A 55,934-nucleotide genomic window follows, 5' to 3' on the forward strand; every position below is an offset into this window, starting at 1 on the left:
GGCGATGACACCGGTGTAGCTGTCGAACATCTGCTCCTGGGTGGCGTCCCGCTTGTCCACCGCGCTCCGGTACCCGGGCAGTCGCTCCAGGCCTCGTTCCAACTGCTGGAAATTCCTGGTGAGACCGGACGGCACGGAGCCGGACAGCGCTTCGAGGCTTTGGACGGACCGGTCGGTGAGCGCACGCTGCTTCGCCAGACCCGACGGATCGGCGTCGGGGTCGGCGAGTGCCGCCGCGCTCAGCTGCCGTTCCGCCTGCAACTGGTAGAAGACGAGGGCGATCGGCTGCCCGAGCCGCTTGCCCGCGTTGTTGCGGTCGTTGATGCTCTTCCAGTTGCCGTAGAGCTGCGCCGAGTTCGTCGCCCACAGGGCGATCATGGCGATGGTGGGAACCAGGGCCAGGATGAGCAGAGTCGTACGCAGCGACAACCCGCGCTCCGAAACCGTCTCCTGGCCGCCTTGCCGCCGTTCCGCTTCTTGGCTTGTCTGCTGTTTTGCCGCTTGGGCGTGAAGTGCCACAGAAGTCCCCGGCGTGCTAGCGATGACGGACTGGTCCGAAATGGTGTCCGCGCCATGTCAGGGGAAGCCTACTCATCACACAATTGATCTCAATAGTTTGATCAATCAAATTAATACCGACGCTTCGGGTAACACTGCATGCATGTATCGGGACGGGAGGGCCCAAAGGGACACCCGGTCCTGGAGCATCTGCCTGCCGGAGAACCTGCTCCGGCAACTCCAGGCCGTTGGCCTGGAGTTGCCCTGTGGAGCATTCCGGGGGAACGACGTGCGGGCGGTTACCAGGAGAGGGCGTCCTGGGCGTTGGTCTGCCAGTAGGTGACGGTGGCGGCGCTGTTGAAGAAGACACCGCCGTTCGGCAGCTTCAGGGTCTTCTCCTTGTTGATCGCGTTGCCCTTCCGGTCGGCGAAGAACACGCCCAGGGTCTTCTCCTTGGCGCCGCCTTCGCCTTCGGGGGTGGACGTCGTGATGCCTGCGTACGCGGACTGGCCGTGCTCGAGCGTCACCACGGCCTGCGGCGTGGTCTCCTCGGCCCACGACAGGGGGGCCTGGGCGTCGGCGCCGGCCCTCAGGTAGGGGGCGATGTAGGCGTAGCAGGGCTTGGTACCGGTGTTGGTGGCCTTGAGCAGCAGGTGGTTGATCGGGCGGGACACCTCGGTGACGGTCAGTTTGGTGTTCGCCGTGGTGCAGGTGACGACCGCGGAGGCCTTCTTGGTGGCCGCGGAGGCGGTCTGCGCGGTGGCCTGGAAGCCGACGAGCGCGAGGGCGGCGGCGACGACCATGGAGGAGGCGGCCGCGCGGGAGGCGAAACGGGTGGCGATACGCATGAGGGGGCTGCTTTCTCTGAATATTCGGAAGGTGATCTTCCGGTTGTGGGCTGTGCGGGTCGGACCTGTCCTGCGTGTGCTGCGTGTGGTGTGCGTGGGCGCGCCGGAAGTGCGGGCCGTGAACGTGGGGTTGAGCGAGCACGATCGCCGTGTCCGGTGGGGCGCCGTGCTCGGATGACCCAAGCCTGTGCCATGCGGCGTTCCATCTGCCATTCCCTGCGGGAGTTTCGGGACGCTGGAATGATCGAACCAGCTCTGAACTGCGGAAACGCGACCTTCCTGGGATGCCGAACGGAACGCAGGAGGGTGCAGGCGCCCTGCCGGGACCGCCGGCTCCGGCACCGGCGGCGACACCGGCGAGGGAAATGAGCGGCTCCGTTTCCGGGGCGGCAGGCCCTACTCTGATCCCCGTGAGGCAGACAGGCGCTGGGAAGGACGTTCGGCGATGACGCCCCTGAGTACCGGGGACCCCGAGTCCATAGGCGGGTACACCCTTCTCGGCCGGCTCGGGACGGGCGGCATGGGAGTCGTCTATCTGGGAGTCTCCGCCTCGGGACGGCAGGTCGCGGTCAAGCTCGTGCACGGGCCGTACGCCCAGGAAGAGGAGTTCCGCACCCGCTTCCGGCAGGAGATCGCGGCGGCGCGCAGAGTGAGCGGCGCCTTCACCGCGCCCGTCCTGGACGCCGACCCGGACGCCGACCGGCCGTGGATGGCGACGCTCTACGTGCCGGGGCTCAACCTCGCCGAAGCCGTCGAGAGGGACGGCCCGTTGAGCCAGCGGGAACTGCGCGCGCTGGGGCTGGGGCTCACCGAGGCGCTGCGCGACATCCACCGGGCGGGCCTGGTGCACCGGGACCTCAAACCGCGCAACGTCCTGATGACCGACGACGGGCCGCGCGTCATCGACTTCGGCATATCGCGCGCGTCCGACAACCAGAACCTCACCACGACCGGGCGGATGATCGGCACTCCGCCCTTCATGTCGCCGGAGCAACTGGCCGCTCCCCGGGACGTCACCCCGGCCTCGGACGTGTTCTCGCTGGGGTCGCTGCTGGTGTTCGCGGCCGTCGGCACGGGACCGTTCGACGCCGACAGCCCGTACATAACGGGCTATCAGGTGGTCCACGGGACCCCGGACCTCGGTGGGGTGCCCGAAGCGCTCCTGGGCGTTGTCGAACGCTGCCTGGACAAGGACCCGTCCGCACGGCCGGACCTGACGGACATCCACCGCATGCTCCAGGCGGTGCCGGAGTCCGACGCCACCGGGTCTCCGAAGACCGGAGAGTCCGCGAAACCCCGGCGCCACTCCGTTTCCCGGAGCGCGGCCACCACCTCCGCGGGCGCCGCGACCGGCACGGACACCGGCACCGGCTCGGGCACGGGCTCCGGCACCGGCACCGGCAAGCGACGCCGGATCCGGATGCTGCTCACCGGCCTCGGCGCGGTGCTGGCCGTCACGGGGCTGTGTGTCGGGCTGGGCGTCTTCGCGTCCGATCCGGACGCCACCGCCAGCTCCTCCGATGCCACCGCCACGGCCACCGCCCGTGCCGCGTCACTGCCCGACGGCTGGCGGCCGTGGCGCACGGATGTGCGGTACGACGTGAAGGGCGTCCCGCTCGACTACAACAGCTCCGGATGCGTGGCGGAGGGAAGCGCCCTCTACTGCGGCGGTACGGGCGTCACGGTCGCCAGGGTCGACGCGGCCTCCGGCCGCACCCTGTGGCGGACCGGCACCCGCCCTCAGGGGGCGCAGCCGATCGGCGTGCGCGACGGGCTGGTCTATGCGTACGAGGATCCGGACGACACGACCAGGCGCGTGGTGGCCCTCGACGCCGCCACCGGGGACCGGCGATGGCAACGCGACATCAACAAGTCCGAGGCCGCGGTCCTGTACGACGGCGGGTTGCTGACCCTGTCGCCCGACTACGCGTCGTTCGTGGCCTACGGGTCCTCCGGCAAGGAACTGTGGCGGGCGCCCTCGCTGGACGAGTACTGCACTCCGTCGGTGCTGGGGGGCGTCCCCTACGCCCTGTGCTCGCAGGGCACCGAGCCCGGTCAGGCCCCGGTCGAGCTGATGAAGCTCGGACCCGGCAGCCTGACCGAGACCGCCGAACTGCCCAGGAAGGCGGAAGCGCTCGGCGCTGTCGGCGGGCAACCCCTGTTCCTCGCCCCGCAGACCGCGAAGGACGTGTACGAAGCCGGATACGAACGGCCGTACAACGCGCTGCTGCGGGTGGCCTCGGAAACCGGGCAGGTCAGACGGATACCGCTGGCTCGTCCGCTGACCGGCGCGGCCACCCTTGTGGACGGCGTCGTCTACTTCGTCCGGTCCGACGGATCGGTCACCGCGGTGTCGGCGGACAGCGGCAAGCAGCTCTGGCAGAAGGTGACGGACGTGGAGAGCCTGTCCGCGCCCGCGGTGTCGGCGACGTACAAGCGGGTCTATTTCTCCAACCGCTTCGGCCGTCTTCTGGCACTGGACAGCCGCACCGGAGCGGAGGTCTGGCGCACCTCCGCGCTGGCCGACCCCGGGGACAAAGCGCAGAGCTACCCGCCGCGCGTGCTGCTCGTCAAGGACGCGATCGTGGCGACGACCGGCGACACGGCCTTCTCCCGAAGCCCGGACGGGCCCAGCTGACGGGCCCAACCTGACGGGCCTACCCGAGGGAGCCCACCGACGGGCCGAGGCAGTGGCCGCGGACCCGCGGGTGTCCCACCGCGGCGGAGTGGTTTCGGGGCCCCAGTTGCGCAAGGGAAGCAGCGCGTCGCCTTCCGCGGCCATGCCCCCTGAGCCGTTCCAGCCGGCGTCTCGTGCGCCGGGCCCGCACGTCGAGGACCCCACCGACCTCCTCCGCGCCGCCTCCCTCGACAGTGAGCCGGAAGACGCGGCGGAGGGGCGGCCCCGGGATGGCCTTGCCCTTCGGGGGCACCCGGTAGGGCATGGCTACTGGATCGGCAACGGCGCGCGGACGCGGTCAGGTTCGACGTGCGGCGAACAGCAAGGCGATCGCGGTAGCGGCCCGGGCGGGCTTCGTCGCCCGCGGGGTCATCTACGCGCTGATCGGCGTTCTCTCCCTGCGGATCGCCTTCTCCGGCGGGGGCGAGCAGGCCGACCGGGGCGGTGCGGTCGCCGAGATCGCCCAGAAGCCCTTCGGCACCGTACTGCTGTGGCTGCTCGGAATCGCCCTGGCCGGGATGGCCCTGTGGCGGCTGTCCGAGGCCGCCTTCGGACAGGCGGGCCCCGACGGCGACAAGCCGGGCAAGAGGGCGATGGCCGCGGGCCGTTCCGTCTTCTACGGATTCGTCGCCTACTCCGTGCTCTCCTACGCGGCCGGGGACAAGAGCAGCGGCAGCGGCAGTTCCGACCAGAGCTCCCAGGACGTCACGGCGAAGGCGTTGGACTGGCCCGGCGGGCAGTGGATCGTCGGCGTCGCGGGTGCCGCGGTGACCGCTGCCGGCCTGTGGATCGCCGTCCGGGCCGTCATGCGCACGTTCGAGAAGCACCTCAGGATGCCGGAGACGTCACAGAAGACGCGTGAAGTCGTCGCCTTCTTCGGCGTGTTCGGCGGTACGGCCCGGGGCATCGTCTTCGCCACCGCAGGCTGCTTCGCCATCGCCGCGGCCGTCCAGCACGAGCCCGGCAAGGCCAAGGGCATGGACGACACCCTGCGTACGTTCGCCGACACCCCGGCGGGCCCCTGGCTGCTGGCACTGATAGCGGTCGGCCTCATGGCCTTCGGGGTCTTCTCCTGGGCCAACGCCCGCTGGCGCGCCGTCTGACAGGCGACAGGCGACAGGCGACGGGCCGGGGCGGGGCGGAAGGCACCACTCCCCGAGAACGGTTCCGGCGGCGGTGCGGGCGTCTCGGGCACCTTCACGTTCACGCCGAAGGTGCGGGGCGTCGTCAGCTACACGTACTCCTTCGACACGGAACCGGAGGTCACGGTCGCCGCGGGAGCCGACGGCACCGCGAGCATCGACTGGACCCCGGCCTCGGACGGCTCCTACGACCTCCAGGTCACTGCGACGACCGGCTCCGGCATCCAACTGACCACGTACGACTACTCCTTCACCGTGGACTGAATCCGCCCGTCGACCGCACGGCGGTCATGCCCGGAGTGAGACAGGGGGCAAGTCAAGTTCCCATTGTTCAGAGGCAGTTGGGCGCGCCCAAGCCTCGCGCCCGCTGTCGGATTTCCGTGCGTCCGTGCTGAGCGGCCGATATAAAGTCGGACGGCTGGGCGGGGGGCCCGGAGGAGGCTCCCGCCGTCTCGAACGAGTCAGAGGTGGGGATCGAGAGTGTTGTTCCGGAGGATACGCAGATGGGTCACGGTGGCCGTCGCGGCCGCCGCGCTCGGCATGGGGGGCGTGACAGCCGCGCACGCCGCGGGCCAGCCGGAGGTCACCTACGCGGGCAGCGTGGGGGACGACCTCGGGATCCTGCAGATCAGTGCCCGGTCAGGGGCCGACATCAAGACCATCACGGCACACCTGTTCTCGTACGCCTCGCAGACCGAGGTCGCCGAGATCGGGACCAAGGACTTCCGGCTCTTCTCCGGCACCCGTCAGGACGGCACCTGGCACACCAAGAAGCCGTTGGAGCTGACCCAGTTCGGCTCCTACCGCATCGACGTGGAGGTGACGGACGCCGACGGCGGCCACGTGCTGCGGCAGTCCGCGGGGGACTTCGCCTACTACGTCGTGGCGAAATTCGGCGCGCTCACCGTCGACCGCACCACCATCGACCGGGAACACCGTGACGTACAGGTCGAGGGGACCCTGTACGGGCGCTGGCCGACCCGTCAGGTGAAGCCCCTCGCAGGACGCCAGGTCGACATCGATGTCGACTACTGGACGCAGACCACGGTGACCACCGACGCCCGAGGGCACTTCACCGCCTCGGTGCGGCTCGACGCCGCCGCGCCCGTCCAGGCCGTGTTCCGCATGGACGGCGGCACACCGCCGGTGCTGTACGGGGAGTCCGAGCCGGTGCAGATCGGCGTCGACCAGATTCCCACCCGTTTCACGTCCACGGTGAGTGCGACCGACGTCGACTTCGGCCAGTCGGTCACGCTGAACGTCAAGGTCGAGCAGAAGACCGCGGACGGCTGGGTACCCCTGGGCGGGCGCTCCGGGGGCGTCCTGTTCGGCCCCGACGACGCGCAGACCGACCTCGTGGGCCGTTTCACCACCGCTGACGACGGCACCTTCACGATGGAGTACACGCCGTGGCAGGGCGGCTATTTCCAGCTCGCCCTGGACACCTCGGACGACCCGTTCCTCCAGGCCGGCACCGGTACGAGCGACGTCGTCCACGTGCACCGGGCGTCGAAGTTCACGGCCTTCACGGCCGCCCGCTCCGACACGGGGCAGGTCCACGCCGAGGGGCTCATCGACTTCCCCGACGGGTGGACGCCCGCCTGGATCTACGTCCACCTCCAGTACTCGCCCGACGGCGTGAACTGGTCGACGCTCACCACGGTCGAGGCCTCCTGGGGCGGCAACGGCAACGACTTCGCCGCGGACCTCGACCAGAACGATGCCGGCTACTACCGGGCCGTCTTCGACGCCAACGACAGCTTCCAGTCCGCCACCTCGCAGACGGTCTTCGTGCCGGCGTCCGCCTAGTGGGCCGGTCGTAGACGCGTACGTCTTCGACGGCGCCCGGAACCGGCCTGTGACGGGTGCGTTCCTGGGTGCCGTCGACAGAGGATCATCGGACGAATCTGGTGCGGCCTGCTGCGGGATGACATCGCCGCTTCGGGGAACCCGGCGTCTACCAGCAGGTTTCACGAAACGCCAGGAGGTACGGCCATGATCGCTGTCGGAATCATTCTGCTCGTCGTCGGGTTCGTCACGGGCATATCGATCCTGTGGACCCTCGGCCTCATTCTGGCCGTGGTCGGTGCCGCCTTCTGGATCCTGGGATCCATGGGGCACGCCGTGGCCGGCCGACGCCACTACTGGTGAGGTCTCCGGCACCGCCGCGCCCTCGCGTGTCAGGTGAGTCGTGTCAGGTGAGGATGGAGATGCCGTCCCCGACCAGTTTCAGCCCGAGGACGAAGAACAGGACCGCCATCACGGCGACATTGTGCTGAGCCGCCCAGTCCTTCCAGTTGCCGAGCGTGGTCTTGGCGCGCTCACCCCCGAGCAGGAAGACCGCCAGCGGGGCCAGCAGACCGAGGGTGGCGATCACGACGAAGATCGCCAGAGAGCCGATCTGCTGCCCCACCGGCAGGCCGGCCGACCCGATCGCCGCTCCCGCGGCGATGGTCAGCGGGGCGTTCTTGGCGTTGAGCGCCGCCAGGGCCAGTCCGAGTGCGAAGACCTTGACCGGCGTGAGGCCGTCGATCGCACTCATCCACTTCGGCAGCCGGGCCTCTGAGGGATCCCTCGGACGCCGGTGCCACTGCCGGGCGCCGAAGAGGACGAGGAACACGCCGAGGGCGAGTTTGAGGGCTCCCACCCAGGTGGCCGGGTGGTTGTGGCTGGAGGCGCCTGCCGGGGAGGCGATAGCCAGCATCACCGCGCCCAGTACCGCCAGTCCCAGGATCCAGCCGACGGTGAAGAGGACGCCGTTGAGACGTCCCCGAGGCGTGGCGAGGATGAGGATGACGGCGATGATGGGGAGCGGGCTGACCGCGACACCGGCCGCGAATCCCAGTACGTCACCGAGAACTGCGCCCATGGTTGCCTCCGCGTGGGGTCGGGTGGCGATCCGGCCGAGTAGGGCTTGGCGCGAGAGGGTGCCGGACCGCCTCGGCGGCGCGACGGGCCGCCGTGCGATCGGCTGCGCCACCGTCGTCGCGGCCGTGCGCTTCACGGCCGTGCGCTCCTTGGCCGTGCGCTTCACGGCCGTACGGAAGTGGCTGCCCGAGAAGGACGACGGTGTACGACGTACTCGGCACGTCCCACTGGTTCCATCTTCCTGCGCCCGGCCGGGTCTGTCCTCGGGAGCCTCTGGGAGCCGCTCGGGGCGGGAGGGGGTGGCCCAGGGTCCGGGCCGGGGTGCCGGGGCTTCCCCGGATGCGAGGCAGCGCGTCCGTGGTGAGGATTGAGGTGTGAGGGCGAAGGTGCCTCATGTCCGGGCGCTTGGTGACCCTCGCACCGACCGCGGCAGGAGACGTCACGATGACTGCGACGACAGGCGGAACCCAGTCGGCCCACCCCGAGCGCCCGGGGAGGTCGGACGGGGTCTGCAACGAGTTCACCGTCTTCACCGAGATCAAGCCGGGCCATGCGGATGAGCTGCGCAAGGATCTCGCCACGCTCGCCGACGCGGCGGACGACGAGAAGGTCCATGCGGCGGTGCGTCAGATCGGCACGCTGCACGACGCCCGGCACGTGATCTTCGACAACGACACCCGGTTCATGTTCGCCAGCGTCTTCGACGGTTCCTGGGACAACTACATCGACGACTTCGCCAAGACGGTGGTCGGGGACCGCTTCGACAAGGTCTTCTCGCACAGCGTTGGGTTCCCCGGCGTCACCGACCCAGGGGCGAAGGACTGGTTCGTCGCCCACCAGGAGCCCGCGGGGGTCTTCGTCAGCGCCTATCCCGACCTGACCGTTCAGCAGATCTACAAGGACCACCGCGTGGACGACGCGTTCCAGGAGGTGCTGGACACCCCCCAGTTCCGGGCGGCGCTGGAGAACCCGGCCAACGCGGAGTTGGTGTCCACGCCGGCCTTCCAGAAGCTGCTGGAAGAAGCCTCGGCCTAGAACCCGCCGTTGCGAGTCGGCCGTTGCGGGGCGGCTGTCCAGGCAGAGACCGATGCGGAGGCACAAGCGCCCATGAACACAGTGGACAGCGGCAGCGCGGCAGGCGTGCGCGTCGACATCGACGACGTCCAGAGCGGGGCCCTGCGGCCACGGCCCGTGCCCTACGAGGGGAGGTTCGTCTTCCTGCGCGTGGACGACCCCCGGGCCGGCCGCGCGCTGTTGCGCCGGCTGCTCCCGGTGACCTCGGGCGGCCTGCCGGACGCGGACCGGAGCCGGGACGCCTGGGTCGCCGTGGCGTTCACCTATCAGGGGCTGGCGGCCCTGGGGGTGCCCCAGGAGTCGCTGGACAGCTTCCCACGGGCGTTCCGCGAGGGCATGGCCGCGCGCGCGGAGCGGATCGGCGACGTCGGCGAGAGCGCCCCGGCCCACTGGGAGAAACCGTTCGGAACGGGCGACGTCCATATCGCGTTGAGCGCCCTCTCCTCCGACACGGCGCAGCTGGACCAGGAGCTGGAGCGGGCCCGTGCCGCCTACGAGGACACGCCCGGTGTGCACGTGATCTGGCAGCAGGAGGTCAAGCAACTCCCCACCGGGCGGACCACCTTCGGCTTCCGTGACGGCATCAGCCAGCCGAACATCGAGGGCGTCGGACTGCCCGGCTCCAACCCGCAGGAACCCCCCATCAAGGCCGGGGAGTTCATCCTCGGCTACCTCGACGAAACCGGTAATCCGGCGCCCATGCCCAGCCCCGACGTGCTGGGGCGCAACGGGACCTACGCGGCCGTCCGTAAGATCCACACCGACGTGGCGGCCTGGCGCCGCTACCTGCGTGCGAACAGCGCCGGTGCCGAGGAGGAGGCGTTGCTGGCGGCGAAGATGGTCGGGCGCTGGCCGAGCGGGGCGCCGCTGGCGCTGGCGCCGGAGCACGACGATCCGGAGCTGGCGGCCGATCCGCACCGCGTCAACGACTTCCTGTACCGGGAGAACGACGACCGGGGGTACCGGTGCCCGGCCGGTGCGCACGTCCGGCGCATCAACCCCCGCGACGCCACGATCATCGGCGACGCGCGGATGCACCGCCTCATCCGCCGCGGCACCACCTACGGCCCGCCGCTGCCGGAGGGCGTGCTGGAGGACGACGGCGCCGACCGGGGCCTGGTCGGGGTCTTCCTCGGGGCCCACCTGGAACGGCAGTTCGAGTTCATCAAGGCCGAGTGGGTCAACGACGGCAACTTCATCGGCTACCCCGGCGAGCAGGACCCGGTGGCCGGGCATCACGGCGGGACCGGCAGCGTCACCATCCCGGAGAAGCCGGTCCGGCGCCGCCTGCGGAACCTGCCCAGCTTCGTGGTCACCCGCGGCGGCGAGTACTGCTTCGTGCCGGGTCTGCGTGCCTTGCGCTGGCTGGCCGAACTGGAGGGCTGACGGCGGTTCCCACGCCCTGAGGTCCGATCACGCCGAGGTCCGAGGCCCGAGGTCCGAGGTCCGATCACGCTCGCCGAGGAGAGGCCGCAGTCATGGCAGCACAGTTCGTCCGCTACACGCCCGACGTCGAAGACGACGCCCCGGACTTCGACCGCGACGTGCAGACGGTGATCGAGAAGACCGAGGGCTACATCGCCGAGTCCGTCGAGGCCGGCGGCACCGGGCGGGCCCTTCGCGACGCCCACGCCAAGGGCTACGGGCTGGTCCGGGGGGAAGTGGAGATCCTGGACGGGCTGCCCCCGGAGTACGCCCAGGGCATCTACGCGACCCCGGGCACCCACGACGCGCTGATCCGCTTCTCCAACGGCTCGCCCCACGCCGGAGCCGACGCCCGGCTGGGCGCCGCCACCGGACTGGCGCTGAAGATGTTCGGCATCCCCGGCCCGACCCTGCTGGAGGACGAACCGGACTCGGGCACCTTCGACTACGCCAACATCAACGGACCGGTCTTCTTCTGCAACACGGTCGAGCACTACCTGTTCATCCAGGAACTGTTCCTGAACGCGCCGGCCTACTTCTCCCAGGGCCGTCCCGGCGCACATCGCTTCTACACCGATTTCGTGACCGGAAAGGGAACGCTGGACCGGGACGACTGGGCGTGGGACGAGTTCCTGGCCTTCCTGCGTCTGTCGAAGACCCCGCCGGCGAACCTGCTGCTGTCGAGCTACTGGACGATGGGCGCGGTCCGGCACGGGGACTACATCGCCAAGGTGCGCATCACCCCCGACCCGACGTCCGCCGCCGGAGTGGTCCGGCGCACCATCGACCCGGCCTCGGCGGCGGAGGTCTTCCGGCCGGCCCTGCAAGCAGAGTTGCAGGAGGGGCCCTACGTCTTCGACATCCAGGTCCAGCTCTGCACCGACCTGGAGCGCATGCCGGTGGAGGACACCACCGTGGAGTGGCCCGAGCAGCTCTCGCCGTCCTTCACCGTGGCGAAGCTGCGGCTGCCGCAGCAGGACATCTCCGGCCCGGAGAACCTGGAGAAGATGGACGCGCTGTCCTTCACGCCCTGGCGGGTCACCGCCGAGCACGCGCCCCTGGGCAACATCATGCGGGCCCGCAAGGAGGTCTACCGGCGATCCTCCATCCAGCGCCACCAGCTCAACCAGCAGCCCCGCACCGAGCCCCGGAGTGCCGACGACGTACTGGGCCGCACCGCATAAGCACCGGATCGGGACAAGCAGCGGATCGGGACGAGCACCGGATCGGGACGAGCACCGGATCGGGACAAGCACCGGAGCGAGCGGCCCACCCCCTGCGACGGGCACCCCGGCCGTGGGCAGATGATGGCCGGTATGCGCATCCGTATCGACGCCGTCGACCTGCCCGGCCGCACCCGTCCGGCCCCCGCCGGCGACGAAGGTCCCGCGTACGCCGGGATCCATGTCGCCGTGCAACGCCGTGACCGTCCGGGCGAGCTCCTCGGACCGCAGCCCGCCGACGCCGCGTCCGCGACGTGGACCCTGGAGTGCACCGCGACCGCCACACCCGACGGCATCGATGTGAGGGGCCCCTATGTGCAGGACCGCCTGGGCCGCCGGTTCGTCTACCTGTCCTGGTGCACGGTCGACGACTCGGGTGTCTTCACCATGTTCCGCCGCGCCAAGCTCATGCTCGACGCCGTCCCCGCCGACGTGCTTGCCGCCGCCGCGCAGCACGGCCTGCTGGTCGGCCGTCTCGGCCTGACCGACGCGGACGGCGGCCCCCTGTGCGCACGCGTCGAGCCCCCGCGCATCACCTGGACCGCCGGCGAAGGCCGATCGCCTCTCTGATCCGTCCTCAGCCCGGGGAGCCGTCACAGAGGTCGAGGATCTTGGTGAACGGTCTGCGGAGCAGCACGGCCACCGGGGCCGCGTCGTCCCTGGTGTACCGGGCCAGTGCGGCGCGGGCGGCGGCCGTGTCCTCGTGGGGGTCCCGCCCTTCGAGGAGGGCTTTCAGGGCGCGTCCGGTGGCCTCGGCGACCGGGAGAAGGGCTGTCCGGGCCCGGGAGAGAGCCGGAGTGGGTCCGTCGCGCGCGGTGAAGAAGTCGACCTCGGCGGCCAGGGCGAGGAGATGGGGCGCGGCCTGGGCGGCGCGGCCGATCCGGTCGCCCAGTTCGCCCACCTCGGTCCGGTACCGGCGGCGCAGCGGATTGAACCGCATGGCCTTTTCCGCTTCCCGGGCCTTCTCCCCGTAGCGGCGCAGCCGGTCCGCCGCCGCCTGCGTGTGCGTCCGGTTCGCGTACGCGGCGTCCGGTGAGCCGATCGCGCGGGTGCTGCGTACGAGGCCCGCCGTCAGGTCGTCCGCGTACTCCCGTGCCAGCGTCGCCGCCTCCCGGCGGGGGTTCCGCGGCCAGAGCAGCGGGCCGAGGACGGCGGTGACCGCGCCGCCCAGCGCGTTCTCCCATAACCGGGCGAAGCCGTACGACTCCGGTGTCGGGTTGGCGAAGACCAGCAGCGAGGTCACCGCGACCTGCACGTTCAGTGTCGTGCCGGAACTGATGACGGTCCCGCACAGCAGGGCCAGGCCCATCACGACGGCGAGGACGGCCGTGGTCGGCCGGAAGAAGTGGACCACGGTGACGCCCAGGGCCACTCCGGCCATCACGCCGAGGATCCTCAGCAGCAGTGCCGCGAGCGAGGAGGCGGAGTCACCGCGCAGGCACAGCAGCGGGACGATGGCGGCGAACACCGGCGGCTGATCGGCACCGGCCCACAGCGCGGCCTGCCAGCAGAGCACCGCGATCACCAGAATGCGGGCCGCCGTCGGCCCCTGCGCCCGGAGCCTGGAGCGCACCCGCGTCCACGGCGAAACGCCCGTCACCTGCCCACCATAGGCACACACCGGGGCCCGTCGCCCGCCGGTGCACGCCCCGTGAACGGGTGGTTCAGGCCGCTTCGCGCGCCGCCCGGGTGAGCTGGTCGACCTCCTCGGGGTCGAGGGTGAGCCGGGCGGCGCCGACGTTCTCGTCCAGGTGGGCCACACGGGAGGTGCCGGGGATCGGCAGCATGACCTCCGTGCGGGCCAGCAGCCACGCCAGCGCGACCTGACCGGGGGTGGCCTCGTGCCGCTTGGCGACCGTGTCGACGAGCCGGCCCGGCTCGACCAGCTCGCCCGCGGCGACGGGCGCCCACGGGATGAAGCCGATGCCCTCGCGCGTGCAGTGGTCGACCACGTCCTCGGACGTGGAGTCGGTGAGGTTGTAGCGGTTCTGCACGGTGACGATCTCCGCGATCCGCCGGCACTGCTCGATCTCGTCCACCGTGACCTCGGAGAGCCCGATCGCCGCGATCTTGCCCTCGTCCTGGAACTTCTTCAGCTCGCCGATCTGGTCCTCCAGCGGCACCTTCGCGTCGATGCGGTGGAGCTGGAACAGGTCGATACGGTCCAGGCCGAGCCGCCGCAGGCTCATCTCGACCTCCTGCCGGAGGTACTCGGGCCGTCCGACCGGGGCCCACTCGTCCGGGCCCGAGCGGGTGAGGCCCGCCTTGGTGGCGATCAGGACGTCGTCGGGGTACGGGTGGATCGCCTCGCGGATGATCTCCTCGCTGACATGGGGACCGTACGAGTCGGCGGTGTCGATCAGCTGGACACCCAGTTCGACGGCGCGGCGGACGACCCGCCGGCACTCCTCGCGGTCGGCCGGCTCGCCCCAGATGCCGGGTCCGGTCAGCCGCATCGCCCCGAAGCCCAGCCGGGCCACCTGCTTGCCGGCAATCTCGAAGGTCCCTGACTCGTGTGCGATCAGCGTGTCTTCGGTCATGAGTTCCACGCTACTCCCGCACCGGGAATCCGCCTGGGCGCAGCCGTACCGGCCCGCCGGTGCGCGGCGGGCCGCCCCCGCCCGGTGCACGCACACCTGGTACGCGCACCTGGCGGTGCTGCCCGTCCCGCCGCTGCCGGTCTACCGCATCGCCCCCGGCCGCAGGGGCTGAGGGGGCGTCAGGCGAGGTTCCGGCACGGGCCGGTGCTGTGTCCGTACGTAGCCGTAGACCACCGAGCCCATCGCCAGCAGGAGGAGCGGGCCGGACGCCCAAGGGTGCCGGGCCATCTCCAACGGCAGCCAGCGGTACGACACCAGGAGCGCGGCGAAGACCGTCGCGCCGTAGGCGGCGAGCCGGAGCCCCGGCCGGTCCCAGCCGCGGTCGAACGAGCGCAGCGCCGCCTCGACCGTGAGCGTGAACACCACGCCGGCGACGAGGTCCACGCCGTAGTGGTAGCCGAATCCCAGCGTCGCGGTGAGGGTGGCGACCAGCCAGAACGCGCCGGCGAAGCGCAGCAGGCGCGGGCCGGTCCGGGAGTGGATGAAGATCGCGACGGCCCAGGCCGTGTGCAGGCTGGGCATGCAGTTCCGCGGGGTGAACGCGTCGAACGGCATGGGGCGCGGGGGTTCGACCGGCGGCGTCGTCCGCGGCCACCAGTCGGCCACCGCCCAGTGGCCGTTGCCGGGACCGAGGCCGTTGCCGTGGATGTGGCCGCCGGGCGGCGGGTCCGGCCACAGGCTGACCGACGCCCAGTGCTCGGCACCGGTGCCGTAGGCGAAGACCGGTCCGACCACCGGGAAGATCATGTAGACGGCCGGCCCGAGGAGGCCGATCACCAGGAAGGTGCGCACCAGGTGATGGCGCGGGAAGCGCCGTTCCGCCGCCACGTGGCGCAGTTGGTACAGCGCGACGACGACCGCGGCCACGGCGAGCTGGCCGTAGACGATGTCGAGGAGGTTGAAGCCGACCGGACCGCAGGCGGTGACGATCCGGCCGACCAGCCACGACGGTTCGGCCAGCGCGTGATCGGCGGTTGCCACGTACTGGTCGAGTACCGTCGGGCGGGTCTTCGAGGTGAGGAGCAGCCAGGTGTCGCCGGTCTTGCGGCCGGTCACCAGCAGCAGGCCCAGCCCGACGCCCTTGAGCAGCAGGACCCGTTCCCGGCCGGTGCGGCGGGTGACCGCCGTGACCGCGTGGCCCAGCATCACCCACAGGGCGCCGTTGCCGAAGGGATGGCCGTCGGTCACCGGGGCGTCGAGCGCCCAGCGGACCGCCGCGATTCCGACGTCGACACCGATCGCTGCGGCGACGGCGACGAACCGCTGCCGCCAGGTGAGCACCGTCATCATCAGCGCCATGCCGGCGTACAGCAGGAAGCCCGATTTGGGGGCGAGGATCACCTCCCGCGCCTGGTCGGTGATCGGCCCTGGCAGGCCGTAGCGTCGTGCGGCGATCTCGAGTGCCAGGAGGAACCCGAGGGCCGCGACACCCGCCACGGCCCAGGGTCTCGCCCCCGGTCGACGCCACAGGGAGAGCGGTGTTCCACTGCCTCTTTGCGAAGGAACCCGCGGTGGTATGGATCTCAATTTCCGGCCGATTTGTTAGACGACGACACCTGTCCGATGAGGGAAGACGGAGGCATCACCTGCCGGGTTCCGGTCTCGTTCAGGAAAGACCCCCAGATTGTTCACCCGGGGGTCTCCCATGGCGAGACCGCGGACGGATCAACCGGACTGGGACGGGGTCTGCTTGATGCCGTCGACGATGGCGCGGTTCATGACGGCGTTGGTGAACAGCACGGTGCCCGGCTTGATGAGGGCGTCGGCGTCGGTCCTCCGCTCCACCTGGACCGTGCGCTCGCCCAGGAAGACATCGCTCTTCCTGTCGAAGATCCATTCCTCGCGCTCACCGCTGGTCTCGTCGAGCCGGGCCACCGCGACACCGTGCCGGCCGGCCGCGTCCACCGCGTCGTTCACCACGACGACGCCGGGGATCTTCGCGGCGGCCTTGAAGAGCGCCGGGTAGAGCTTCGCCGGGGGGTAGCTCTCGCCGAGCAGGTCGCCGATCGTGGTGAACGCCTCCTGGTCGGGGGAGTTCCCCTGCCCCTTGGTCTCCTTGTAGATCTTGGCCAGCAGGGCGTCGGGGTCGGTGGTCAGCTTGGCCAGGTAGTCGTACGAGGGAAAGTTCAGGTTCGCCTTCGGGGTGTTGCCCTGCTCGTCGGGCAGGCTCAGGGTCTCGCCCGCGGGGCTGTCGTTGGTGGCCGGGTCGATCAGCCAGCCCTTGGTGCCGTCGGCGGACCTCCACACCTGGCGGGTGTGCAGCTCGTGGCTGGCCAGGGAGGTCCCGGCGTCGGTGGACTTCACGAAGGTGTCGGCCGACCTGGACTCGACGTAGACGTACTGGCCGGGCTTGACGTCCGGGTGGGACGTGTCGGCCGCCGCCAGCGCGATCCGGTCGAGCAGCTGCGGTACGCCGTTGCCGGTCGCGGCGCCGACGGTGGTGGTCAGGGCCGGTCCGGTGGCGACGCCTTCGTCCTTGACGCCGTGGCCGCCACTGGAGGCGACCACCCCCACGACGACCACCCCGGCGAGGGCGGCGGCCAGTGCGGGCAGGGCGATCGCGGGGCGCGGCAGCCGCAGCCGCCGGGTCCGCGCCCGGTCCGCCGGCTGCTCGGCCGTGCGCTCCGCCGCCTGGGTCTGGTGAATCTGGGCCATCATGCGCTCCTTGTGGAACCGGTGACGGCCCGGCGGCAGGTCGCGCGTCGTCCGGTCGAAGAGCTGGTCGCCCTCGTCCCGTTCGGCAGCGTTCTGCCGGGACGTGTTCGCGTTCATCGGTTTCCTTCCTGTGCGGGCCGGATCGCGTGTGCGTGATCGCCTCTTGACTGTCGGCCGGGGCCGCCGCCTTCCCGATTTCCGGGAGTTGCTCCAAGATTTTTCTGACGTCGTGCCGTTTCGGCGTCGGCGAGCTTGCGGAGCTTCCTGCGGGCGCGGGAGAGCCGGGAGGCGACCGTGCCGACCGGGATGCCGAGCGCCTCCGCCGCGGCCTCGTAGTCGAGGCCCTCGCCGAGGCAGAGCGCGATGACCTCGCGCTCCGGGCGGCGCAGCGACGCGAGCGCGGTCAGCGCCGTCGCGAGGCGCTCCCGGTCGTCGAGCCGGGCCGCCACCTCCTCGGCGTGGTCGGGCACCGACAGCTCGGCCGCGGCGGCAGCCGTCGCCGCCGCCCGGTAGCGCCGGTTGCTCCGGTACTGGTTGCGGGCGGTGTTGGTCGCGATGCCCAGCAGCCACGGCCGCAGGGAACCGCCCGTCGGATCGACCTTCTCGCGCAGCCGCCACGCCTCCATGAAGGTCGCGGCCATCACGTCCTCGGCCGTCGACCAGTCGGCGGTCAGCCGGAAGGCATGGTTGTAGACCGCTCGGGCGTAGCTGTCGAAGAGCTCGGCGAACGCGCTCGAATCCCCGGCCCGTACCCGGGTTCGCATATGAGTGCTCACGTCATTGAGCTGTGCGGCACTCGGCACCGACTTCCCGTGACCTGCGCCACACTCGCCTCTGGTACGCCGTCCCGCGGGGCGGAGGGACATCATGCACGAGGGACGGCGGGACCGACAGGCCCGGTTCGCCGCGGACGGCGGTCCCCGGTATTGCCTCCCCGTACCGGCCCCCGTTACCTTGCGGCGGGGCTTGCGGCCAGGTAGGTGGTGTGTCCGGCGCAACGACGCGCGGCGTACGGAACGGACATCGGGTGACAGGTCGAGGCAAGGGCCGGCAGGAGGCGCAGCACGGCCTGCTCACGAACATCGCCGCCGAGGCGGGCGTCTCGCTCAGCACCGTGTCCAAGGTGGTGCACCGGCGCCGGGACGTCGGCGCGGCGACCCGCGACCGGGTCGAGGAACTGCTGGCACGGTACGGGTACGTCCGCCCGTGGGAGCGCGATCCCGAGACGCCCCGGCAGATCATCGTCGTCTTCCGCGACCTGTCCGGCCCGTACACCCTGGAGGTCGCCCGGGGGATCGTGGACGCGGCCGGTGAGCTCGGCATCGACGTGGTCACCGGCACGACGAGCCGGCGGTCGATCTCCGCGTGGCTGGAGGAGTGCGTGGCGCTCGGCGCGGCCGGGCTGGTGATCGTGATCTCGATGCTGGCCGAGGAGGACCAGCGCAGGATCGTCGAGCAGCGGCTGCCGGTCGTGCTGATCGACCCGCTCAGCGCGCCGTCCGAGGACATCCCGAGCATCGGCGTGACGAACTGGAGCGGCGCCCGGGACGCCGTCCAGCATCTGCTGGACCTGGGGCACACCCGGATCGGCATGGTCGCAGGGCGCTCGCACTCCCTGGCCGGGGCGGCCCGCGTGCACGGCTACCGGGCCGCGCTGGAGGAGGCCGGGGTCGCCTACGATCCGGCGATCGTCCGCTCGACCGACTTCGACTACGCCGAGGCGCTGACCGCCAGCCTCCAGATCCTGCGGGCCGACGACCCACCCACGGCCGTCTTCGCGGCCAGCGACGCACAGGCGCTCGGCGTGCTGGAGGCGGCCCGGCAGCAGGGTCTCGCCGTGCCCGGCGACCTGTCGGTGATGTCCTTCGACGACACCCTGGTGGCGGCCATGGCCTGCCCGCCGCTGAGCGCGGTGCGGCAGCCGTTCGAGGAACTGGGGCGCGAGGCGACCCGGGTGCTCATGGACCTCGCACAGGGCCGGCCGCCCGCGTCCTCGCGGATCGAGCTGACCACGGAACTCGTGGTGCGCACCTCGACATCCGTTCGCCACCGCGTCAATACCCCGTAACCCGCGACCGCGCGAAACCCTTTCGGAACGTGCCGGTGACAGTGCCGGGCCGCCTACGAATACTGGCCTCCTCCCCGCACCCCCGTGGCAAAGGAACGCCGGTGAAAAGATCCTGGGCGCGAAAGGCCTTCGCTACGGCGACGGCCCTCTGTACAGGCGTGGTGGTCGCCCTCGCCGCCGCTACGGCCGCGTCGGCGTATCAGCCGAGCCCCGCGAACCTGTATACGGCGGACAACACCGCCGCCTGCAACAAGAGCCCCTGTGTCCTCTACCCGAAGTCGGCCCAGCTGCCGGACGGCAGGATCGTGGCCACCTTCGAGAACAGCCAGAGCGCCCCGGTGGGCCAGACCCTGCCCATCTACAAGAGCGACGACTCCGGCACGACGTGGGCCAAGCTCGCCGACGTCAAGGCCCCCGCCTACCTCTCCACCGACTCCGCGTACGCCAAGTACACGAGCAACTGGACCAACCCGTACCTGTACGTCCTCCCGCAGAACGTCGGCTCCCTGAGCGCGGGCACCCTGCTGCTCGCGAGCATCGTCTCGGGCGACGACTACTACTACGAGGAGCAGAAGGCCGCCAACTCCAGCTGGACGCCCACCAGTGACGGCGACCGCAAGGACGTCGCGCTGGCCCTGTACGCGAGTACGGATGACGGTGCGACCTGGAGCTTCCAGAACATCATCGCCGCCGGCGGCTGGCAGGGCGGCAGCGCGGGCAGCGTCGGCCGGGTCTCCACCGCCAACACCAACGCCCAGGTCGACCCCGTCTGGGAGCCGCACCTGCTCGCCCACAACGGGCAGCTCATCGCCTACTACTCCGACGAGGACGACTACACCGGCTACAACACCACCACCGGCGCCCCGACCCTCGACCCGGCCAACGACACCGCGACCGACTCCGGCGGCCAGGTCCTCCTGCACCGCACCTGGAACGGCACCAGCGGCTCGGCCTGGAGCAGCCCGGTCGTGGACGTCCCCGGCGCCACGGTGAGCATGGGCAGCGGAAAGACGGAGATCGGCGGGGGCCGTCCGGGCATGACGACCATCGCCCCGACGACCGACGGCAAGTGGCTGCTGACGTACGAGTACTGGGGCGGCGGGACGAACGTCCGCTACCGGATCTCCGACGACCCGACGAAGTTCTTCTCCGCCACGGACGCCGCCATCACCGCACTGCCCGTGCCCTCCGGCGGGGCCGCCCTGTCCACCGGCGGCAGCCCGGTCCTGCTGCCCATGCCGGACGGCCGGATCGTCTACAACGCCGCAGGCAGCGGCGACGTCTGGGTCAACGAGTCCGGGCTGTCCACCGGCACCTGGAAGGAGTACAAGACGTCGATCGCCGCCGGATACAGCCGCCATCTCCAGTACGTCGACGGCACGGGACGCGTCCTGGTCCTCCAGGCGTCCTGGAGCGGTCAGAGCGTCGGCCCCGTGAAGTACGCCGAGGTCGACCTCGGCCGCTCCGACGGCGCCTACTACAGCCTCGTCAACCGGCTGACCGGCCAGGTCCTCACCACCGCGTCCGGCAAGACCCAGGACGCGAACCTCACCGGGAACACCCCCGACCTCGTCCTGGGCGCGGCCAACTCCACCGACAACACCCAGCGCTGGCACCTGACCGCCAAGGGCGGCAACGTGACCCTGCTCAACAAGGCGGGGGGCCGCTCGGTCGCCATCTGGACCGGCACCGCGACGGCCGGGCAGAAGCTCGCCCAGTGGGTCGACGACGGCGCCACCGACAAACAGTGGACCCAGGTCGCGTCGTCGACCAGCGGCTACTACAAGCTCCGCTCGGTCCTCAACACCGGCCTCTACATGACCGGTTCGACCGCGGGCGGCTCCGTCACCGTGGCGGCCGCGACCACCGACGGCTCCCAGGACTGGCAGCTGGTCCAGGACCCGCTCCCCACGGCCTCGACCTTCACCCTGAAGGGCGCCTACTCCGGCCGCTGCCTCGACGTCCCGAACGGCGCGACGGGCGTCCAGGTCCAGATCTACGACTGCTCGGGCAACGCCAACCAGACCATCACCCAGACCGCGGCCGGCGAACTCCGCGTCTCCGGCAAGTGCCTGGCCGCGAACGGCGACGGTACGACCGCGGGCACCACGCTCATCCTCTGGGCCTGCAACGGGAAGTCCAGCCAGAAGTGGGCGTTCCGCGTGGACGGCACCCTCGTCAACCGCTCCAACGGCCTGGTCATCGACGTGACCAACTGGGGGACGGCCAACGGCTCGAAGGTCGAGCTGTGGACCGGACTGGGCACCGCGACCCAGCAGTGGAGCCGTAGTTAGGGGCCCGAGCCGAAGAAGCGGCGCCACCGCATCCACCGGTGGCGCCGCCTTCTCGTACCCGTCGCTACGCCCGCTCGACGCTCACCGGCACCCCGTGCTGCCGCAGCACCCTCGCGTCCCGCTCCTCGCCCACCAGCCGGATCGCGGTCCGTACCGGGGTGTCCAGGCTGGAGGAGCCCGCCTCCAGCAGGATCTCGCCGGGCTCCACGACGCGCCGGCCGGCCAGGCCGGTGAAGGCCAGGCGGTCGGTGTGGACGTGGAAGCGGACCGTCGCCTCCTCGCCGGGTGCGAGGTCCACCTTGGCGAAGGCCAGCAGCGCGCGCACCGGGCGGGTCACCTGGGCGACCGGGTCGATCGCGTACAGCTGGACGGTCTCGGCGCCCGCGACCGCCCCCGTGTTCCGCACCCGCACACGCACTGCGAACTCCCCGTCCGTGGGTACCTGTTCACGGTCCACGGACAGCTGGTCGACCTCGAACGTCGTGTACGAGAGCCCGTGCCCGAAGGGGAACGCGGGCGTCGGGTCGAGGTTGGACAGGAAGCTCTGCCGGTCGCCGAGCGGCGGGTGGAGATAGGTGTACGGCTGGCCGCCCGGCGAGGTGGGGATCTGCACGGGCAGCTTGCCGCTGAAGTTCGCCTTCCCGGCGAGGAGTTGGGCCACCGCCCGGCCGCCCTCCTCGCCCGGCAGGAACACCTGCACCATGGCCGCGGCGGCGGACGCGAACCGGCCCACGGCATAGGGCCGCCCGCTGCTCACGACCAGCACGACGGGCTTCCCGGTCGCCAGGACCGCCTCGACCAGCTCCTCCTGGACGCCCGGCAGCCGGAGATCCTCCACGTCACAGCCCTCGCCGGAGGTGCCGATGCCGAACATGCCCGCCTTGTCGCCGACGACCAGGACGGTGAGATCGGCGGCGGTCGCGGCCGCCACGGCGGCGGGCACGCCGGAGCGGTCCTCGTCCCGGACCGGGCAGCCCTGGGCGAACTCCCACTCCATGGAGGGGAGTTCCTCGGCGAGCGCGGTGCGGAGCGGGACGGCCTCGACACCGTTGCCGAGGTCGTCGCGGCCGGCGAGGACATGGTTGGGGAAGCTGTAGCAGCCGAACATCGTGCGGGCGTCGTCGGCGCAGGGGCCGATCAGCGCGATCCGGCCGCCGGACGGAAGCGGCAGGCTGCCGTCGTTCGAGAGAAGCACGGCACTCGACCGGGCCACGGCCAGGGCGAGCGCACGGCTGCCCGGCTTGTCCAGGTCCAGTGCGCCCGCGCGCAGGGCGGGGGACCGTGGGTCGAAGTCCGCGTCCAACAAGCCGAGTTCGGCCTTCTGGCGCAGCACCCGGCGCACCGAGCGGTCGACCAGCTCCTCGTCCACCGCGCCCTGCTCCACCGCGTGCACGAGCGCGTCGCCGAAGCCGCGCTGGTCGGGCAGTTCGACGTCCATCCCGGCGCGCAGCGCGAGCACCCCGGCGTCGGGCAGGTCGGCGGCCACCCGGTGGGCGGTCACCAGGAAGGGCAGCGACCAGTAGTCGGAGACGACGGTGCCCTCGAAGCCCCAGGCGTCCCGGAGGACGTCGGTGAGCAGGCGGCGGCTGGCGGCGGGGGCCTCGCCGTCGATCTCGGCGTACGAGTTCATGACCGACCGCACGCCCGCTGCGACCAGGCGCTCGAACGGCGGCAGGAGGACGTCGTGGAGTTCGCGGGGTCCGGCCTGGACGGGGGCGTGGTTGCGGCCGCCCATGGAGGCGGAGTACCCGGCGAAGTGCTTGAGGGTGGCGTACACGCCCGCGCTCTGCAGACCGGTGACATACGCCTCGCCCATCTCCCCGACCAGGTACGGGTCCTCGCCGTAGGTCTCCTCGCAGCGGCCCCAGCGGTAGTCCCGGATCACGTCGACGACCGGGGAGAGCCCCTGGTGGACGCCGGCCTCGGCCATGTCGGCGCCGATGGCCGCGCCGACCCGCCGGATCAGCTCCGGGTCGAAGGTGGCCGCCATGGCGAGGGAGGTGGGGTAGATCGTCGCCCCGTAGGCGGTGAACCCGGTGAGGCATTCGTCGTGGGCCATGGCCGGGATGCCGAGCCTGCTCTGCGCGATGACCTGCCGCTGGCGGTCGGCCAGTGCCCGGGAGTGTTCCAGGGCGGGGCGGGGCAGGGTGCCGTACGGGCGGGTGAGCTGGCCCAGGCCGTGCCGGGCGGTCTCGGCGAGGTCGCCGACCCGGTCGAAGATGCTGGTGCCCGGTGCCACCTCGGGTCCGGCCGGTTCGACGTCCTCCCAGGCGCTGCTGAGCTGCGCGACCTTCTCGGCGAGGGTGAGCCGGGCGAGCAGTGCCTCGACCCGTTCGGCGACGGGGAGGGCGGGGTCGGTCCAGGGGCGGCCGTCCTCCTCCTGGGGGAGGTCGCCGTGGTCGGGCATGGTGGTCGTCATTCACGACTCCTCGGGGAGTTGCGCGGGCATGCCGACGGGGCCGGGCACGGGGCCCGGCCGTCGTGCGGGGATCAACTGCGCAGTGCTATGGGCTATTTGGTCACTTGGAGAAGCCGGCGGTGAGGCCGGCGACGAGCTGGCGCCGGGCGAGGATGAACAGCGCGAGCATCGGGAGGGTGGAGAGCACCACCGCGGCCATGGTGGCCGGTACGTCGATGCCGAACTGGCCCTTGTAGAGGGTCAGGGCCAGCGGCAGTACGGCCTTGTCGCCGCTCTGGGTGAGGATGAGGGGGAAGAGGAAGCCGTTCCAGACCTGGAGTCCGTCGTACACGGCGACCGTCATCAGGGCCGGGCGGGCCAGTGGCGCCGCCAGCGACCAGAGCATGCGCCAGTCACCCGCGCCGTCGACGATCATGGCCTCGAACAGCGAGCGGGGCACGTCCCGCAGGAAGCTCACCAGGATCATCACGGTGATCGGCAGCGCGAACGCGGCCGACGGAAGCACGATCGCGAGCAGGCTGTCGTAGAGCTGCATCCTGATGATCAGCAGGTACACGGGGATGATCACGGCCTGCAACGGGATCGCCAGGCCCAGCAGGAACAGCCGGAAGGAGAGCCGGGACAGCCGGCTGCCGGCGCCCCGGACGATCGCGAACGCGGCCATCAGGGCGAAGGCGACCGCGAGCACCACCGTCCCGGCGGTGACGATCACGCTGTTGAGCAGGTAGGTGGTGAAGTCGCCGTCCAGCACGGCCCGGTAGTTGTCGAACGTCGGGTGGGCGGGGAGCGCCAGGGGGCTGTCGGTGGTGAAGTCGGCGCGGGCGCGCAGGCTGGTGACGACCAGCCAGTAGACGGGTACGACGACGATCGCCGTCCACACGAGGGTCGCGCTGCCGCTGAGGGCGCGGCGGAGGATGCCGGGCACGGGGTTGGGCCGCACCGGGCCGGGGGCCGCCGTGCCCCGGGCGGGGAGGGCGTCCGGTGCGGTGGCGGCGCGGGCCTTGGTCACGGTGGTGCTCACATGCCCTCCTGCCGGCTGTCCATCCGGGTGAAGCCGGACAGCCGGGTGGTCAGCAGCGACAGGCCGAGGCCGACGACCACCAGGAGGGTGGCGACGGCGCTGGCCCGGCCCATGTCGTGGGACTGGAATCCGGTGATGTACATGGCCAGGGGGAGGACGCGGGTGGCGGTGCCGGGGCCGCCGGTTCCGCCGGACAGCACGAAGACCAGGTCGAAGTAGGTCAGCGAGCCGACCAGCATCAGGGTGCTGGAGGTGACCATCGTGTACTTCAGCTGCGGCAGGGTGATGTGCCGGAAGCGGGCCGCCGGTCCCGCGCCGTCGAGGGCGGCGGCCTCGTACAGGGCGGTGGGGATCTGCCGTATCCCGGCCTGGTAGAGCAGTGCGTGGAACGGCACGAACTGCCAGGCGATCACGAAGATCACCGTATACAGCGCGAGGTCGGGCGAGCCGAGCAGCGGCTTCGCCAGCCAGTGCAGACCGGGTGTGGCGCCGATGCCGAAGGACGGATCGAGCAGCGCCTGCCAGGTCAGGCCGATCGCCACCGCGGACAGCAGCAGCGGCAGGAAGAACAGCACGGCGAACAGCGCCCGCACCTTTCCCCTCGGCGCCTGGAAGACGCCCAGGGCCAGCGCGATCGGCGTCTGGACCAGCCAGCTCACCGCCATCACCTTGACGGTGAGCCAGAGCGCCTGCCAGGTCGCGCCGTCGGTCAGGACGTCGCCCCAGTTGGCGAAGCCGGCCCAGCCGATGGAGCCCAGGCCGTCCCAGTCGGCGAGGCTGAGCGCCAGCACGCCGACGAGGGGGACGAGACCGAACAGGCCGAAGAGGAGGAGGGCGGGAGCGGCCATGAGGAGGCCGGAGCCGGATCCGGTGCCCCCTCTCCGGCGCACGGTGGTCGTGGTGACGGTCACGACCCCGCCTTGCTCATGTTCGTACCGAACTCGGCGGGCGAGATCTGCCGCAGGAACGACTTGTCGGTGTTGGTCAGCAGCGGGTCCGCCTGGTCGGAGGGCAGTGCCTGGTCCCAGGAGAGCTGGAAGCCCGGGGCGTTCTGCACCAGGTCGTAGACGAACGTCAGCCACTGCTTGTCGGACGACGACTTCACCGCGGCCAGCTTCGACTCCAGGCCCTTGACCGGCGGCACACTGCCGGCGGCGAGATAGGCGTCGACCTGGGAGCCGTCCAGGACGTAGTCCTTGAGGTAGGTCAGGGCGGCCGACCTGTTCTTCGTCGAGGAGTTCAGGGACAGGAAGTTCGAGGGGTTGCCGACGATGCTCTTCGGGTCTCCGGCGCCGCCGGACAGCGACGGGAAGGCGGTGTAGCCGAGGTCGCCCTTCTTCAGGAAGTCCGGGGCGGCCTTGGCTATGTTGGCGTACTCCCAGGTGCCCATCACCTCCATCGCGGCCTTGCCGGTGTAGAGGAGGGCCGTGGAGGCGCCCTGGTCGTAGTTGACGGAGGAGGCGTTGTCGCCGAAGGCACCGGCCTTCGCCAGGTCCTGGAGGTACTGGTTGGCCTTGGTGACCGACGCGTCCTGCCACCCCGCGGAGTCACCGGAGGCGATCTTCGTGAAGACGTCGGAGCCGCCCTGCCGGTCGAGCAGGTACTCCAGGTACATCAGCGTCGGCCACTTGGAGTTCGCGGCGAGGGACAGCGGGGTCACGCCCTTGCCCTTGAGCTTCTTCACGGCCGCCAGCAGGTCGTCGTACGTCTTCGGCGGCTGGACGCCCGCGTCCTTGAGGACCGTCTTGTTGTAGTAGAGGACGACCGGGGCGAGGCCGTTGGCGGGGACGCCGTAGACCTTGCCGTCGAAGGTGGCGCTCTGCATCACGCTCGGGGTGTACCGGTCCGTGCCCGCCTCGGCCTGCGTCAGCGCGTCGACCTTGCCGGCCTTGACGTAGTCGCCGAGCGCTCCGCCGCCCCAGCTGAAGAAGATGTCCGGGGCCTGGCTCGCACCGAAGGCGACGCGCAGCTTCTGCTTGTAGTCGTCGTTCGCGAAGAGCCGCAGGGTGATCTGCGCGTCCGGGTGGTCCTTGTTGTAGGCGTCGACCGACTCCTTGAGGATCGTCTGGTCGCTGAGCGCCCACATCGTCAGACCCTTCGCCGACGAGGACGTCGACGGTCCCGAAGTCCCGCACGCGGCAAGGGCCATGGCCGCCGCCAGGGTTACGGCGGATGCCACGACGCGACGAATGCGCGGGCCTTCGAGATGTCCGCTGACCGGTGTTCTCCGCATGGTCGTGCCTCTCTTGTATCCCCATACCGTCGGTGAGCGAGGCAGATCGGGGACTCGTACGAAAGGCTTTCGTACGCGACGTTGCCGACGGCCTGCCTGCTGGCCGGGACACTGACACGGGATTCACGGCAGGGACAAGCGAGGGAAATGCCTCGGTTACGAAACATTTTCGCGAACCGTGGCAAGTGGCGGGAGATACGGCGGCGAGGCGCCCGGGTCAGCTTTCCCCGAGGTCATCCCCGAGGTCGTCCCCGGCGGCGTGCCCGGCAGCGTGCCCGAGGGCACCCGCCGCGGCCGCCATGAGCGACTCCGCGGCGTCCTCGGCGGTGTCCGGAGGCACGACCACCAGGTCCCAGCGTCCGCGGCCGGGGGCGAGCAGGACGACGGTGTGCGGGGCGTTCACCGCCAGGGCTCTGCGCAGTCGTACGACCTGGTTGGAGACGAGTATCCGGCCGGGCGTCGCGGACCACACCCTTCCGTTGACGGTGACGCTGGTGATATGGCCCCAGTCACGCGGCAACCCGGCCAGCAGTCGCGGGAGTTCCACGAGGAGGTCGTAGGAGCGCGGCCACCATGCTCCGTCGATGGACCGGGGCAGGTCGCCGTGGGGCGCCAGGTGCAGGCGGAGGACGGGATGGGACGGAAGCGCGGGCTGCAGTGCGGTGGTCATGAGGCTCCTGCCAACTGCCGTAGGTGGATGCGTGGTTGCCGTCAGGCGCGACGCGCGGCGACCCGGTCCGGAGTCGGCCAGCGCACGTCGTACACCCAGCCGAGGCGCTCCAGGAGGCGGATGACGGCGGCCGACGGGTCGATCTGGCCGCGGTCGACGCCGTGCCGGGCGCTGGTCGGGTCGGCATGGTGGAGGTTGTGCCAGCTCTCCCCGAAGGAGAGCAGGGCGAGCGGCCACAGGTTGGTGGCGCGGTCGTGGCGGCGGGTGCGGAAGGGGCGCTCCCCGATCATGTGGCACAGGGAGTTGACGCTCCAGGTGACATGGTGGAGGAGCGCGATGCGGACAAGTCCCGCCCACAGCAGGGCGGTCAGGCCGTACACCCAGCTGCCGCCGATGGCCCAGCCCGCCCCGAACGGCAGGGCGAGGGTGAGGACGCACAGCAGCGGGAAGGCGCGCGAGACGGCACGGATGTCGGGGTCGGCGAGCAGGTCCGGGGCGTAACGATCCGCAGGCGTACGGTCGTTGCGGAACAGCCAGCCGACGTGGGCGTGCAGGAGTCCGCGCAGCTGGCCGCGCAGGTGTGTGCCGTAGCGGTACGGGGAGTGCGGGTCGCCGGGCCGGTCGGTGAAGGCGTGATGGCGGCGGTGGGTGGCGACCCAGCCGATCACGTCACCCTGGAAGCTCATCGAACCGGCCACCGCGAGCGCGATGCGCACGGGACGCACCGCACGGTAGCCGCCGTGCGTGAGACCGCGGTGGAAGCCGACCGTGACGCCCAGGCCGGTGACCGTGTAGAAGACGGCGGCGAGCAGGATGTCTGCGGGGTGGACGAGCCGGCCCCACAGCAGCCAGCCGACCAGGCCGAGAGCCACGAACGGCAGGACGACGATCGCCGCCGTCACGGTCACGTACAGCCGTTCCCCGCCTTCGCGCGCGGGCGCCGGTCCGTCCGGCGGGAAGGGCGAGATGCCGTCGTAGCCCCCGGGCGGCGCGGCGGTGCCCGGCGGGCTCGGGGCGACGGGGGCGGTAGGGGGCACGGGGGCTTTGGGGGCTATGGGAGTGGACGGCATGGTGGGGTTCCTTGACCTGGGCGAAGGCCGCCGGGAAGGAGGTGCGGCCGGGGTCACGGACTGCCCCTGGGGATGGGTGGCGTGCTGGAGACGGCCTGTCGGTAGGCACGACGCACCCTCGCTCCCCCCAACGTACTCCCTCGTACTCCTCGCGCGCGGGATACCCGGAGTGCGCCGACGGGCGCCCGCCGGCCGGACGCGCCGGGCCCCGCGTCGCGTTGACACTCGTCGTCGCCGGACATTGACTGGCAGGACGACCGAGGGCCGGGCCATGAAGGGCAGGGCCGACCGGGTCCCCGGAAGCCTGGGGCAGGCCGTCGAGAAGGTGACGCGAAGGGCGTCTTCAGGCGGTGCCCACCCATCGCAACGGAAGCGGTACACACGACGATGTACGACCAGACACGCGCCCAGCAGCCCGCGGACCGGCCTCCGGGCTCCGGCGAACGCCGCACCACGGGCCCGGAGCCGCTGCTCCCCCCGGAAGAACGGGATGAGATCGTGCGCCGCCTCGGACATGCCGTCAACACCTTCGCGGACACCCCGCGCGAGGCCCTGGAGGAGGCCGAGGGCGCCTTCGACGAAGCCGCCGCCCAGCTCACGAAGGCCCTTGCGGAGCTCCGGCAGGTCCTCCGCGCGGGCTGGCAGGACCGGGACCCCGAGACCGACTCCGCCGAACTCCGGTTCGCGCTGCGGCAGTACCGGGAGCTCACCCAGCGGCTGATGCGCACCTAGGGCCTGTCCGGCGGAGGCCGGGGACTCCGCCGGTCGTCCGGGGGGCCGTGGGACACGCCGGAGTAGAGTGGAAGATCCAGTCCGAGTCCGTCTCATACCGGGACACCGAACTCCGAGGTCGCCGTGCAGTCCATGAAAACACCCTCGGACGGGTATGCCGCGGTCCGCATCGTCGCCGCCTCGCCCGAGGTCGCCCGCAGGGTGGCGGAGGTACTGCGCCACTGCTTCGCCGCCACCGAGCAGCGCAGCTATCCCGCGGGCCCCGACGGAGGAACCCTCCTCGACCTCACCGTGGACACCACCCGCGCGGCAGAACCCGCACGGTCCTGGCTCGAAACCAGCCAGTCGGGGCAGCGAGCCAACCGCGGAGGCGGGACGGCGTCCGGGAACGGCTCCTCCGGCGCCGGCGCGGAGTAGCGTGAAACCACCGGGAGCACTTCGCACACCGGCTCCGACGCCGGTGCCGTTCCCGGTGAGCGACGACACCGGGCGGCTGCCCTTGCGCAGGGGCCCGGGGACGGGTCCGCGCAATGTCCGCAACCACGCCTCGCGTCTCGCCACGGCCCGTTCCGTCCGGTCCCTCCAGTCCCTCCAGTCCGTCCAGTCCGTCCAGTCCGTCCAGTCCCTTCAGGGTTCCGACCGCGCGCCTCGCGCTGAAATCCGTGAGCCCTTCCCGAGGGCCCGGCGGGTTGGACGGTGCCTGGTGGCCCCGTTCACGTGACCTGCCGAGCGAGCTCTCCGCCTTGGCGGACATGCTGGATCCGCTGTGGGGACGGATCACCCGTATCGCGGTCCACCCCCGCCACTGGCCGGTCCTGCCACCCAGGATGTCCGCCAACGGCCATGTGGTGAAGGTCGGTTGGTCCGCCTCGGAGCTGGATCCGCACGAGATCCTGCTGCTCTCCTACACCACGGGCCGCTGGGACCTCCTCGTGATCCCCCCGGAGACCGGCACCCTCGCGGCCGCCCGGCTGATGGCTGCCGCGAGTGCGGACACCGGCCCGCCGATGACCGCGGCCATGCTCATGGCGGCGGAACGGGCCCGCCTCGGAATCCCGGAGCCCGGGAAGGACGAGACCGGCGGCGCCCCCGCCGCTCTCCTGCTCTGCCCCTGACGAAGCAGCGGGCCCGGGGAGACAACCGGTGACGGTCATGCCGGCGCATCAGGGGATGCGGCTCGTGACGACCGGGGAGGAGAGCGGCCGGCCCGGCGGGACCGCCCGGGACGCCGGGGCCTGCGTGATCTTCTCGGCGGTGCGGCGCTTCCTCGCGGTGCGGTGCTTCTCCGCGGTGCGGTGCTTCTCCGCGGTGTGCGCTTTTTCGCGGTGCGGCGATTCTCCACGGTGCGCTCTTCTCCGTGGTGCGGTGCTTCCTCGCGGTGCGCTCTTCTCCGCGGTGCGGCTCTTCCACGCGGTGCGGCGCTTCCTCGCGCGCCGGGCGGGGTTCCGTCCGTCGACGGTGACTGCCGGGTGGGGCGGGTACTCGGGAGGTGCGGGAACGGATCGTCGTGTCGGCCACGCGGGCGGGCTCCGGCCGGGGGACCATCGGACACTGGTGTGTCGGTTTCCCTGACGTGCCCGCGGGCTCCGGTGCGGGGCCGCGACGGCTGGAGGGTGCGTGGTGGCGGGTGCGTGGTGCGGGTGCGGTACCTGGTGCGGGAGACGAGGGGCGGTCGTGGCCGGCGGCCGAGCCGGGTTTCTGGTGGCAAATCGTCGCCCAGCTGAGCACGGCCCTGATGGTGCTGGATCCGGACGGACGGATCGTCGCCCTCAACCCGGCCGCCGAGCGGCTGCTGGGCCGTGCCGCCACCGACATGCGCGGACGGGACGCGCACGATCTGCTGCACCGGGACGCGGGCGGCGGCACGCTCCTGCGGGAGCGGTGCCCCCTGCTCCAGACGCTGGCCGAGAAGGCCCCCGCGCGCGGGGAGGGCGACAGCTATCTGCGCGGTGACGGCCACCTGATCACGATCTCCTGGTCCGCTTCTCCCCTGCGGGACGGCGGCACCTTCAAGGGCATCGCCCTGATGTTCACCGACGTCACGGGCGACCACGGCGCGCGTCGGGAACGTGCGGCCTACACGAGCGCCCTGGAGGACCTCAACGAGCGGCTGACGCTGGTCGCGGAGATCAGCGACGTACTGGGCCAGACCCTGGAGACGGACGAGGCCCTCGCCCGGCTGGGCCGCCTGCTGGTTCCCCGCCTGGCCGACTGGGCGGCGATCGACCTCCTGACCCGTTCCGGGCAGGTCCGGCGCATGGCGGTGACCGGTCCCGCGGGCCGGGACGCCGCACTGGAGGGCGCGCGCGAGCGGCTTCCCGAACCCGGGGAGGGGGACCGCTCACCTCTCGTCCACGTACTGAACAGCGGTGATCCCGTGCTTCAGGACGAGGCCCGCACGGCCGCGCCGCCCGGCTCCCCGCTGGCCGCGGCGTACAGCGGGTTCCTGCGGAGGGTGGGTGCGAGGTCCGCCATCACGGTGCCGCTGGGCTCCGGAGAGCAGATCACCGGCGCCCTGACGCTGGTGCGCACCGACCCGGCACACCCCTTCGACACCGCCGACCTGGGGGTGGTGAGCGACATCGGGCGCCGGGTCGGCCTGGTCATCGACAACGCACGGCGGTTCGGCCGCCAGCGCGCCGTCGCCGAGGCCATGCAGCGCAACCTGCTCGCCCCGCTGCCCCAGCCCGGCCGCCTGCGGCTGGCCGCCCGCTACCAGCCCGCCCCGGCCGGCTCCCAGGTCGGCGGTGACTGGTACGACGCGTTCGAGTTGAAGGACGGCACGCTCGCGCTGGTCATCGGCGACGTCGTGGGCCACGACCTGACCGCGGCGGCCGGGATGGCCCAACTGCACGGCATCCTGCGCTCACTGGCCTGGGACCACACCGGGCCGCCCGGCGCCGTCGTCGACCGTCTCGACGACGCCATGCCCGCCATCACCACCGTCTCCATGGCCACCCTCGTCCTCGCCCGGGTCGAAGGCCACCCGCACACCGGGCCGTGGACCCTGCGGTGGACCAGCGCCGGACATCCGCCGCCGCTCCTCCTGACCCCGGGCGGACACGCGCGCTACCTCGAAGCCGGACAGGGAATCCTCCTCGGCGCCCTCCTGGATACCGAAGCGAGCCGGCCCGACGCCACGCAGTCCCTGCCACCGGGCTCCACCCTGCTGCTCTACACCGACGGGCTGGTCGAGGTCCCCGGCAGCGACCTCGGCACCGGCCTGAGCGGGCTGCGCCGCCACGCCCTCGCGCTCGCCCAGGAGCCGCTGGACACGCTGTGCGACCAACTGCTCGCCCGCATGCCGCCCGGCAGCACCGACGACGTGGCCCTCCTCGCCCTGCGCCTGCCGGATGCGTCCGGGCCCGTGCCGTGCGACGAGTCGGCGGCCGTCAGTGGTCGGTCGCCAGGTGGAGCCTGAGCAGGTCCACGCCGTAGTCGTTGCCGTTGGGGGTGCGGATGATGGTGTGGATGTGCTGCTGGGTGGGGGTGCCGTTCGGGCCGCCCGTGCCGCCGCCACCCGGGCCCGGCGAGGCGGACGCGGAGGCCGAGGCAGATGCCGAAGCGGTGGCGGAGGCTGAGCTGGAGGCCTCGTCCTCGTGGTACGCGAGTGGCGACTCGGCGTCGTACTCGATCAGTACGACGGGGGAGTGCACCCGGTAGTAGAACGCCGAGTCGTCCTCGGACTCCCCGATCCAGTAGAAGTACGTGTCGTCGAGGTGCTTCTCGATGTCACGCAGCCACACCCGCGCGTGTCCCTCGTCGATGGTGCCGGTGTAGACCTCGACGAGGTCGAGCAGCAGCTTCTGCTGCCTGCGGTGCAGGGCCGAGCCCTTGATGCCCTTGTACGGCAGGACGGCGTTGTCGTTGCCGGCGCCGGCGACCAGGTTGGTGCCGGTCTTCGTCTCGGTGCCGGGGGCGGCGGTGGCGAGCTGGGTGTCGTCGAGCGAGCGCAGCAGTCCGAGGCCGGCGGCGGTCTCCTCGCGGAAGAGGTGGTAGTCGACACCGTCGTACGTGATCTTCGTCGGCTCGGAGCCGCGGAAGGTCGGCGTGGCGACGACCTGGTCGCCCAGGACGAAGTAGTTGACGACCAGGTGGTGGCCCTCGAACTGGAAGCCCCATGCCTCGGTCGGCGACGGGGTGCCCATGATCGTGAACCAGTAGGCGTCGTAGTTGAGCGCCTTGGAGGTGTCGCCGCTGTACTCACCGAGGAAGTGGTTGAGCTTGCGGATCTGGGTGGCGTTCTCCAGCCCGCGCGCGGACAGCGCGGCCCTGAGCAGCTTGACGGCGAGCTTGTACTGCTTGTCGCCCATGTCGCGCAGGGCGAGACCGTCGCGGTCGTTGGAGTCGACGTTGGTCCAGTCGAGCCACTGGTCGGAGTCGATGTCGTAGAGCGTGGCCGACTTCTGCTCGTCGGTCAGCGAGTTCACGAAGGCCGACGCGGCGCGCACCACCGGGGTGGTGGAGACGCCGGTCCGGTGAATCGCGTACAGGTCGTCGACGACGGTGCCGTCGGTGGTGACGCCGACGAAGTCGTCGTACGCGATGGTCTGTCCGAAGCCGCCGCCGGCAGGCGGGCCGGACGGGGAGGCGCTCGCCGTGGCGTCGGCGGCGGCGTCGGTGGAGGACGCTTCGTCGGCACTGGCCATGGTGGCGGCATAGCCACCCATGACCGCGACGGCGGAGACGCCGCCGGCGAGGAGGGCCTTGTTCATGAACCAGCGGCGGGAGCGGTGGGCGGCCGGGGTTCTCGGCTTGTGTCCGTGCGTTGAGTCGGGCATGTCGTTGACGATTTCGTCGGCGATTAAAGCCTGCCTGGCAGGGCCCTGTGCATCGGATAGGAGTTCGTCCCGCTCGCCACGGACCGGCTCTCACTCGGTGGTGTGAACTTCTTCCCGTATACCCGCAGCCGCTTACCGGAGCGGCGGTTTTGGGGTGTTCTGTCCTGTCTAGACTCCGCGCACATGTCCCTATGGCTGCTCAACCACTTCAGCACCTTCACGCTGGCCGTCTTCACCGTCGGGGGGACTGTCGTCCTGGCCGTCGCCGGCAGTGTGGTGCTGCGCCGCAGGTACCCGTCGCTGGCCCGCGGTGAGCACAACGACATGGTCGGTGTGACGCTGGGGATGTTCGGCGCCATCTACGGAATCATCCTCGCGTTCGTGATCGTCACCCTGTGGACGCAGCTGGAGGACACCCAGACCATCGTCGCCTCCGAGGCCACCGACGTGGCGCTCATCTCGCGCGACGCCGGTTCGTTCCCGGCGTCGGTGCGGGACCGTCTCGACGCCGCCCTGAGCGGCTACGTCCACGCGGTCGTCGAGGACCAGTGGCCCCGGATGCGCGCGGGGCACCCCAGTTACGGGGCCACCGAGACCCATCTCCAGGCCGCCTTCCGGGTGTTCCAGACGTACGGCCCGAAGACCGAGCAGGAGCAGGTCTTCTACGAGCAGGCCGTCGGCCATCTCGACGACGTGGCCTCCCAGCGGCGGGCCCGCATCACCATGGCGCGCCAGGAACTTCCGCCGCTGCTCCAGGCCCTGGCCGTCGGCGGTGCGCTGGTCCTGGTGCCGCTCACGTTCCTCTACGGCATGCGCAAACTGCGGGTCCAGATCCTGTTCGTCGCCTCGGTCGCCGGACTCGTCGGCTTCAGCCTGCTCCTGGTCTTCGTCCTGGACCGCCCCTTCGCCGGCGACCTCAGCGTCAGCCCCGCCCCGTACCGGGAAGGGGCCCTTGCCCAATACTGGCCACGGTGAGGCGACGACGCTGCTGCCCCCCCGACGCCGGAATGGACAAGGAGTACGGTCAGTGACCAGCGACAACCGCATAGGACCGCCCGCTTTCGGAGACGAACGCGACACGCTGCGGGCCTTTCTCGACTACCACCGGGCCACCCTCGCCATGAAGTGCGAGGGGCTCACCGACGAGGAGCTGCGGCGGCAGTCGATGCCGCCGTCCACGCTCTCGCTGCTCGGCCTGGTGCGGCACATGGCGGAGGTGGAACGCACCTGGTTCCGGCGGGTGTTCGAGGACAACGAAGCGCCCATGGTCTGGTCCGACAAGGTCGACTTCCAGGCGGCGTACGACGCGAGCAGGTCGACCCGGGAGGAGGCGTTCACGGCCTGGGAGGCCGAGGTGGAGACCTCGCGCCGGATCGAACGCGAGGCCGACTCCCTGGACCGGGCCGGATATCAGCCGAGGTGGCAGGAGGAGGTGTCGCTGCGGATGGTGATGACCCACGTCCTCCTGGAGTACGGCCGCCACAACGGACACGCCGACTTCCTGCGGGAGGGCATCGACGGGAGCGTAGGCGCCTGAACCGGCGTCACTCCTCGATGACCAGGCCCTTCGCTTCGAGGACCGCGGCGAGGTCGCTGACCTCGATGACGCTCTTTCCGGACCGGTAGGCGGCGATGTACGCGGTCTCGGCGTCGACGCGCTCCTGGGAGAGGCGGACCGCGTCGGCCAGGTCCTCGCGGCGGACGACCACGACACCGTCGGCGTCACCGCGCACCACGTCGCCCGGGCGGATCACCTCGCCGCCGACCAGGACGGGCTCCGCCATGGGGCCCACGGTCTCCTTGACCGTGCCCTTGATGGAGACGCCGAGGGAGAACACCGGGAAGCCCAGGTCGCGCAGTTCCCGGGTGTCGCGGACACCGGTGTCGGTGATCAGCCCGCCGAGGCCCTTGGCCACGCAGGCGTTGGCCAGTACGTCGCCGAAGGAGCCCGCCTCCGCGTACTCACCGGCGGACACGACGATGACGTCGCCGGGCCGGGCGTGCGCGATGGCCACCTGGAGCATGATGTTGTCCCGGGGCGCGCAGCGCACGGTGAAGGCGGGGCCGCACAGGGACATGGTGTCCGCCACCGGCTTGATCTTCGAGCTCAGGGCGCCGAGCCTGCCCTGCGCCTCGTGGACGGTGGCCGAGGAGTAGGTGCCGAGTCGCTCGACCAGGTCCGGATCGGGGCGGTCGAACTTCGTGTTCACACGCAGCATGGGTCTCTCTCCGAGGAGCGGAACAAGGGGCAACGGTCAGGTCAGGGCGGCGCAGGCGGTGGAGAGGCGTTCGCAGGCCTCCGTCAGGACCGCGCTCGACGTCGCGAAGGAGATGCGGAAGTAGCCGGGGGCTCCGTAGGCCGCCCCGTGGATCAACGCCACCTGCTGCGACTCCAGGAGGTGGGCGGCGAACTCCTCGTCCGTGCCGATGCGTTCGCCGGCCGGGGTGTGCCGGCCCAGCAGTCCCGTGCAGTTCACCAGGACGTAGAAGCCGCCGCTCGGTGGCGTGCAGGTCAGGCCCGGGATGTCGGTCAGCATCTTCACCGTCTCGTCCCGGCGGGCCCGGTAGACGGCGACGCAGTCGTCGATGAAGCCCTGGTCGCCGGTGAGCGCGGCCGTGGCGGCCGCCTGGCTGACCGAGGAGGGGCAGGAGGAGATCTGGGACTGGAGCTTGTTGACGGCGCCGACCAGGTCGGCCGGGCCGGCGCCGTAGCCGATCCGCCAGCCCGTCATGGCGTACGTCTTGGAGACGCCGTTGGTGAGGAACACCCGCTCGGTGAGGCGGGGTTCGACCGCGGCGAGGGTGGTGGGGAGTCCGCCGGGGCCCCCGTCGCCGTACCAGATCTCGTCGTAGATCTCGTCGGTGAGGACGAGGACGTGCGGGTGGGCCAGCAACACGTCGGCCAGGGCGCGGAGTTCGGCCGGGGTGTAGGCCGCGCCCGTCGGGTTGTTCGGGGCGTTGAGGATCAGCCAGCGGGTGGCGTCCGTGATCGCGGACTCCAGGCGGTCCGGCGTCAGCTTGAAGCCGTCGGTCTCCGGGCAGGGGACGACGACCGGGGTGCCGTCGTTGGCGAGGACCATGTCGGGGTACGACACCCAGTACGGGGCGGGGACGATGACCTCGTCGCCCGCGTCGAGCGTGGCCATCAGGGCGAGGAAGATGATCTGCTTCGCCCCGCCGCCGACGGTGATCCGGTCGGGGGCGTAGGTCAGTCCGTGGCGGTGGGTGAGCTTGCCGGCGATGGCGGCCCGGAGTTCGGGGGTGCCGTTCACGGGCGTGTACTTGGTCTCGCCCCGGCCGATCGCCTCGATCGCCGCCGCCTTGACGTGGCCGGGGGTGTCGAAGTCCGGTTCGCCGACCGTGAGGTCGAGGATCCGGTGGCCCCGCGCCTTGAGTTCGCGGACGCGTTGGGCGGCTGCCGTGCTGGGGGAGGGCTTGATGCGGTCGACCCGCCGGGCCAGGGCCGTCACTGCGGTGTCGGCCATGTCAGTCGGCCCGCCGTTCGAAGTTGAGGCCGCCCGGCACCTGGAAGGTCGGCAGGATCTCCACGTGGCCGATGTTCACATGGCGCGGTGAGTCGATGGCGAAGTCGATGGCGTCGGCGATGTCCTCCGGCTTGAGGGACTCGTAGCCGTCGTAGTAGACGCGCTGGGCCTCCTCCATGTCGCCGAGCAGCCGGCCGAAGATCTCCGTCTCCACCCGGCCGGGGCAGATCTCGGTGACGCGGATGCGGTGGCCGTAGCCGTCGACGCGGAGCTGCCGGGAAAGGGTGTGTACGGCCGCCTTGGTGGCGTGGTAGATCGTGTTGCCGCCGAAGTTGTAGACGGCCGCGATCGAACTGATGTTGACGATGTGCCCGAGGTCGCGTTCCACCATCCCCGGCATGAGCAGGCGGACGAGGTGCAGTATCGCCTGGATGTTGACCGCCACCTGCTCGTCGACGGCGAACTCGTCGGCGGTGAGGATGTTCCCGGAGCGGGAGACCCCGGCGTTGTTGACGAGGACGTCGACCTCGATGTCCCGCAGGGTCTCGGTCAGGGCGGCGGTGTCGGTGATGTCGACGGCGTGCGGCACGCAGCCGGTGCGCCGGGCCAGGTCGGCGAGGCGGTCGGCGTTGCGGGCCACGGCGTGGACTTCGAGCCCCTGCTTCACCAGGCGCTCGACGACCACGGCCCCGATTCCGGTGGAGGCACCGGTCACGAGCGCGGTCTTGTAGTCGGAGAAGGGCATGTGAACTACTCCCAGAGGTGCGGGGTGGGGGGTGGAGTGGGTGGTGTGGACGGCGTGATCACGCGTCGCGCAGGGGCTGGTGCGCCCTGTCCTGGACCCTGGACACGGCGGCGAGCGTGCCCAGCGCGGTGACGACGGCGTAGAAGGCGGGCATGTTGACGTTGCCGGTCTCGGCGATGAGCCACGTCATCAGCAGGGGTGCGGTGCCGCCGAAGAGGGCGGAGGAGATGTTGTAGCCGAGGCCGTAGGCGGAGTAGCGCACCCGGGTCGGGAAGAGCTCGACGAGCAGGATGTGGATGACGCCGGTGTGGCCCGCGAAGACGACGGCCATGACGCACGCGCCGAGGACGGCGAGCGGGACGTTGCCGGTGCCGATGAGCAGGTAACAGGGGATCGCGACCACCGCCATGGCGATCGCGGCGCCCGCGAGGACCTTCTTGCGCCCGACCCGGTCGGAGAGCCGGCCCATGTAGGGGATGGCGACCGAGATGGCGACCAGGCTGCTCGCGGTGACGAGCAGGCCCTGCACCTTGCTGAAGTGGAGCTCGCTGCTCATGAAGGTCGGCATGTAGCTGAACAGGACGTAGTAGCCGGAGCCGTTCATCAGCGGGATGAAGAGGGCGAGGAGCATCGCGCGGCGGTGCTCGGCGGAGGAGAACGCCTCCTTCAGCGGGTTCCTCGCCAGGCCGCCGCTCTCCTGGAGGCGGGTGAAGTTCGGGGTGTCGCTGATCCGCCTGCGGATGTAGATGCCGGTGACGCCGAGCGGGACGGCCAGCAGGAACGGGATCCGCCAGCCCCAGGACTCCATCCGGTCCGCGCCGAGGCCGCTGGTCAGCGCGGCGGCGATGAGCGTGCCGGTGAGCAGGGAGAGGAAGGAGGCGATCTGGGCGTAGCTGGTGTAGAGGCCGCGCCTGCCCTCCGGCGCGTGCTCGGCGAGGAAGCTCATCGCGCCGGACGCCTCACCGCCGACCGAGAAGCCCTGGGCGACCCGGAGCAGGATCAGCAGGGCGGGCGCGGCGATGCCGATGGCCGCGTAGGTCGGCAGCAGGCCGATGGCCGCCGTCGCCGCGCTGATCAGCATGATCACGAAGACGAGCATCCGCTGCCGGCCGATGCGGTCGCCGAGGTGGCCGCAGATGACACCGCCGAGCGGGCGGAAGAAGAAGGAGACGGCGTAGCCGAGGAAGACCAGCTGGACGGCGTTGGCCGAGTCGGGGAAGAAGACGGCACCGAGGGTGCCCGCCATGAAGCCGAAGATGCCGTTGTCGTAGAGCTCGGCGAAGATGCCGACGCAGCCGGCGAGGGTGACTTTGCGAGCGGTTCGCGGATCGACCGTGTTGGGGGTCGGTTGTGCGGCCACGGTGGCCATGGCGGTCTCCTTCAATGACGTTCGTGCGCTTTCGGGGACGGGGTGTCACGGACGTGCGGGGACGTGCATGGGGAGGTCACGGGATGCGGTGGGCGTCGAACACCGTGCGGACGCGGGTCTTCAGGGCCTCGATACCGGCGCGCTGTAAGCGGTACGCGGCCACCGCCTCGGCGACCGTCCGGCGCCGGAAGCGGACGGCCTGGCCGGGGCGGGCCTGGCCGAGCGCGTCCAGGCCGGTCGAGGTGACGACCGCGAGGACGGGATAGCCGGCGGTGACACCGCGGCCCCGGTGCAGGACGAGCAGTTCGTCGCCCGCGGGGACCTCGATCGCGCCGACGGGGACGCCGCGGGAGAGCACCTCGCCGGTCGCGGTCCTGCGCGGCACGTCACCGGACATGCGCAGGCCGATGTGGTTGCTCCGCGGGGTGACGGTGAACTCCGAGCGGAACAGCCGGTCCGCCGAGTCGCCGAACTCCGCCAGGTCGGGACCGTCGGTGACGTCGACCGTCCATGCCGTCGACTCCGCGAGACGCGGTACGGACGCCTGCGTACGGAACAGCGGAATGCCGTAGACCGGGTGGCCAACCGGGGCGCGAAGGGCCGTCCGTACGGCGATCTGGTCGCCGTCGCGCAGGGTGCGGCCGAAGCCGAGGATCGTGTCGGGGGCGCAACTGCCCAGCAGGTACGGCGACTCCAGCGAACCGTGGACGGCGAGGTAGGCGCGGACGCCGACCCTGATGCCGGTGACGCGGATCGTCTCGCCCGCGCGGACGACGACGGGTTCCCAGCGGGGGCGCGGGACGTCGTCGACGGTGAGGTCGGCGGGGGCGCCCGTCACGGCGACGAGGACGTCGGCGGAGGGCGTGCAGCCGAAGTCCGCCGCGGTGATCTCCAGCAGCGGCGCGCTCTCGTCGTTGCCGGTCAGGACGTTGGCGACGCGGGCGGCGTACTGGTCGGGCGCGCCGTTGACGGGGAGGCCGTGGCGGGAGCGGCCCGGGCGGCCGAGGTCCTGGAGGGTCGTGAGTCCGGCGCGGTGGACGGTGAGGGTGTCAGCCATGCGCCACCGCCTCGGCCGTGAGCAGCGCGCCGTCGTGGTCGCGCCACTGCTGCGCGGTGATCGGCACGAACCGGAAGGTGTCGCCCGGCCGGTACGGCGTCAGCGGCTCGGCGTCGAGGTCGAGGACGCGCAGCGGGGTACGGCCGAGGAGGGGCCAGCCGCCGGGGGACCGCAGCGGGCAGATCACGGCCTGCCGGCCGGCCACCGCGACCGAGCCGGGCGGCACGCTGGTCCGCGGCGAGGCCAGCCTCGGCACCGGTGCCGGGAACGCGGGACCGTCCATCATCGGCGCCCCCACGGGTGCGCCCAGACAGCGCACGGTCAGGTCCTGGGCGGTGTGCAGCTCCACCACCTCCCGCTCGGTCAGGCCGAGTCGGTCCGCGACGACGGGGAGGTCGGGGCCGTGCTCGCCGCCGTAGACCACCGGGACGGTGAAGCGCCGGGGGGACGGCGCCGGGGGCGCGCCGTCGGTGAGCCGGACGGTCGCCCGCCGCAGGGCGCGGCGGACCGTGTCGTGGTCCGTGGCGGCGCAGTCGAACTCGACGAGGAGGGAGTCGTAGGCCGGGACGATGCCGTACACGCCGGCCACCGCCGCCGTCTCGACCGCGTCGGCGAGGGCGTGGACGAGCCGCCAGGCCCCGGCGCCCCCGGCCTTCACCACGAGGGCCGAGTCACCGCAGTCCGCGACGCGGATGCCGCCGTTCATCAGGCGCTCTTCCCGTCGAGTACGGCGGTCAGCGGGGCGATCCCGACATCCGCCGCCAGGAGTTCCTTGCGGATGAGGTGGGCGAGGGAGAGGGCGCCGGGCGTGTCGCCGTGCAGCAGGACGGTGTCGCAGTCGACGGGGATGTCACGGCCGCCGACGCTGCGGATGACGCCCTCGGTCACCATCCGGACCGTGCGTTCGGCGATCTCCCGCTCGTCGTGGACGACGGCTCCGGGTGCGCTCCTCGGGACGAGGGTGCCGTCGTCCTGGTAGGCGCGGTCGGCGATGCCGACGACGGCGACGCGCAGGCCACGGGCGCGGGCGGCGTCGGCGAGTTCGCCGTCCTGCGCCAGGACGATCAGCGAGGGGTCGAGGGAGGCGACCGCCTCGGTCACGGCGACCGCGTAGTCCTGCCGGGTGGCGACCAGGTTGCCGAGCCGGCCGTGCGGGGCCACGTGCCCTACCCGGGTGCCGTGCGCGGCGGCGAACGCCTGGAGCGCGCCGACCTGGTAGAGGACGTCGGTGCGGACCTCGTCCGGGGTCAGGTCCATCGCGCGGCGGCCGAAGCCGACGCGGTCGGGAAAGCTGGGGTGTGCGCCGACGGCGACTCCGCGGTCCACGCAGTGGCGGACGGTGGCGTCCATGATCCGCGGGTCGCCGGCGTGGAAGCCGCAGGCGATGTTGGCCGAGGTGAGGACGGAGAGGAGGGCCTCGTCGTCCCCCATGGTCCAGGGGCCGTACCCCTCGCCGAGGTCGGCCACGAGATCGACCGTGTGTGTCATGTCGTCCTCCGCCAGGAATGGAAAACCGGGGAACCGGGGAATCGGGGAACCGGGAAAAAGGGGGAGCCGGGGAAATGAATCCGAAACGCGGTTAACGTGGCTGTTGCAATTTCTTCGGCGGGTCGCCGCCGCCCGGGAATTTCGCGTTTCGGTGACCGTAGTACCGGGGGATCGGCGCTTCAAATACCCGTTGTGTGTGACGTGATAAGGGCGGGATATGACACCGCTCAGGCTCGGGCCGCCAGGACCGCCCGTACGATGAGCCCTCCTGTCAGGCTGGAGGTCGCCGATGGACACCAGGCGTCTGTACTCGTTCGTGAAGATCGTCGACGCCGGGAGCATCACGCGCGCCGCCGACATCCTGCACATCGCGCAGCCCGCGCTGAGCCAGCAGGTCTCGATGCTGGAGACGCACTTCAAGCAGCAGCTGCTGATCCGCAGCAAGCGCGGGGTGGCACCGACCGAGGCCGGACGCGCCCTCTACCGCCATGCCCAGCTGATCCTGCGCCAGCTCGAACACGCGCAGGCGGCGGTCGACGTGTCCGGGCGGGCGCCGGCCGGGAGCGTGTCGGTGGGCCTGGCCCCGTACAGCACCGGCGCCGCGCTGGCCCTGCCGCTGCTGCGGGCCGTGCGCGAGCGCTACCCGGACATCCTGCTGCACATCAACGAGAACTTCGGCGGTGTCATCAGCGAGGCGATCATGACCGGCCGGATGGACATGGCGTTCATCTACGACGCCGGCCCGGTACGCGGTGTCCAGTTCGAACCGATGCGGACCGAGGACCTGTACCTGGTCGCCGCGCCGGGCACCGGTCCGGCGACCGACCGGGACGAGGTCTCCATCGCCGAGCTGGCCGGGGTGGGCCTGCTGCTGCCCAGCCGTATCCACACCATCCGGCACGTCGTGGACGCCGCCTTCCGCCACGTCTCCCTCGAACCGAAGGTCGTCGGCGAGATCGAGTCGGTCCTGACCCTGACCAGTGCCGTCGGCGCCGGTCTCGGCGCCACCGTGCTGCCCTGGTCGGCGGCCCAGGCCATACTCGACGTACGGAGTCTGGTGGTACGGCGGATCGTCGACCCCACGATCGAGGTGAAGCTCTCCCTGTGCACGTCCGATCACCAGCCCCTGTCGGAACCCGCCCTCGCCGTACACGACCTCTTTCACGAGCTGATCAACGAATTCGGCGGGAATCCCGGCGCCCGATGACGTCACACGAATCCGGTATTGGTCGCGTCGGCTGAGCGCTGACTAACGTTTTCACCGTCGTAACGCAGAAGCAGCGTGGGAGTGGTGGATGAAAGAGCGCGTGCTCAGTACTCGTGGCACTCTGCCCGGCGGGGGGCTGCGCCGGCTGGCGTCCCGTCCGGACACGGACGTCGTGCGCTGGACGGGCACGGGCCGGCCGGAGCCGGCCGAACTGGCCTCGCTCGCCGCGGCCGAGGGCGGCGTGAGTGCCGTTCTCGCCCTCGGCAATGACCGGATCGACGCCGGACTGCTGGACGCGGCCGGTCCTTCCCTGAAGGTGGTCAGCCTGGCCAGCATGGGGTTCGAGGGTGTGGACCAGCGGGCCGCGGCCGAGCGCGGGGTCGTGGTGACCCACACCCCGGGGGTGCTGGCGGAGACGACCGCCGACCTGGCGTTCGCACTGATCCTGGCCGCCCGCCGCCGGCTGGGTGTGGCCCGTGACGCGCTGCAGTCCGGCGCCTGGGACCTGTTCCGGATGGATGACTACCTCGGCCTGGACGTGCACGGTGCCACCCTGGGCCTGGTCGGCTACGGGCAGATCGGCCGGGCGGTGGCGAGGCGCGCCACCGGCTTCGGCATGCGCGTACTGCACCACGACCGGTCCGGCTCGGCCGCGGACGGCCTCTCCACCCCGGTCGCACTGCCGCAGCTCCTCGCCCAGTCCGACATCGTCTCGCTGCACGTCCCGCTCACCGACGCCACCCGCCACCTGATCGGCGCCGCGGAACTGCGGGCCATGAAGCCGACCGCGACGCTGGTCAACACCTCCCGGGGCGGGGTCGTGGACGAGGCCGCCCTGCTGCACGCCCTCGACGAGGGCCGCCTGCACTCGGCCGGGCTCGACGTCTACGAACGCGAGCCGCGCGGCGCGGACGTGGCCGACCTGACCGCCCGGCCGAACCTGTTCGCCCTGCCGCACGTCGGCTCGGCCACCGAGGCGACCCGTGCGGCGATGGTGGACCTGGCCGTGGACAACGTCCTGGACGTCCTCGACGGGCACCCGGCCCGCACGCCGCTGCCGGGCACGAAGGCGGAGCCGGCATGACACCCAGCCCCCTGTTCGACATCGCCGGGCGCACCGCGCTGGTCACCGGCTCCAGCCGCGGCATCGGGCGGGCGCTGGCCCAGGGCCTGCTGGAGGCCGGCTGCACGGTCGTCCTCAACGGCCGTGACGGGACGGCCCTCGCCCGCACCCGCGACGAACTCGCCGGAAAAACCCCCGTGTTCGCCTACCCCTTCGACGTGACCGACTCCGCCGCCGTGGCCGCGAACATCGCCGCGATCGAGGACGAGGTGGGCCCGATCGACATCCTCGTCAACAACACCGGGGCCCAACACCGCGCGCCGCTGGTCGACTTCACCGACGACGACTGGCACCGCCTGGTCGGCACCAACCTCACCAGCGCCTTCCTGATGGGCCGGGAGGTCGCCCGCCGGATGGTCCCGCGCGGGCACGGGAAGATCGTCAACATCCTCTCGGTGCAGAGCGAGACGGTACGGCCCGGCATCGCCCCCTACTCCGCCACCAAGGGCGGGCTGAAGCTGCTGACCAAGGGCATGTGCGCGGACCTCGGCCCCTCGGGCATCCAGGTCAACGGCCTGGGGCCGGGCTACTTCGAGACCGAACTCACCGCGGCCCTGGTCGCGGACGAGGAGTTCAGCGCATGGGTCCGGGGGCGGACCCCGGCCGGCCGGTGGGGCCGGGTCTCCGACCTGATCGGCGCCCTGATCTTCCTGGCGTCCCCCGCGTCCGACTTCGTCAACGGGCAGGTGCTGTACGTCGACGGCGGCATGCTGTCGGTCCTGTGACCCGGGGGAAGGAGCATCACATGCACGCATGCGTGGTCCACAAGGCGGGCGATCTCCGGGTCGAGGAGTGGGATCCCGGTCTGCCCGGCCCCGGACAGGTGCTGGTGGCCGCGTCCCTGGGCGGCATCTGCGGCTCGGACCTGCACTACTACCACCGTGGCTCGGTCGGCGACTTCCAGGTCCGCGAACCCCTGGTGCTGGGCCACGAGGTCGTCGGCCGGATCGCCGCCCTCGGCCCCGGTGCCGAGGGCGGCCCCGCGATCGGCACCCCGGTGGCGGTCCACCCGGCCACCCCGTGCGGGACCTGCCCGGAGTGCGCGCGTGACCGGCGGAACGTGTGCGGTCAGGCCCGCTATCTCGGCAGCGCCGCCCGGATGCCGCACGTCCAGGGCGGTTTCGCCCAGCGGTTCGTCGTCCCCGCCGACCAGGTACGGGCGCTGCCGGCTGGGCTCGACCCGCGTCGCGCCGTACTCGCCGAGCCGTTCTCCGTCGCCCTGCACGCGGTGCGCCGCGCCGGGGAGGTGGCCGGCCGGCGGGTGCTGGTCACCGGTGCCGGTCCGATCGGTTCCCTGGTGGTCGCCGCGCTGCGGCACGCGGGAGCCGCCGAGGTGATCGTCAGCGACCTGCTGGACGCCCCGCTGGACATCGCCAGGAGCGTCGGCGCCACGGCCACCGTCCGGGCGGACCGCCCCGACGACCCGGCCTGGCCCGACGACGTCGACGTGGCCGTGGAGGCGTCCGGCTCCGGGGCGGGCCTGGGCACCTGTGTGCAGCGGGTCCGCCGGGGCGGCACCGTCGTCCTCCTCGGACTGCTCCCGCCCGGCGAGACCGGCTTCCTCGGCAACGTCGTCGTCACCCGCGAGCTCACCCTCCGGGGCGCCTTCCGTTTCGACCACGAGTTCGACGACGCGCTCGCGCTCCTCGCCTCGGGCCTGGACGTCGGCCCGGTCGTCAGCCACACCCTGCCCCTGGCCCGCGCGGTCGAGGCGTTCGACCTGGCAGGCGACCGCACGAGGGCGTCCAAGGTCCTGCTGGACCTGGGCGGCGAATGATCCCGGCCGGGGCGTGGCCTCCGCTAGACGATGTTGAGGCGGTCGAGGAACGGTGTCGCGGTGGCGGCGTCGCCCGTGATGCGGCAGTGGTCGCGCCAGGGCTTGCGGGTGGTGGCCCAGGCGATGAAGTCGAGTGCCGTGCTGTGCACCCGGGTCGTCGCGTCCGCGACCGTGCCCGGGGCCACGGTCAGCCGCCCGTCCGGCCCGGTCGCGGGCAGGACGGTCACCGTGGTGGGGCCCGGACCGGTCAGGTCGAGGACCAGGGGGTCGCCGACGGTGGCGGTGAGTTCGGGGCCCTGCATCTGGGGGAGCCCGGCGAGCATGAAGTCGACGGCGGGGGCGACCAGTTCGTCGGTCGGCTCCGGCAGGGTGAAGGGGAGCGGGCCGTCCGGGGCGAGCAGGTCGTTGCGCAGATGGCAGAAGACGTTGAACGCCATGGTGTTCGCCAGCAGGTGGCGCGGATACGTCCCGAGCCCGGCCACCTCGACCGGTTCGTCGGCGCCGGGCGGCTCCTGAGCCGCTTCCAGCAGGTCCAGCTGGAGCGGGGTGCTGTGCCGCCACTCGTCGAGGACTTCGGCGTGGCTTTGGTCCCGGCGTTCGTCGACGCGCAGGTCGTGGTAGCGCTCGCGGTTCCTCGGCAGCGCGGGGTCGGGCGGCGGCGGGTGCACCGCCTCCGAGGCGAGGGCCGCGAGATGGGCCATCACGTCGATGACCCGCCAGCCCGCGCATGCCGAGGGCAGCTCCCACTGCCCGTCGTCCGTCCGCAGCACGATCTCCGCCAGGTCCGCCGTGCTCGAACGCGCGGCGGCGAGGCCGGCACGGGTCATGGTTCCTTCCTCCGCGATCTCAGGCGTCCTGGCCGATCCAGACGGTCTTGGCGTTCATGAACTCCCGCATGCCGAGGTCGGACAGCTCACGGCCGTAACCGCTGCGCTTGACGCCGCCGAAGGGGATCTCGGGGTAGCTGGTCGTGTTGCCGTTGATGAAGGCCATGCCCGACTGCACGTCACGGACGAACAGCTCGCGGTCGGCCTCGTCCTCGCTCCAGAGGTTCGAACCGAGGCCGTAGGGATGCCCGTTGGCCTCCCGCAGGGCCTCCTCCAGGGACGCGACCGTCCACACCTGTGCCACGGGGCCGAAGACCTCCTCGTGGTACATCCGCATCTCCGGGGTGATGTCCGTCAGCACGGTGGGCGGGTAGAACCAGCCGGGCCCGTCCGGGATCCGGCCGCCCAGCAGCACCGTCGCGCCCTTGCCGACGGCGTCGTCGACGTAGGCCGCCACGTCCCGCCGGCCGGACTCGGTGGCCAGCGGACCGACGTCGGTGCCCTCGTCCATCGGGTCGCCCACCGTCAGCGCGCCCATCTTCGCCACGAACATCCCGATGAACGCCTCACCGATGTCCTGGTGGACGAAGAACCGCTTGCCGTTGATGCAGGACTGCCCGTTGTTCAGGGTCCGCGCCCTGACTGCGACATCGGTGGCCCGCTCCAGGTTGGTGGAGGGCATGACGATGAACGGGTCGGAGCCGCCGAGTTCGAGGACCAGCTTCTTGATCTCGTCGCCGGCGATGGCGGCCACCGACCGTCCCGCCGGCTCGCTGCCGGTCAGTGTCGCGGCGGCCACCCGCGGGTCGCGCAGCACCTGTTCCACCCGCCCCGAGGAGATCAGCAGGGTCTGGAACACGTCGTCGGGGAAGCCCGCGTCACGGAACAGCTCCTCCAGGTACAGGGCGCACTGCGGCACGTTCGAGGCGTGCTTGAGCAGGCCCACGTTGCCCGCCATCAGCGCGGGTGCCGCGAACCGCATGGCCTGCCACAGCGGCAGGTTCCACGGCATCACCGCCAGCACCACACCGATCGGCTGGTACGTCACGAACGTCTGCTTGGCCTGTACGCGTGCGCCGTCACCGTCCAGGTCCCGCAGGAACCCGGGGCCCTCGGCGGCGTAGAAGCGCAGCCCGTGCACGCACTTGGCCACCTCCTGCTCGGCCGCGCGGAAGGTCTTGCCCATCTCCTCGGTGATCATCCGGCTGACGCTCTCGACCTCCTTCTCCAGGCGTTCGGCCGCGTGCTGCAGCCACCCCGCCCGTTCCTCGACGCTCGTCAGCCGGTACGAGGCGGCCGCGGCCGCCGCCCGGGCGAGTTTGTCCTCGAGTTCCTCAGGGGTCAGTTCGTCGAAGCTCCTGAGGACCTCACCTGTCACCGGACTTGTCGTTGCGATGGCCATGTCTGCCCCAGGGCGTCAAGGTGTGGCGAGAGCGGCGACGAGTTCCTTGGCGAGGGGACCCGAGGACGCCGGGTTCTGCCCGGTGTAGAGGTTGCGGTCGGAGACCGTGTACGGCTCCCAGGCGGGGCCCTTCGAATACTCGGTGGGCAGCTTCCTCAGCTCGTCCTCCAGCAGCCACTTGGCCTTGTCGGCGAAACCGACGCCGGCTTCCTCCTCGTTGCAGAAACCCGTCAGGCGGTAGTTCGCGAAAGGCGTGTCGCCGTTCGCGTCCCGGGTCGCGAGGAGGGCGGCCGGGGCGTGGCAGACGATGCCGAGGGGACGGCCGGAGGCGAGTGCGTTGCGCAGCAGTTCCCCGGATTCGCGATCGACCGAGAGGTCTTCCATCGGGCCGTGTCCGCCGGGGTAGTAGACCGCGTCGTAGTCCTCGAGGCGCACGTCCTGGAGGGAGATGGGATGCCGCAGCTCGTCCGCCGACTCGATGACGGCCTCCTCCCGGAGGGAGTTCTCCTCGCCGCCCGCCATGCGCGACTCCAGGCTCATCGTGTCCACAACAGGAACGACGGCATGCGGAGTTGCCACGGTGACTTCGTGTCCCGCGTCGGTGAACACGCTGTAGGGCGCCACGAACTCCTCGGCCCAGTAGCCGGTCGGATGTCGGTGCCCGTCCTTCAGGGTCCAGTAGCTGGCGCCGGTCAGTACGCACAGGATCTTGGCCATGAGAAACTCCGAAACTCCCGTGGATGAGCAGGCATATGTAACCAGTCTGAGCAGGCCTCTTGGGGGCTGCAACTCGGAGTTTCATGGCCCCCTGCCCATCGTCGCGATCCCTCCGTTTGACCGCCGTCGATACCGGACTAGGCTGATCGAACGCCCGATATCGGCCTTCCTGTTCTCACTTTGCACGCCGAGGAAGGGGAAGCACATGACCGCCTCTGGGATCTTGAAATCGGGCGAGGGCAGACTGGCCCTCGCGGTGGCGGTGCTCGCCGCCCTGACCGTGGTGCCGGCGCATGCGGCGGACGGCGCCGGCAGCGCCTCGGAGGGCCAGAAACCGACCGTGGTCCTCGTACACGGAGCGTTCGCCGACGGGTCCAGCTGGAACGGCGTGGTGCAGCGCCTCCAGGCGGATGGCTACCAGGTCATCGCCCCGCCCAACACGCTGCGCGGCATACCCCAGGACTCCACGTATCTGAACAGCCTGTTGAAGACGATCAAGGGGCCGATCGTCCTCGTCGGACATTCCTACGGCGGCGAGGTGATCTCGCAGGCGGCCGCCGGGCTCGACAACGTCAAGGCGCTCGTCTACATCAACGCGATCATGCCGGACAAGGGCGAGTCGTTCTCCAGTCTCTCCAGCAAGTTCCCGGCCGTCCCGCTCACCAAGGCGTTCCAGCCGGTCCCGTTCCGTAACGGCGACGGCACCACCGGCACGGACGTGTACATCCAGCCCGGCAAGCTGCACGCGACCTTCGCCCAGGACCTCCCGCAGCAGCAGGCGTCCGTGCTGGCGGCGACACAGCGCCCGATCGCGCAGTCCGCGTTCACCGACAAGCTCACCGAGGCGGCCTGGCGGGACAAGCCGGTCTACGTACTCGTCGGCAACCAGGACCGGGCGATCAACCCGAGCCTCGAGAGGTACGAGGCCAAGCGCGCCCACGCACGCAAGACCGTGGCGATCGACTCCTCGCACGTGTCCCTGATCTCCCACCCCCAGGAGGTCACGGACCTCATCGTGAGCGCGGCCCGGAACTCCGGTCAGCAGTAGGGCGAACGGCCGGGCGGCCTCCGCCGCCCGGCAGGGCCGACTGCACGGCGTGGGGGCTACTCGTTCAGGTGGGCCAGGAGGAGGTTGGGGTCCTTCGCTGTGACGTACGCGGCGCTCAGGACGTAGGTGGTGTCGCCGCGCAGGGCGATGGAGGTGGGGTTCTGCAGGCCGTCGGCGGCGGTCAGGACGGTGGAGTGGGTGCCGTCGGGCTGGACGAGGGCGACCTCGCCGGGGCCGTTGAGGGCGGCCAGGATCTGGTCGCCGTGGCCGGTGAAGGCGAAGTCGTCGATCCCGGCCAGGCCGGTGGCCCGGGTCTCGACCTGGCCGGCGCGGCCGTCCCGCAGGACGGGTATGCGCAGGACGGTTCCCCGGTCGAGGTTGGTGACCCACAGCGCCCCGTCGCGGAACTTGAGCCCGTTGGCGCCGAGGAATCCGGTGGCGGCCAGCTCGGGGGCGGTGGACCAGGTGTGGGGGGTGCCTCCGGTGGTGGGCACGCTCGAGACGGTGCCGAGGACGGAGTCGGTGACGTAGAGGGTCCGGGTGCGCGGGTCCAGGGCCAGGCCGTTGGGCAGCCCGGCCGCGGGCAGCGCGGCGATGCGCTGCGGTGCGCCGCCGGGGCGCAGGCGCCACAGGCCGGTCAGGTCGGCGGTGCCGGTGGCGTAGAGGAAGTACAGGGTGCCGTCGTGCGCGCGGACGATGCCGGTGGTCAGGGCGAAGCCCAGGACCGGGGTGTGGCTGCCGCCGTCGGCGGGTGCGGGCAGGGTGGCCAGGATCCGGGTGGACCCCCCGGGGGTGATGCGGGCGACCTGGCGGGCGGCGGCGAAGGTGACGTAAGCGCTGCCGTCGGCAGCCAGCGCGATGTTCTCGGGCGTCTGGTGCCGGGCCAGGTCGAAGTGCGCGGCGACGTGCGCGCAGCTCAGCGGGGCGGAGACGGCCGAGGCGACGCCGGGGGTGGCCGCGGCGACCGCTCCTGCGGTCAGTACGGCGGCTGCCGCGGCGGACTTGGACAACGTGTTCCTGAACATGGTTCCTTCACTGTTTTCGGACATGCGGCAGCGGTACGCCGACGCGCGGGGGTTGGGGGAACGGCTTCGGCCGGAGGCCTGATGCGCCGGGTGCTTCGGGTGGCGGCCGTGGCCGCCCGTACGCGGGTGAGTGGAGGGAGCGACGGGCGCTCGCGGATGTCTGCCCGGCGTCCGGTGGGGTGGTGCCGGGTCAGCCGGAGCCGGCCCGGACTCCTGGTCGCGCCGGGTCGTGTTGCGGGCTGACCTGGGCGAGCAGGTCCAGCGTGGTCCGCGCGGGCGAGTCGGCCTCGGTGGTGGCGACCACGATGTTCTGCCCCTGGTCCGGGCCCGGGCCCTGGCTCAGGGTCTGCTGGGTGACGGTCAGTGGGCCGACCAGCGGATGCCGCATCTCGTAGGTCGCGACGGCGCACGCCGTGACGCGGTGGTCGGCCCACATCGAGGCGAAGTCCGTGCTCTTCGCGCTCAGTTCACCCACCAGCGCGTGGAGCGCGGTGTCGTCCGGGTGCCGGCCCGCCACCAGGCGCAGATTCCCCACCACGGCCCTGGCCTTGGCCGGCCAGTCGGCGTACAGGTCACGGGTGTGCGCGTCGAGGAAGACCAGCCGGGCCATGTTGGGCCGCTCCGCCGGCCGGTCCGGGGCGCCCGGGTCCAGGTGTCCGGCGAACAGCGCATGGCCCAGCCGGTTCCAGGCCAGGACGTCACCGCGCCGGCCGCTCACGATCGCCGGGATGTGGACCAGTGCCTCCAGCAGCTGGCCGGTCGCCTCCGTCACCCGCTCCGGGGCGGGCCGGCGGCCGCGTCCTGAGCCCGTGTCCGACGGCCGGGCCAGGTTGTGCAGGTGCAGGCGCTCGGCCTCCTCCAGCCGCAGGGCCCGGGCGATCGCGTCCAGTACCTGCGGTGAGGCGTTCAGGGACTGTCCCTGTTCCAGCCGGGTGTAGTAGGAGACGCTGACACCCGCCAGCGAGGCCAGCTCCTCGCGCCGAAGACCCGGCACCCGGCGCCGCTCCCCGTAGCCGGGTATCCCGAGATCCTCCGGTTGCAGCTGGGAGCGCCGCGTCTGCAGGAACTCCCCGAGCCGCACTTTTCCGTTCATGGATCCGAGTATGGGCCGGGCCCGACCGCACAGCCTGACCCCGGCGTGGATAGGCACCGGCGGGTCTGGCGCCCACGGCCGTACCGCACGGCGGGCAATCCTTACGGGTCGCGGACGTCCAGGCGGTATGTCGTATTCGCCCGGTTGTCGCGGGCCTGGCCGACCTAACGTCTCAGTCATTCCGAACTTCCGTCCCACACACGGAGAATGACGATGACGCCTGCCCGCACCGTCCGTATCGCCGCCTCGATCGGCACCGCCGCCCTCGCCGTGGCCACCGCGTTCGCCGTCCCGGCCGCCGCCGCCTCGCACCACAGCGCGCAGCCCCGCTCCGCGGTCTTCGTGCAGACCGACAGCCCGGCCGGGAACGCGATCGTCGCCTACGACCGCGAGGCCGACGGCACCCTCACCGCCGCGGGCCGCTACCCCACCGGCGGCCTGGGCGGCAGCCTGGCCGGCTCGGTGGTGGACCACCTCGCCTCACAGGGCTCGCTCGCCTACGACCGCGCGCACCAGCTCCTCTACGCCGTGAACGCGGGCAGCGACACCGTCACCGTGTTCGCCGTGCACGGCGACCGGCTGACACGCACCCAGCAGGTGGCCTCCGGCGGCTCTTTCCCGGTCAGCATCGCCGTCCACGGCGACCGGGTCTACGTCCTCAACGCCCTGGACGGAGGCTCCGTGCAGGGGTTCGTCCGGGTCGGCGACCGGCTGGCCACCGTGCACTCCTGGCAGCGCGGCCTGGGCCTGGACCCCACGGCCACGCCCCAGTTCACCCACACCCCGGGCCAGATCGCGTTCACGCCCGACGGCACCCGGCTGGTCGTCACCACCAAGGCCGCGGCCAACAGCATCGACGTCTTCCCCCTGGACCGCTCCGGCGCCCCGGCCCGCGAGCCGGTGGTGAACTCCGAGCCCGGGACCGTGCCGTTCGGCTTCATCTTCGACGCCGCGGGCCGGCTCCAGGTCACCGAGGCCGGCACCAACACCGTGGCGACCTACACCGTGGCCCGCGACGGCAAGGTCACCCCGGTGGGCTCCCCCGCCGCCACCGGGCAGGCCGCGACCTGCTGGATCGTCCGGGACGGCCGCCACCTGTACGCGTCCAACGCGGGCAGCAACAGCCTGTCCGGCTTCCGCACCGGCGGCCGGCACGGCCTCGTCCCGCTCGGCGACACCGCCACCGACGGCGGCACCGTCGACGCCGCCGTCTCCTCGGACGGCCGCTACCTCTACGCGCAGACCGGCGCCAAGGGCATCGTGGACGAGTTCCGGGTGAACCACGACGGCTCGCTGACCGCGATCGGCTCGGTCACCGTCCCGGACGCGGTCGGCGGCGAGGGCATCGTCGCCCTGTAGCCGCCGGCCGCCGCTCCGGCGGCACCCCGGGACGTCAGGTCCGCGGGCCCAGCAGGCGGATCGCGTCGGCGGCCACCGTCGCGTCGGCGTCGTTGGTCAGCTCGACCGACGTGCCGAGACCGGCCGCCAGCTGGTACTCGCCGAGGGAGACCCAGGTCCCGCCGCGCGGGTCGGCGGTTCCCGCCGCCCGCTGGTCGATCCGGACGGTGGTGGCCGTGCCGTCCGCCTGGACGACGGTGTAGGGGGCGTTGCTCGCCCGGGTGGCCGCCGGAGGATACGACGCCTGGATCTCGTAGGCGCCGTCCTGGGGTACGGCCGGACGCCAGCGCACCTTCCGGGTGCCCGAACCGGCGGGCGCCGTCCGGTAGTTGCCCGACCAGAAGCCTGGGTCCGCCGTCGCCGTCGGCCAGCTGCCGGAGACCACCTCGAAGCCCAGCCGGTCGTTGTCCACGACCACCTCCGCGCGGACGTCGGCGGAGCCCGGCGCCTCGATCAGGCTGAGCGAGTCGAGGCCGAGCAGGGTCCCGCCGCCCCTGCCGGTCCCCGTCACCGCGCACCGCACGGTGTGCCGCCCGGCGCGCAGCCGGGCCGTGCCGAGGTGGGCCAGGTCGAAGCCGGCCGCCGTCTGCGCGGTGGTGTCGATCGCGTAGGCGGGCAGGACGGTGCCGTCGTCCACCGTGACGGTGGCGAGGCCGCCGTCCGCCGAGCGGTAGTGGCGCAGGAGCAGTTCGTACTCGCCGGTGCGCGGCACCCGGATCGCGAACTCGACCGCGCCTCCGACCTGTTCGGGGGTCAGGACCAGTCGCGACCCGCCGCGCGCCGGCGGGTCGTCGGCGGTGGTCACGGCGCCGCCGGTGACCTCGTGGTGCGTGTCGGCCAGGGCGACGACGGTCTCCCGGTAGTGGGGGCCGTGGCGCAGGCTGTCGCGGCCGCGGGTCAGCCAGTCGAGCGAGAAACGGCAGACGTTGACCCGGAGCGGGACGCTCGCCGCGTCGCCGTCGCAGCCGTAGAGCAGGATCACGGTGCCGTCGGAGAGGTGGGCGAGGTCCGAGTAGAAGGCACGGTTCTCGTTGACGACCCGCGAGTAGCGGTACGAGTAGCCCTCGTCGTAGCTGACCGACACCGTCATGTTGCGTCTGACAGGGGAGTCGGGGCGGCTGAACAGCACCCGGTCGGTGCCGTGGCCGCCGGGGCCGCCGGTGAGGCGCAACAGGCTCGCGTCCACCGCGTTGAACGAGCCGGTGCCCCCGTCGAGCGCCGGCTGCGACCAGGTCAGACCGTCGTCCTCGCTGACGGAGACGATCCGCTGGCCCTCCCCGCCCGCCGCGGCGCGGCCGTTCACCAGCACGCTGCCGTCCGCGCGCTGCACCATCCGCGCCTCGTTGATGGGGTAGGCGACCTGTACGGGCACTTCGCCGGTCGCCTGCCAGGTGGCGCCGTGGTCGTCGCTGTAGATCGGCGCGACTCCGTAGTACCGCTCGGCCACCGTGTTGCCGACGATCACCCTGCGGTGCAGGCAGTTGAGCAGCAGCCGGCCGGATCTCAGCTGGAGTCCGTGGCCGGGACCGGGGCCGTGCAGTGCCCAGTTGTAGGGAAACCCGTCGAACAGGCCGGCCAGGTGCCGTACTTCGCCCCAGGTCCGGCCGCTGTCCCGGCTGGAGATCAGGTAGAGGTCGCCCGAGTCGCCCGAGCAGGAGGTGTTCTGCGGCAGCCGGAGCGAGAGCATGAAGAAGAGGAAGACCTCCCGGGTCCGCCGGTCCACGACCAGCGCCGGGTTGCCCCAGGACTCGCCGTCGACGGAGGTGACCAGGGTGCGGCTCTCCTCCCAGGTCCGGCCGCCGTCGGTGCTGCGGCGCAGCAGCAGATCCCGCGGCCCGGCGTCGCACACCTCGTGCCGGCCCTCGGTGACGGCCA

52 protein-coding genes (2 of these 52 cut by a window edge) are annotated in these 55,934 nt (G+C 71.4%); 24 read left to right on the forward strand and 28 right to left on the reverse strand.

The window, feature by feature from the left end:
* Positions 1-429: the 5' portion of a nitrate- and nitrite sensing domain-containing protein gene (locus ACFWXC_RS09445; RefSeq protein ID WP_384475632.1), read on the reverse strand. It extends 1,956 nt beyond the left edge of the window; only the first 429 of its 2,385 coding nucleotides appear in the window; the start codon lies at positions 427-429; the stop codon falls past the left edge of the window.
* 368 nt (positions 430-797) lie between these two features.
* Complete coding sequence (locus ACFWXC_RS09450) at positions 798-1,346, reverse strand: DUF4232 domain-containing protein (RefSeq protein ID WP_384475635.1); 549 nt, start codon at positions 1,344-1,346, stop codon at positions 798-800.
* 445 nt (positions 1,347-1,791) lie between these two features.
* On the opposite strand from ACFWXC_RS09450, the gene ACFWXC_RS09455 reads away from it, so the two are divergent.
* The 5 genes from ACFWXC_RS09455 to ACFWXC_RS09475 all read left to right on the forward strand — a co-directional run bounded on the left by ACFWXC_RS09455 (position 1,792) and on the right by ACFWXC_RS09475 (position 7,316).
* Positions 1,792-3,984 (forward strand): PQQ-binding-like beta-propeller repeat protein, encoded by a 2,193-nt coding sequence (locus ACFWXC_RS09455; RefSeq protein ID WP_384475638.1) that lies wholly within the window; start codon positions 1,792-1,794, stop codon positions 3,982-3,984.
* A 302-nt stretch (positions 3,985-4,286) separates the two neighbouring features.
* The gene (locus ACFWXC_RS09460; RefSeq protein WP_384475641.1) at positions 4,287-5,126 is read left to right on the forward strand and encodes a DUF1206 domain-containing protein; all 840 of its coding nucleotides are present in this window, start codon (positions 4,287-4,289) and stop codon (positions 5,124-5,126) included.
* A 111-nt stretch (positions 5,127-5,237) separates the two neighbouring features.
* Positions 5,238-5,429, forward strand: coding sequence for a hypothetical protein (locus tag ACFWXC_RS09465; protein ID WP_384475643.1), 192 nt, complete (start codon positions 5,238-5,240; stop codon positions 5,427-5,429).
* Between the two features lie 249 nt (positions 5,430-5,678).
* The gene (locus tag ACFWXC_RS09470; protein WP_384475646.1) at positions 5,679-6,974 is read left to right on the forward strand and encodes a hypothetical protein; all 1,296 of its coding nucleotides are present in this window, start codon (positions 5,679-5,681) and stop codon (positions 6,972-6,974) included.
* A gap of 186 nt (positions 6,975-7,160) precedes the next feature.
* A complete protein-coding gene (locus tag ACFWXC_RS09475; RefSeq protein ID WP_384475648.1) occupies positions 7,161-7,316 on the forward strand; it encodes a DUF6131 family protein in 156 nt (51 codons plus the stop codon).
* Between the two features lie 43 nt (positions 7,317-7,359).
* On the opposite strand, the gene ACFWXC_RS09480 is transcribed toward ACFWXC_RS09475, so the two are convergent.
* Entirely contained in the window at positions 7,360-8,199 is an 840-nt protein-coding gene (locus tag ACFWXC_RS09480) for a GAP family protein (RefSeq protein ID WP_384475651.1), read from the reverse strand.
* A gap of 278 nt (positions 8,200-8,477) precedes the next feature.
* On the opposite strand from ACFWXC_RS09480, the gene ACFWXC_RS09485 reads away from it, so the two are divergent.
* The 4 genes from ACFWXC_RS09485 (at position 8,478) to ACFWXC_RS09500 (ending at position 12,325) form a co-directional block, all read left to right on the forward strand.
* Complete coding sequence (locus ACFWXC_RS09485; protein ID WP_384475654.1) at positions 8,478-9,068, forward strand: hypothetical protein; 591 nt, start codon at positions 8,478-8,480, stop codon at positions 9,066-9,068.
* Between the two features lie 72 nt (positions 9,069-9,140).
* Positions 9,141-10,493 (forward strand): Dyp-type peroxidase, encoded by a 1,353-nt coding sequence (locus ACFWXC_RS09490; RefSeq protein ID WP_384475657.1) that lies wholly within the window; start codon positions 9,141-9,143, stop codon positions 10,491-10,493.
* A 92-nt stretch (positions 10,494-10,585) separates the two neighbouring features.
* Positions 10,586-11,716, forward strand: coding sequence for a catalase family protein (locus ACFWXC_RS09495; protein WP_384475660.1), 1,131 nt, complete (start codon positions 10,586-10,588; stop codon positions 11,714-11,716).
* A 132-nt stretch (positions 11,717-11,848) separates the two neighbouring features.
* Positions 11,849-12,325, forward strand: coding sequence for a DUF5990 family protein (locus ACFWXC_RS09500; RefSeq protein WP_384475663.1), 477 nt, complete (start codon positions 11,849-11,851; stop codon positions 12,323-12,325).
* Between the two features lie 7 nt (positions 12,326-12,332).
* Here ACFWXC_RS09500 and ACFWXC_RS09505 read toward each other — a convergent pair whose 3' ends face one another.
* Complete coding sequence (locus tag ACFWXC_RS09505) at positions 12,333-13,355, reverse strand: aromatic acid exporter family protein (RefSeq protein WP_384475665.1); 1,023 nt, start codon at positions 13,353-13,355, stop codon at positions 12,333-12,335.
* A gap of 64 nt (positions 13,356-13,419) precedes the next feature.
* The gene (locus tag ACFWXC_RS09510; protein ID WP_384475668.1) at positions 13,420-14,295 is read right to left on the reverse strand and encodes an aldo/keto reductase; all 876 of its coding nucleotides are present in this window, start codon (positions 14,293-14,295) and stop codon (positions 13,420-13,422) included.
* Here ACFWXC_RS09510 and ACFWXC_RS09515 point away from each other — a divergent pair.
* Positions 14,294-14,467, forward strand: a complete 174-nt coding sequence (locus tag ACFWXC_RS09515; protein ID WP_384475671.1) for a hypothetical protein — start codon at positions 14,294-14,296, stop codon at positions 14,465-14,467. The two genes, ACFWXC_RS09510 and ACFWXC_RS09515, sit on opposite strands and share 2 nt — an antisense overlap.
* On the opposite strand, the gene ACFWXC_RS09520 is transcribed toward ACFWXC_RS09515, so the two are convergent.
* The 3 genes from ACFWXC_RS09520 to ACFWXC_RS09530 form a co-directional block, all read right to left on the reverse strand.
* Positions 14,437-15,792, reverse strand: coding sequence for a phosphatase PAP2 family protein (locus ACFWXC_RS09520; protein ID WP_384475674.1), 1,356 nt, complete (start codon positions 15,790-15,792; stop codon positions 14,437-14,439). The genes ACFWXC_RS09515 and ACFWXC_RS09520 overlap by 31 nt on opposite strands.
* A gap of 228 nt (positions 15,793-16,020) precedes the next feature.
* Positions 16,021-17,127, reverse strand: a complete 1,107-nt coding sequence (locus ACFWXC_RS09525) for a CU044_5270 family protein (RefSeq protein WP_384475677.1) — start codon at positions 17,125-17,127, stop codon at positions 16,021-16,023.
* Positions 17,124-17,774, reverse strand: coding sequence for an RNA polymerase sigma factor (locus ACFWXC_RS09530; protein WP_384475680.1), 651 nt, complete (start codon positions 17,772-17,774; stop codon positions 17,124-17,126). Before ACFWXC_RS09530 ends, ACFWXC_RS09525 begins: the two co-directional genes overlap by 4 nt.
* 263 nt (positions 17,775-18,037) lie before the next feature.
* On the opposite strand from ACFWXC_RS09530, the gene ACFWXC_RS09535 reads away from it, so the two are divergent.
* Together ACFWXC_RS09535 and ACFWXC_RS09540 are read left to right on the forward strand one after the other, a co-directional pair.
* Positions 18,038-19,078, forward strand: coding sequence for a LacI family DNA-binding transcriptional regulator (locus tag ACFWXC_RS09535; protein WP_362579366.1), 1,041 nt, complete (start codon positions 18,038-18,040; stop codon positions 19,076-19,078).
* A gap of 101 nt (positions 19,079-19,179) precedes the next feature.
* A complete protein-coding gene (locus tag ACFWXC_RS09540) occupies positions 19,180-21,372 on the forward strand; it encodes an RICIN domain-containing protein (RefSeq protein ID WP_384475682.1) in 2,193 nt (730 codons plus the stop codon).
* A 64-nt stretch (positions 21,373-21,436) separates the two neighbouring features.
* Here the strand turns inward: ACFWXC_RS09540 and ACFWXC_RS09545 are convergent, their stop codons facing one another.
* The 6 genes from ACFWXC_RS09545 to ACFWXC_RS09570 form a co-directional block, all read right to left on the reverse strand.
* Positions 21,437-23,791 carry a glycoside hydrolase family 3 N-terminal domain-containing protein gene (locus ACFWXC_RS09545; RefSeq protein WP_384475685.1) on the reverse strand — a complete coding sequence of 785 codons (2,355 nt, stop codon included), beginning with the start codon at positions 23,789-23,791 and terminating at the stop codon, positions 21,437-21,439.
* 100 nt (positions 23,792-23,891) lie between these two features.
* Positions 23,892-24,812, reverse strand: coding sequence for a carbohydrate ABC transporter permease (locus ACFWXC_RS09550; RefSeq protein ID WP_384475688.1), 921 nt, complete (start codon positions 24,810-24,812; stop codon positions 23,892-23,894).
* Entirely contained in the window at positions 24,809-25,660 is an 852-nt protein-coding gene (locus ACFWXC_RS09555) for a carbohydrate ABC transporter permease (protein WP_384476130.1), read from the reverse strand. The genes ACFWXC_RS09550 and ACFWXC_RS09555 overlap by 4 nt, the downstream gene beginning before the upstream one ends.
* Positions 25,661-25,719: 59 nt before the next feature.
* A complete protein-coding gene (locus ACFWXC_RS09560) occupies positions 25,720-26,991 on the reverse strand; it encodes an extracellular solute-binding protein (RefSeq protein WP_384475691.1) in 1,272 nt (423 codons plus the stop codon).
* Positions 26,992-27,262: 271 nt separating this feature from the next.
* Positions 27,263-27,715, reverse strand: coding sequence for a DUF5994 family protein (locus tag ACFWXC_RS09565; protein WP_384475694.1), 453 nt, complete (start codon positions 27,713-27,715; stop codon positions 27,263-27,265).
* A 41-nt stretch (positions 27,716-27,756) separates the two neighbouring features.
* Positions 27,757-28,785 (reverse strand): acyl-CoA desaturase, encoded by a 1,029-nt coding sequence (locus tag ACFWXC_RS09570; protein ID WP_384475697.1) that lies wholly within the window; start codon positions 28,783-28,785, stop codon positions 27,757-27,759.
* Positions 28,786-29,172: 387 nt separating this feature from the next.
* Here ACFWXC_RS09570 and ACFWXC_RS09575 point away from each other — a divergent pair, with 387 nt between their 5' ends.
* The 4 genes from ACFWXC_RS09575 (at position 29,173) to ACFWXC_RS09590 (ending at position 32,938) form a co-directional block, all read left to right on the forward strand.
* The gene (locus ACFWXC_RS09575) at positions 29,173-29,517 is read left to right on the forward strand and encodes a hypothetical protein (protein ID WP_384475700.1); all 345 of its coding nucleotides are present in this window, start codon (positions 29,173-29,175) and stop codon (positions 29,515-29,517) included.
* Between the two features lie 132 nt (positions 29,518-29,649).
* On the forward strand, positions 29,650-29,934 hold the full coding sequence (locus ACFWXC_RS09580) for a hypothetical protein (protein WP_384475703.1): 285 nt from the start codon (positions 29,650-29,652) through the stop codon (positions 29,932-29,934).
* Between the two features lie 113 nt (positions 29,935-30,047).
* Positions 30,048-30,632, forward strand: coding sequence for a DUF5994 family protein (locus ACFWXC_RS09585; protein WP_384475705.1), 585 nt, complete (start codon positions 30,048-30,050; stop codon positions 30,630-30,632).
* A 620-nt stretch (positions 30,633-31,252) separates the two neighbouring features.
* Positions 31,253-32,938 carry a SpoIIE family protein phosphatase gene (locus tag ACFWXC_RS09590; protein ID WP_384475708.1) on the forward strand — a complete coding sequence of 562 codons (1,686 nt, stop codon included), beginning with the start codon at positions 31,253-31,255 and terminating at the stop codon, positions 32,936-32,938.
* Here the strand turns inward: ACFWXC_RS09590 and ACFWXC_RS09595 are convergent.
* On the reverse strand, positions 32,910-34,298 hold the full coding sequence (locus ACFWXC_RS09595) for a DUF3500 domain-containing protein (protein ID WP_384475711.1): 1,389 nt from the start codon (positions 34,296-34,298) through the stop codon (positions 32,910-32,912). The two genes, ACFWXC_RS09590 and ACFWXC_RS09595, sit on opposite strands and share 29 nt — an antisense overlap.
* A 183-nt stretch (positions 34,299-34,481) precedes the next feature.
* On the opposite strand from ACFWXC_RS09595, the gene ACFWXC_RS09600 reads away from it, so the two are divergent.
* Together ACFWXC_RS09600 and ACFWXC_RS09605 are read left to right on the forward strand one after the other, a co-directional pair.
* On the forward strand, positions 34,482-35,273 hold the full coding sequence (locus ACFWXC_RS09600) for a DUF4239 domain-containing protein (protein WP_384475714.1): 792 nt from the start codon (positions 34,482-34,484) through the stop codon (positions 35,271-35,273).
* Between the two features lie 52 nt (positions 35,274-35,325).
* Positions 35,326-35,835, forward strand: a complete 510-nt coding sequence (locus ACFWXC_RS09605; protein ID WP_384475717.1) for a DinB family protein — start codon at positions 35,326-35,328, stop codon at positions 35,833-35,835.
* 7 nt (positions 35,836-35,842) lie between these two features.
* On the opposite strand, the gene ACFWXC_RS09610 is transcribed toward ACFWXC_RS09605, so the two are convergent.
* From ACFWXC_RS09610 to ACFWXC_RS09640, 7 genes are all read right to left on the reverse strand, one after another.
* A complete protein-coding gene (locus ACFWXC_RS09610) occupies positions 35,843-36,517 on the reverse strand; it encodes a 4-carboxy-4-hydroxy-2-oxoadipate aldolase/oxaloacetate decarboxylase (protein WP_384475720.1) in 675 nt (224 codons plus the stop codon).
* Positions 36,518-36,553: 36 nt separating this feature from the next.
* Positions 36,554-37,783, reverse strand: a complete 1,230-nt coding sequence (locus ACFWXC_RS09615; RefSeq protein WP_384475723.1) for an aspartate transaminase — start codon at positions 37,781-37,783, stop codon at positions 36,554-36,556.
* 1 nt (position 37,784) lies between these two features.
* A complete protein-coding gene (locus ACFWXC_RS09620) occupies positions 37,785-38,528 on the reverse strand; it encodes an SDR family oxidoreductase (RefSeq protein WP_384475726.1) in 744 nt (247 codons plus the stop codon).
* 58 nt (positions 38,529-38,586) lie between these two features.
* The gene (locus tag ACFWXC_RS09625; protein WP_384475729.1) at positions 38,587-39,897 is read right to left on the reverse strand and encodes an MFS transporter; all 1,311 of its coding nucleotides are present in this window, start codon (positions 39,895-39,897) and stop codon (positions 38,587-38,589) included.
* Positions 39,898-39,973: 76 nt separating this feature from the next.
* Complete coding sequence (locus tag ACFWXC_RS09630) at positions 39,974-40,954, reverse strand: biotin-dependent carboxyltransferase family protein (protein ID WP_384475732.1); 981 nt, start codon at positions 40,952-40,954, stop codon at positions 39,974-39,976.
* A complete protein-coding gene (locus ACFWXC_RS09635; RefSeq protein ID WP_384475735.1) occupies positions 40,947-41,660 on the reverse strand; it encodes an allophanate hydrolase subunit 1 in 714 nt (237 codons plus the stop codon). The genes ACFWXC_RS09630 and ACFWXC_RS09635 overlap by 8 nt, the downstream gene beginning before the upstream one ends.
* Positions 41,660-42,442, reverse strand: a complete 783-nt coding sequence (locus ACFWXC_RS09640; RefSeq protein ID WP_384475738.1) for a LamB/YcsF family protein — start codon at positions 42,440-42,442, stop codon at positions 41,660-41,662. Before ACFWXC_RS09640 ends, ACFWXC_RS09635 begins: the two co-directional genes overlap by 1 nt.
* Positions 42,443-42,731: 289 nt before the next feature.
* Here ACFWXC_RS09640 and nac point away from each other — a divergent pair, with 289 nt between their 5' ends.
* The 4 genes from nac (at position 42,732) to ACFWXC_RS09660 (ending at position 46,549) form a co-directional block, all read left to right on the forward strand.
* Positions 42,732-43,649, forward strand: a complete 918-nt coding sequence (nac, locus tag ACFWXC_RS09645; RefSeq protein WP_384475741.1) for a nitrogen assimilation transcriptional regulator NAC — start codon at positions 42,732-42,734, stop codon at positions 43,647-43,649.
* Positions 43,650-43,737: 88 nt separating this feature from the next.
* Positions 43,738-44,733 carry a 2-hydroxyacid dehydrogenase gene (locus tag ACFWXC_RS09650; protein WP_384475745.1) on the forward strand — a complete coding sequence of 332 codons (996 nt, stop codon included), beginning with the start codon at positions 43,738-43,740 and terminating at the stop codon, positions 44,731-44,733.
* Positions 44,730-45,497, forward strand: coding sequence for an SDR family oxidoreductase (locus tag ACFWXC_RS09655; protein ID WP_384475748.1), 768 nt, complete (start codon positions 44,730-44,732; stop codon positions 45,495-45,497). The genes ACFWXC_RS09650 and ACFWXC_RS09655 overlap by 4 nt, the downstream gene beginning before the upstream one ends.
* A 20-nt stretch (positions 45,498-45,517) precedes the next feature.
* On the forward strand, positions 45,518-46,549 hold the full coding sequence (locus tag ACFWXC_RS09660; protein WP_384475750.1) for an L-idonate 5-dehydrogenase: 1,032 nt from the start codon (positions 45,518-45,520) through the stop codon (positions 46,547-46,549).
* Positions 46,550-46,572: 23 nt separating this feature from the next.
* On the opposite strand, the gene ACFWXC_RS09665 is transcribed toward ACFWXC_RS09660, so the two are convergent.
* From ACFWXC_RS09665 to ACFWXC_RS09675, 3 genes are read right to left on the reverse strand one after another with little or no spacing between them, the layout of a single operon-like run.
* Positions 46,573-47,376, reverse strand: coding sequence for a maleylpyruvate isomerase family mycothiol-dependent enzyme (locus ACFWXC_RS09665; RefSeq protein WP_384475753.1), 804 nt, complete (start codon positions 47,374-47,376; stop codon positions 46,573-46,575).
* 19 nt (positions 47,377-47,395) lie between these two features.
* A complete protein-coding gene (locus ACFWXC_RS09670) occupies positions 47,396-48,778 on the reverse strand; it encodes an NADP-dependent succinic semialdehyde dehydrogenase (RefSeq protein WP_384475756.1) in 1,383 nt (460 codons plus the stop codon).
* 15 nt (positions 48,779-48,793) lie between these two features.
* Positions 48,794-49,495 (reverse strand): type 1 glutamine amidotransferase domain-containing protein, encoded by a 702-nt coding sequence (locus ACFWXC_RS09675; protein ID WP_384475758.1) that lies wholly within the window; start codon positions 49,493-49,495, stop codon positions 48,794-48,796.
* 205 nt (positions 49,496-49,700) lie between these two features.
* Here ACFWXC_RS09675 and ACFWXC_RS09680 point away from each other — a divergent pair, with 205 nt between their 5' ends.
* Entirely contained in the window at positions 49,701-50,543 is an 843-nt protein-coding gene (locus ACFWXC_RS09680) for an alpha/beta fold hydrolase (protein WP_384475761.1), read from the forward strand.
* A 56-nt stretch (positions 50,544-50,599) separates the two neighbouring features.
* Here the strand turns inward: ACFWXC_RS09680 and ACFWXC_RS09685 are convergent, their stop codons facing one another.
* Both ACFWXC_RS09685 and ACFWXC_RS09690 read right to left on the reverse strand, forming a co-directional pair.
* Positions 50,600-51,568 (reverse strand): SMP-30/gluconolactonase/LRE family protein, encoded by a 969-nt coding sequence (locus ACFWXC_RS09685; protein WP_384475764.1) that lies wholly within the window; start codon positions 51,566-51,568, stop codon positions 50,600-50,602.
* A 190-nt stretch (positions 51,569-51,758) separates the two neighbouring features.
* Positions 51,759-52,661 carry a helix-turn-helix domain-containing protein gene (locus ACFWXC_RS09690; RefSeq protein ID WP_384475767.1) on the reverse strand — a complete coding sequence of 301 codons (903 nt, stop codon included), beginning with the start codon at positions 52,659-52,661 and terminating at the stop codon, positions 51,759-51,761.
* Positions 52,662-52,868: 207 nt separating this feature from the next.
* Between ACFWXC_RS09690 and ACFWXC_RS09695 the strand changes: the two genes are divergently transcribed.
* Positions 52,869-54,020 carry a lactonase family protein gene (locus ACFWXC_RS09695; RefSeq protein WP_384475770.1) on the forward strand — a complete coding sequence of 384 codons (1,152 nt, stop codon included), beginning with the start codon at positions 52,869-52,871 and terminating at the stop codon, positions 54,018-54,020.
* Positions 54,021-54,054: 34 nt separating this feature from the next.
* Here ACFWXC_RS09695 and ACFWXC_RS09700 read toward each other — a convergent pair whose 3' ends face one another.
* Positions 54,055-55,934, reverse strand: the 3' portion of a protein-coding gene (locus tag ACFWXC_RS09700) for an exo-alpha-sialidase (protein ID WP_384475773.1). 250 nt of this gene lie beyond the right edge of the window; the window shows 1,880 of its 2,130 coding nt (coding positions 251-2,130); its start codon lies off the right edge, out of view — the gene reads right to left on this strand; its stop codon occupies positions 54,055-54,057.

The sequence above is a fragment of the Streptomyces sp. NPDC058683 genome, assembly GCF_042716195.1.
Lineage (GTDB): Bacteria > Actinomycetota > Actinomycetes > Streptomycetales > Streptomycetaceae > Streptomyces.

Bases quoted from the DNA above. Each gene is read 5' to 3' on its own strand.
- ACFWXC_RS09450 (WP_384475635.1), bottom strand. From the start codon at position 1,346: ATGCGTATCGCCACCCGTTTCGCCTCCCGCGCGGCCGCCTCCTCCATG.
- ACFWXC_RS09455 (WP_384475638.1), top strand. From the start codon at position 1,792: ATGACGCCCCTGAGTACCGGGGACCCCGAGTCCATAGGCGGGTACACC.
- ACFWXC_RS09460 (WP_384475641.1), top strand. From the start codon at position 4,287: ATGGCTACTGGATCGGCAACGGCGCGCGGACGCGGTCAGGTTCGACGT.
- ACFWXC_RS09475 (WP_384475648.1), top strand. From the start codon at position 7,161: ATGATCGCTGTCGGAATCATTCTGCTCGTCGTCGGGTTCGTCACGGGC.
- ACFWXC_RS09485 (WP_384475654.1), top strand. From the start codon at position 8,478: ATGACTGCGACGACAGGCGGAACCCAGTCGGCCCACCCCGAGCGCCCG.
- ACFWXC_RS09490 (WP_384475657.1), top strand. From the start codon at position 9,141: ATGAACACAGTGGACAGCGGCAGCGCGGCAGGCGTGCGCGTCGACATC.
- ACFWXC_RS09495 (WP_384475660.1), top strand. From the start codon at position 10,586: ATGGCAGCACAGTTCGTCCGCTACACGCCCGACGTCGAAGACGACGCC.
- ACFWXC_RS09500 (WP_384475663.1), top strand. From the start codon at position 11,849: ATGCGCATCCGTATCGACGCCGTCGACCTGCCCGGCCGCACCCGTCCG.
- ACFWXC_RS09515 (WP_384475671.1), top strand. From the start codon at position 14,294: ATGAGTTCCACGCTACTCCCGCACCGGGAATCCGCCTGGGCGCAGCCG.
- ACFWXC_RS09510 (WP_384475668.1), bottom strand. From the start codon at position 14,295: ATGACCGAAGACACGCTGATCGCACACGAGTCAGGGACCTTCGAGATT.
- ACFWXC_RS09525 (WP_384475677.1), bottom strand. From the start codon at position 17,127: ATGAACGCGAACACGTCCCGGCAGAACGCTGCCGAACGGGACGAGGGC.
- ACFWXC_RS09530 (WP_384475680.1), bottom strand. From the start codon at position 17,774: ATGCGAACCCGGGTACGGGCCGGGGATTCGAGCGCGTTCGCCGAGCTC.
- ACFWXC_RS09545 (WP_384475685.1), bottom strand. From the start codon at position 23,791: ATGACGACCACCATGCCCGACCACGGCGACCTCCCCCAGGAGGAGGAC.
- ACFWXC_RS09555 (WP_384476130.1), bottom strand. From the start codon at position 25,660: ATGGCCGCTCCCGCCCTCCTCCTCTTCGGCCTGTTCGGTCTCGTCCCC.
- ACFWXC_RS09565 (WP_384475694.1), bottom strand. From the start codon at position 27,715: ATGACCACCGCACTGCAGCCCGCGCTTCCGTCCCATCCCGTCCTCCGC.
- ACFWXC_RS09570 (WP_384475697.1), bottom strand. From the start codon at position 28,785: ATGCCGTCCACTCCCATAGCCCCCAAAGCCCCCGTGCCCCCTACCGCC.
- ACFWXC_RS09575 (WP_384475700.1), top strand. From the start codon at position 29,173: ATGTACGACCAGACACGCGCCCAGCAGCCCGCGGACCGGCCTCCGGGC.
- ACFWXC_RS09580 (WP_384475703.1), top strand. From the start codon at position 29,650: ATGAAAACACCCTCGGACGGGTATGCCGCGGTCCGCATCGTCGCCGCC.
- ACFWXC_RS09585 (WP_384475705.1), top strand. From the start codon at position 30,048: ATGTCCGCAACCACGCCTCGCGTCTCGCCACGGCCCGTTCCGTCCGGT.
- ACFWXC_RS09590 (WP_384475708.1), top strand. From the start codon at position 31,253: ATGGTGCTGGATCCGGACGGACGGATCGTCGCCCTCAACCCGGCCGCC.
- ACFWXC_RS09595 (WP_384475711.1), bottom strand. From the start codon at position 34,298: ATGCCCGACTCAACGCACGGACACAAGCCGAGAACCCCGGCCGCCCAC.
- ACFWXC_RS09600 (WP_384475714.1), top strand. From the start codon at position 34,482: ATGTCCCTATGGCTGCTCAACCACTTCAGCACCTTCACGCTGGCCGTC.
- ACFWXC_RS09610 (WP_384475720.1), bottom strand. From the start codon at position 36,517: ATGCTGCGTGTGAACACGAAGTTCGACCGCCCCGATCCGGACCTGGTC.
- ACFWXC_RS09615 (WP_384475723.1), bottom strand. From the start codon at position 37,783: ATGGCCGACACCGCAGTGACGGCCCTGGCCCGGCGGGTCGACCGCATC.
- ACFWXC_RS09620 (WP_384475726.1), bottom strand. From the start codon at position 38,528: ATGCCCTTCTCCGACTACAAGACCGCGCTCGTGACCGGTGCCTCCACC.
- ACFWXC_RS09625 (WP_384475729.1), bottom strand. From the start codon at position 39,897: ATGGCCACCGTGGCCGCACAACCGACCCCCAACACGGTCGATCCGCGA.
- ACFWXC_RS09630 (WP_384475732.1), bottom strand. From the start codon at position 40,954: ATGGCTGACACCCTCACCGTCCACCGCGCCGGACTCACGACCCTCCAG.
- ACFWXC_RS09635 (WP_384475735.1), bottom strand. From the start codon at position 41,660: ATGAACGGCGGCATCCGCGTCGCGGACTGCGGTGACTCGGCCCTCGTG.
- ACFWXC_RS09640 (WP_384475738.1), bottom strand. From the start codon at position 42,442: ATGACACACACGGTCGATCTCGTGGCCGACCTCGGCGAGGGGTACGGC.
- nac (WP_384475741.1), top strand. From the start codon at position 42,732: ATGGACACCAGGCGTCTGTACTCGTTCGTGAAGATCGTCGACGCCGGG.
- ACFWXC_RS09650 (WP_384475745.1), top strand. From the start codon at position 43,738: ATGAAAGAGCGCGTGCTCAGTACTCGTGGCACTCTGCCCGGCGGGGGG.
- ACFWXC_RS09655 (WP_384475748.1), top strand. From the start codon at position 44,730: ATGACACCCAGCCCCCTGTTCGACATCGCCGGGCGCACCGCGCTGGTC.
- ACFWXC_RS09660 (WP_384475750.1), top strand. From the start codon at position 45,518: ATGCACGCATGCGTGGTCCACAAGGCGGGCGATCTCCGGGTCGAGGAG.
- ACFWXC_RS09665 (WP_384475753.1), bottom strand. From the start codon at position 47,376: ATGACCCGTGCCGGCCTCGCCGCCGCGCGTTCGAGCACGGCGGACCTG.
- ACFWXC_RS09670 (WP_384475756.1), bottom strand. From the start codon at position 48,778: ATGGCCATCGCAACGACAAGTCCGGTGACAGGTGAGGTCCTCAGGAGC.
- ACFWXC_RS09675 (WP_384475758.1), bottom strand. From the start codon at position 49,495: ATGGCCAAGATCCTGTGCGTACTGACCGGCGCCAGCTACTGGACCCTG.
- ACFWXC_RS09680 (WP_384475761.1), top strand. From the start codon at position 49,701: ATGACCGCCTCTGGGATCTTGAAATCGGGCGAGGGCAGACTGGCCCTC.
- ACFWXC_RS09685 (WP_384475764.1), bottom strand. From the start codon at position 51,568: ATGTTCAGGAACACGTTGTCCAAGTCCGCCGCGGCAGCCGCCGTACTG.
- ACFWXC_RS09690 (WP_384475767.1), bottom strand. From the start codon at position 52,661: ATGAACGGAAAAGTGCGGCTCGGGGAGTTCCTGCAGACGCGGCGCTCC.
- ACFWXC_RS09695 (WP_384475770.1), top strand. From the start codon at position 52,869: ATGACGATGACGCCTGCCCGCACCGTCCGTATCGCCGCCTCGATCGGC.